General features: G+C 71.8%; 58 protein-coding genes (1 of these 58 running past the window's edge). 23 read left to right on the top strand and 35 right to left on the bottom strand.

Annotated features, from left to right (window positions below; genetic code table 11):
• Positions 1-768 carry the 5' portion of an ADP-ribosylglycohydrolase family protein gene (locus ABT254_RS33790; RefSeq protein ID WP_351478651.1) on the bottom strand. It extends 312 nt beyond the left edge of the window, so the window shows 768 of its 1,080 coding nt (coding positions 1-768); it begins with the start codon at positions 766-768; its stop codon lies off the left edge, out of view.
• A 30-nt stretch (positions 769-798) separates the two neighbouring features.
• Here ABT254_RS33790 and ABT254_RS33785 point away from each other — a divergent pair, with 30 nt between their 5' ends.
• From ABT254_RS33785 to narI, 5 genes are all read left to right on the top strand, one after another.
• Positions 799-1,635 carry a helix-turn-helix domain-containing protein gene (locus ABT254_RS33785; protein WP_351478648.1) on the top strand — a complete coding sequence of 279 codons (837 nt, stop codon included), beginning with the start codon at positions 799-801 and terminating at the stop codon, positions 1,633-1,635.
• A gap of 135 nt (positions 1,636-1,770) precedes the next feature.
• Positions 1,771-2,634, top strand: coding sequence for a Sco1979 family transcriptional regulator (locus ABT254_RS33780; protein ID WP_351478645.1), 864 nt, complete (start codon positions 1,771-1,773; stop codon positions 2,632-2,634).
• 41 nt (positions 2,635-2,675) lie between these two features.
• Positions 2,676-3,473, top strand: a complete 798-nt coding sequence (locus ABT254_RS33775; RefSeq protein WP_351478642.1) for an SAM-dependent methyltransferase — start codon at positions 2,676-2,678, stop codon at positions 3,471-3,473.
• A gap of 209 nt (positions 3,474-3,682) precedes the next feature.
• A complete protein-coding gene (narJ, locus tag ABT254_RS33770; protein ID WP_351478639.1) occupies positions 3,683-4,177 on the top strand; it encodes a nitrate reductase molybdenum cofactor assembly chaperone in 495 nt (164 codons plus the stop codon).
• A complete protein-coding gene (narI, locus tag ABT254_RS33765; RefSeq protein ID WP_351478636.1) occupies positions 4,174-4,896 on the top strand; it encodes a respiratory nitrate reductase subunit gamma in 723 nt (240 codons plus the stop codon). Before narJ ends, narI begins: the two co-directional genes overlap by 4 nt.
• Before the next feature lie 3 nt (positions 4,897-4,899).
• Here narI and dnaK read toward each other — a convergent pair whose 3' ends face one another.
• The 6 genes from dnaK to ABT254_RS33735 form a co-directional block, all read right to left on the bottom strand.
• Positions 4,900-6,765, bottom strand: coding sequence for a molecular chaperone DnaK (dnaK, locus tag ABT254_RS33760; protein ID WP_351478634.1), 1,866 nt, complete (start codon positions 6,763-6,765; stop codon positions 4,900-4,902).
• 156 nt (positions 6,766-6,921) lie between these two features.
• On the bottom strand, positions 6,922-7,350 hold the full coding sequence (locus ABT254_RS33755) for an OsmC family protein (protein ID WP_099934526.1): 429 nt from the start codon (positions 7,348-7,350) through the stop codon (positions 6,922-6,924).
• A gap of 58 nt (positions 7,351-7,408) precedes the next feature.
• Complete coding sequence (locus tag ABT254_RS33750) at positions 7,409-9,142, bottom strand: vWA domain-containing protein (protein ID WP_502972089.1); 1,734 nt, start codon at positions 9,140-9,142, stop codon at positions 7,409-7,411.
• A gap of 62 nt (positions 9,143-9,204) precedes the next feature.
• Positions 9,205-10,266: an ATP-binding protein gene (locus tag ABT254_RS33745; protein WP_351478627.1), complete on the bottom strand. Its 1,062-nt coding sequence runs from the start codon at positions 10,264-10,266 to the stop codon at positions 9,205-9,207.
• A 78-nt stretch (positions 10,267-10,344) separates the two neighbouring features.
• Positions 10,345-12,408, bottom strand: a complete 2,064-nt coding sequence (locus tag ABT254_RS33740; protein ID WP_351478624.1) for a phage holin family protein — start codon at positions 12,406-12,408, stop codon at positions 10,345-10,347.
• A 99-nt stretch (positions 12,409-12,507) separates the two neighbouring features.
• Complete coding sequence (locus ABT254_RS33735) at positions 12,508-12,909, bottom strand: hypothetical protein (RefSeq protein WP_351478621.1); 402 nt, start codon at positions 12,907-12,909, stop codon at positions 12,508-12,510.
• An 83-nt stretch (positions 12,910-12,992) separates the two neighbouring features.
• On the opposite strand from ABT254_RS33735, the gene ABT254_RS33730 reads away from it, so the two are divergent.
• Entirely contained in the window at positions 12,993-13,766 is a 774-nt protein-coding gene (locus tag ABT254_RS33730) for an MBL fold metallo-hydrolase (RefSeq protein ID WP_351478618.1), read from the top strand.
• Complete coding sequence (locus ABT254_RS33725) at positions 13,763-14,383, top strand: DedA family protein (protein ID WP_351478615.1); 621 nt, start codon at positions 13,763-13,765, stop codon at positions 14,381-14,383. The genes ABT254_RS33730 and ABT254_RS33725 overlap by 4 nt, the downstream gene beginning before the upstream one ends.
• Before the next feature lie 105 nt (positions 14,384-14,488).
• Here the strand turns inward: ABT254_RS33725 and ABT254_RS33720 are convergent, their stop codons facing one another.
• From ABT254_RS33720 to ABT254_RS33705, 4 genes are all read right to left on the bottom strand, one after another.
• The gene (locus ABT254_RS33720) at positions 14,489-15,556 is read right to left on the bottom strand and encodes an MBL fold metallo-hydrolase (protein WP_351478612.1); all 1,068 of its coding nucleotides are present in this window, start codon (positions 15,554-15,556) and stop codon (positions 14,489-14,491) included.
• The gene (locus ABT254_RS33715) at positions 15,553-16,800 is read right to left on the bottom strand and encodes an aminotransferase class I/II-fold pyridoxal phosphate-dependent enzyme (protein ID WP_351478610.1); all 1,248 of its coding nucleotides are present in this window, start codon (positions 16,798-16,800) and stop codon (positions 15,553-15,555) included. The genes ABT254_RS33720 and ABT254_RS33715 overlap by 4 nt, the downstream gene beginning before the upstream one ends.
• Before the next feature lie 101 nt (positions 16,801-16,901).
• Positions 16,902-17,606, bottom strand: coding sequence for a hypothetical protein (locus tag ABT254_RS33710; protein ID WP_351478608.1), 705 nt, complete (start codon positions 17,604-17,606; stop codon positions 16,902-16,904).
• 178 nt (positions 17,607-17,784) lie between these two features.
• Positions 17,785-18,504, bottom strand: coding sequence for an ANTAR domain-containing response regulator (locus tag ABT254_RS33705; RefSeq protein WP_351478605.1), 720 nt, complete (start codon positions 18,502-18,504; stop codon positions 17,785-17,787).
• A gap of 88 nt (positions 18,505-18,592) precedes the next feature.
• On the opposite strand from ABT254_RS33705, the gene ABT254_RS33700 reads away from it, so the two are divergent.
• Positions 18,593-19,708 carry a PAS domain-containing protein gene (locus tag ABT254_RS33700; protein WP_351478602.1) on the top strand — a complete coding sequence of 372 codons (1,116 nt, stop codon included), beginning with the start codon at positions 18,593-18,595 and terminating at the stop codon, positions 19,706-19,708.
• Here ABT254_RS33700 and ABT254_RS33695 read toward each other — a convergent pair.
• Entirely contained in the window at positions 19,689-20,483 is a 795-nt protein-coding gene (locus ABT254_RS33695; protein WP_351478599.1) for an RNA polymerase sigma factor SigF, read from the bottom strand. The genes ABT254_RS33700 and ABT254_RS33695 overlap by 20 nt on opposite strands.
• A gap of 257 nt (positions 20,484-20,740) precedes the next feature.
• On the opposite strand from ABT254_RS33695, the gene ABT254_RS33690 reads away from it, so the two are divergent.
• Together ABT254_RS33690 and ABT254_RS33685 are read left to right on the top strand one after the other, a co-directional pair.
• Positions 20,741-22,534, top strand: coding sequence for a thiamine pyrophosphate-requiring protein (locus tag ABT254_RS33690; RefSeq protein ID WP_351478596.1), 1,794 nt, complete (start codon positions 20,741-20,743; stop codon positions 22,532-22,534).
• Between the two features lie 66 nt (positions 22,535-22,600).
• A complete protein-coding gene (locus ABT254_RS33685; RefSeq protein WP_351478593.1) occupies positions 22,601-23,479 on the top strand; it encodes an LLM class flavin-dependent oxidoreductase in 879 nt (292 codons plus the stop codon).
• Between the two features lie 3 nt (positions 23,480-23,482).
• Here ABT254_RS33685 and ABT254_RS33680 read toward each other — a convergent pair whose 3' ends face one another.
• Positions 23,483-23,743: a hypothetical protein gene (locus tag ABT254_RS33680; protein ID WP_351478590.1), complete on the bottom strand. Its 261-nt coding sequence runs from the start codon at positions 23,741-23,743 to the stop codon at positions 23,483-23,485.
• Positions 23,744-23,870: 127 nt separating this feature from the next.
• Here ABT254_RS33680 and ABT254_RS33675 point away from each other — a divergent pair, with 127 nt between their 5' ends.
• The 5 genes from ABT254_RS33675 to ABT254_RS33655 all read left to right on the top strand — a co-directional run bounded on the left by ABT254_RS33675 (position 23,871) and on the right by ABT254_RS33655 (position 28,181).
• Positions 23,871-24,263, top strand: a complete 393-nt coding sequence (locus ABT254_RS33675) for a DUF2795 domain-containing protein (RefSeq protein WP_351478587.1) — start codon at positions 23,871-23,873, stop codon at positions 24,261-24,263.
• Between the two features lie 137 nt (positions 24,264-24,400).
• On the top strand, positions 24,401-24,841 hold the full coding sequence (locus tag ABT254_RS33670) for a CBS domain-containing protein (protein ID WP_351478584.1): 441 nt from the start codon (positions 24,401-24,403) through the stop codon (positions 24,839-24,841).
• Positions 24,838-25,530, top strand: a complete 693-nt coding sequence (locus ABT254_RS33665; RefSeq protein WP_351478581.1) for a diguanylate cyclase — start codon at positions 24,838-24,840, stop codon at positions 25,528-25,530. The genes ABT254_RS33670 and ABT254_RS33665 overlap by 4 nt, the downstream gene beginning before the upstream one ends.
• A gap of 6 nt (positions 25,531-25,536) precedes the next feature.
• Entirely contained in the window at positions 25,537-26,079 is a 543-nt protein-coding gene (locus ABT254_RS33660) for a type 1 glutamine amidotransferase domain-containing protein (protein ID WP_351478579.1), read from the top strand.
• Positions 26,079-28,181 carry a catalase gene (locus tag ABT254_RS33655; protein WP_351478576.1) on the top strand — a complete coding sequence of 701 codons (2,103 nt, stop codon included), beginning with the start codon at positions 26,079-26,081 and terminating at the stop codon, positions 28,179-28,181. The genes ABT254_RS33660 and ABT254_RS33655 overlap by 1 nt, the downstream gene beginning before the upstream one ends.
• Positions 28,182-28,195: 14 nt before the next feature.
• On the opposite strand, the gene ABT254_RS33650 is transcribed toward ABT254_RS33655, so the two are convergent.
• Positions 28,196-28,468, bottom strand: coding sequence for a DUF6158 family protein (locus ABT254_RS33650; RefSeq protein ID WP_115910185.1), 273 nt, complete (start codon positions 28,466-28,468; stop codon positions 28,196-28,198).
• Between the two features lie 57 nt (positions 28,469-28,525).
• Between ABT254_RS33650 and ABT254_RS33645 the strand changes: the two genes are divergently transcribed.
• Positions 28,526-29,641 carry a baeRF2 domain-containing protein gene (locus ABT254_RS33645; protein ID WP_351478573.1) on the top strand — a complete coding sequence of 372 codons (1,116 nt, stop codon included), beginning with the start codon at positions 28,526-28,528 and terminating at the stop codon, positions 29,639-29,641.
• Positions 29,642-29,732: 91 nt separating this feature from the next.
• On the opposite strand, the gene ABT254_RS33640 is transcribed toward ABT254_RS33645, so the two are convergent.
• Together ABT254_RS33640 and ABT254_RS33635 are read right to left on the bottom strand one after the other, a co-directional pair.
• Positions 29,733-31,352, bottom strand: a complete 1,620-nt coding sequence (locus ABT254_RS33640; RefSeq protein ID WP_351478570.1) for an ABC-F family ATP-binding cassette domain-containing protein — start codon at positions 31,350-31,352, stop codon at positions 29,733-29,735.
• Positions 31,353-31,394: 42 nt separating this feature from the next.
• A complete protein-coding gene (locus tag ABT254_RS33635; protein ID WP_351478567.1) occupies positions 31,395-32,060 on the bottom strand; it encodes a histidine phosphatase family protein in 666 nt (221 codons plus the stop codon).
• Positions 32,061-32,130: 70 nt separating this feature from the next.
• On the opposite strand from ABT254_RS33635, the gene ABT254_RS33630 reads away from it, so the two are divergent.
• The 3 genes from ABT254_RS33630 to ABT254_RS33620 all read left to right on the top strand — a co-directional run bounded on the left by ABT254_RS33630 (position 32,131) and on the right by ABT254_RS33620 (position 34,757).
• Positions 32,131-33,624, top strand: coding sequence for a bifunctional phosphatase PAP2/diacylglycerol kinase family protein (locus ABT254_RS33630; RefSeq protein WP_351478564.1), 1,494 nt, complete (start codon positions 32,131-32,133; stop codon positions 33,622-33,624).
• A 99-nt stretch (positions 33,625-33,723) separates the two neighbouring features.
• Entirely contained in the window at positions 33,724-34,545 is an 822-nt protein-coding gene (locus ABT254_RS33625) for a class I SAM-dependent methyltransferase (protein ID WP_351478561.1), read from the top strand.
• Positions 34,546-34,586: 41 nt separating this feature from the next.
• Entirely contained in the window at positions 34,587-34,757 is a 171-nt protein-coding gene (locus tag ABT254_RS33620; protein WP_232651292.1) for a hydrophobic protein, read from the top strand.
• Here the strand turns inward: ABT254_RS33620 and ABT254_RS33615 are convergent, their stop codons facing one another.
• Genes ABT254_RS33615 through ABT254_RS33555 form a run of 13 tightly spaced genes read right to left on the bottom strand, consistent with a single transcriptional unit; the run spans position 34,758 to position 44,455 of the window.
• Positions 34,758-35,042, bottom strand: coding sequence for a gas vesicle protein K (locus ABT254_RS33615; RefSeq protein WP_351478557.1), 285 nt, complete (start codon positions 35,040-35,042; stop codon positions 34,758-34,760).
• On the bottom strand, positions 35,039-35,227 hold the full coding sequence (locus tag ABT254_RS33610; RefSeq protein ID WP_030936857.1) for a gas vesicle protein: 189 nt from the start codon (positions 35,225-35,227) through the stop codon (positions 35,039-35,041). Before ABT254_RS33610 ends, ABT254_RS33615 begins: the two co-directional genes overlap by 4 nt.
• Positions 35,224-35,991 (bottom strand): GvpL/GvpF family gas vesicle protein, encoded by a 768-nt coding sequence (locus ABT254_RS33605; RefSeq protein WP_351478554.1) that lies wholly within the window; start codon positions 35,989-35,991, stop codon positions 35,224-35,226. Before ABT254_RS33605 ends, ABT254_RS33610 begins: the two co-directional genes overlap by 4 nt.
• Positions 35,988-36,338, bottom strand: coding sequence for a gas vesicle protein (locus ABT254_RS33600; protein ID WP_351478551.1), 351 nt, complete (start codon positions 36,336-36,338; stop codon positions 35,988-35,990). Before ABT254_RS33600 ends, ABT254_RS33605 begins: the two co-directional genes overlap by 4 nt.
• Positions 36,335-37,432: an SRPBCC family protein gene (locus tag ABT254_RS33595; RefSeq protein ID WP_351478548.1), complete on the bottom strand. Its 1,098-nt coding sequence runs from the start codon at positions 37,430-37,432 to the stop codon at positions 36,335-36,337. The genes ABT254_RS33600 and ABT254_RS33595 overlap by 4 nt, the downstream gene beginning before the upstream one ends.
• Positions 37,429-38,166, bottom strand: coding sequence for a DNA primase (locus tag ABT254_RS33590; RefSeq protein ID WP_351478545.1), 738 nt, complete (start codon positions 38,164-38,166; stop codon positions 37,429-37,431). Before ABT254_RS33590 ends, ABT254_RS33595 begins: the two co-directional genes overlap by 4 nt.
• Entirely contained in the window at positions 38,163-38,426 is a 264-nt protein-coding gene (locus ABT254_RS33585) for a gas vesicle protein GvpG (RefSeq protein ID WP_351478542.1), read from the bottom strand. Before ABT254_RS33585 ends, ABT254_RS33590 begins: the two co-directional genes overlap by 4 nt.
• 4 nt (positions 38,427-38,430) lie before the next feature.
• Entirely contained in the window at positions 38,431-39,201 is a 771-nt protein-coding gene (locus ABT254_RS33580; protein ID WP_351478540.1) for a GvpL/GvpF family gas vesicle protein, read from the bottom strand.
• Positions 39,198-39,629: a gas vesicle structural protein GvpA gene (locus ABT254_RS33575; RefSeq protein WP_351478537.1), complete on the bottom strand. Its 432-nt coding sequence runs from the start codon at positions 39,627-39,629 to the stop codon at positions 39,198-39,200. Before ABT254_RS33575 ends, ABT254_RS33580 begins: the two co-directional genes overlap by 4 nt.
• 43 nt (positions 39,630-39,672) lie before the next feature.
• Positions 39,673-40,017: a gas vesicle protein GvpO gene (locus tag ABT254_RS33570; RefSeq protein ID WP_351478534.1), complete on the bottom strand. Its 345-nt coding sequence runs from the start codon at positions 40,015-40,017 to the stop codon at positions 39,673-39,675.
• Between the two features lie 45 nt (positions 40,018-40,062).
• On the bottom strand, positions 40,063-41,001 hold the full coding sequence (ligD, locus tag ABT254_RS33565; protein WP_351478532.1) for a non-homologous end-joining DNA ligase: 939 nt from the start codon (positions 40,999-41,001) through the stop codon (positions 40,063-40,065).
• A complete protein-coding gene (locus ABT254_RS33560; protein WP_351478529.1) occupies positions 40,998-42,854 on the bottom strand; it encodes a transketolase in 1,857 nt (618 codons plus the stop codon). Before ABT254_RS33560 ends, ligD begins: the two co-directional genes overlap by 4 nt.
• A complete protein-coding gene (locus ABT254_RS33555; RefSeq protein ID WP_351478526.1) occupies positions 42,851-44,455 on the bottom strand; it encodes an NAD(P)/FAD-dependent oxidoreductase in 1,605 nt (534 codons plus the stop codon). Before ABT254_RS33555 ends, ABT254_RS33560 begins: the two co-directional genes overlap by 4 nt.
• Before the next feature lie 149 nt (positions 44,456-44,604).
• Between ABT254_RS33555 and ABT254_RS33550 the strand changes: the two genes are divergently transcribed.
• A complete protein-coding gene (locus ABT254_RS33550; protein ID WP_351478523.1) occupies positions 44,605-45,564 on the top strand; it encodes an LLM class F420-dependent oxidoreductase in 960 nt (319 codons plus the stop codon).
• 10 nt (positions 45,565-45,574) lie between these two features.
• A complete protein-coding gene (locus ABT254_RS33545) occupies positions 45,575-46,666 on the top strand; it encodes an enolase C-terminal domain-like protein (RefSeq protein WP_351478521.1) in 1,092 nt (363 codons plus the stop codon).
• Between the two features lie 35 nt (positions 46,667-46,701).
• Here ABT254_RS33545 and ABT254_RS33540 read toward each other — a convergent pair whose 3' ends face one another.
• Both ABT254_RS33540 and ABT254_RS33535 read right to left on the bottom strand, forming a co-directional pair.
• On the bottom strand, positions 46,702-47,742 hold the full coding sequence (locus ABT254_RS33540) for an SDR family oxidoreductase (protein WP_351478518.1): 1,041 nt from the start codon (positions 47,740-47,742) through the stop codon (positions 46,702-46,704).
• A gap of 3 nt (positions 47,743-47,745) precedes the next feature.
• The gene (locus ABT254_RS33535) at positions 47,746-48,276 is read right to left on the bottom strand and encodes a phage holin family protein (RefSeq protein ID WP_351478515.1); all 531 of its coding nucleotides are present in this window, start codon (positions 48,274-48,276) and stop codon (positions 47,746-47,748) included.
• A gap of 148 nt (positions 48,277-48,424) precedes the next feature.
• Here ABT254_RS33535 and ABT254_RS33530 point away from each other — a divergent pair, with 148 nt between their 5' ends.
• Positions 48,425-48,973, top strand: a complete 549-nt coding sequence (locus ABT254_RS33530) for a hemerythrin domain-containing protein (RefSeq protein ID WP_351478513.1) — start codon at positions 48,425-48,427, stop codon at positions 48,971-48,973.
• Between the two features lie 89 nt (positions 48,974-49,062).
• Positions 49,063-49,410, top strand: coding sequence for a VOC family protein (locus tag ABT254_RS33525; RefSeq protein ID WP_351478510.1), 348 nt, complete (start codon positions 49,063-49,065; stop codon positions 49,408-49,410).
• A 4-nt stretch (positions 49,411-49,414) separates the two neighbouring features.
• On the opposite strand, the gene ABT254_RS33520 is transcribed toward ABT254_RS33525, so the two are convergent.
• From ABT254_RS33520 to ABT254_RS33505, 4 genes are all read right to left on the bottom strand, one after another.
• The gene (locus ABT254_RS33520; RefSeq protein ID WP_351478508.1) at positions 49,415-51,343 is read right to left on the bottom strand and encodes a DUF5107 domain-containing protein; all 1,929 of its coding nucleotides are present in this window, start codon (positions 51,341-51,343) and stop codon (positions 49,415-49,417) included.
• A 75-nt stretch (positions 51,344-51,418) separates the two neighbouring features.
• Entirely contained in the window at positions 51,419-51,985 is a 567-nt protein-coding gene (locus tag ABT254_RS33515; RefSeq protein WP_351478505.1) for a GNAT family N-acetyltransferase, read from the bottom strand.
• A 19-nt stretch (positions 51,986-52,004) separates the two neighbouring features.
• Entirely contained in the window at positions 52,005-52,250 is a 246-nt protein-coding gene (locus tag ABT254_RS33510) for a LapA family protein (protein WP_351478502.1), read from the bottom strand.
• Between the two features lie 59 nt (positions 52,251-52,309).
• Complete coding sequence (locus tag ABT254_RS33505; protein WP_351478500.1) at positions 52,310-54,073, bottom strand: CocE/NonD family hydrolase; 1,764 nt, start codon at positions 54,071-54,073, stop codon at positions 52,310-52,312.
• Between the last annotated feature and the right edge of the window lie 115 nt (positions 54,074-54,188).

Genomic DNA, 54,188 nt, shown 5'->3' with positions numbered 1-54,188 from the left:
GGCCCCCTCCAGCGCGGCCGTCGTCTCCTCGTGACCGGGGTGGCGGGCCAGCAGCCGCAGCGTGCGCAGCACCGCGCCCTCCAGGGAGTCCCCCTCCACGACGTATGCCACGATCGCGGCCAGCGCGCCCGCCGCGTAGTAGCCGGTGGGGTGGCCGTGGGTGATCTGGGCGCCTCGGGCGGCCATGGCGAAGGCCCCGTCGGCGGAGTTGATCAGGCCGAAGGGGGCCGAGCGCATGACGGTGCCGCAGCCCTTGGAGTCGGGGTTGACCTGGCCCGGCTTGCCGTCGAGCGCGAGCCACGGGTCGGGGGTGTACGCCTGCGCGATCCCGGAGAGGCAGGCGTTGCCCGGCGCGCGGCGGGAGTACAGCCAGGGCTCGTCGATCAGGCCGCCCGTGGGGGCGGCGCCCTGCTCGGGGCCCGGCTTCGACTGGGTCTCCAGCCAGCGCTCGTACGCCTGACGCAGCATGTGTGCCCAGGCGCCGCCGATGCCCCGCTCCCGCTCCCTGGCGTGCGCCTGGATCAGGGCCTCGGCCGTGAACAGGGTCATCTGCGTGTCGTCGCTGAGCAGGCCCAGCGCGCCGTACGCACCGGGCACGAACCCGGTCACCCCGCGTTCGCCGTGGAGGGCGCGGATACGGTCCAGGGAGTTGAACTCGATGGGATAGCCGAGGGCGTCACCGATCGCACCGCCCAGCAGACAGCCCCGCACTCTGGCGCGGTACACCGCGGCGGTCTCCAGGGTCGGCTTCAACGGCGGCCACGTCATAAGGTGCGCTCCTCGACTACGGTCGTGCGTATGACCATTGTCGCGACGGGAACCAGCACCTCAGCCACCGCCCCCACCGACAAGGGCGTCGGCCCCCTCCTGCGGTCCTGGAGGGAGCGCCGCCGGGTGAGCCAGCTGGAGCTGGCGCTGCGGGCCGACTCCTCGGCGCGGCACATCAGCTTCATCGAGACGGGCCGTTCACGGCCGAGCGAGGAGATGGTGCTGCGGCTCGCCGAGCACCTCGACGTCCCGGTGCGGGAGCGCAACTCCCTGCTGCTGGCGGCAGGTTACGCCCCGCACTACCCGGAGACCCCGCTCGACTCGCCCGGGCTGGACGCCCTGCGCCAGGGCATGGAACGCCTCATCCAGTGCTACGAGCCCTACCCGGCGTTCGTGGTCGACTCGGTGTACGACGTGGTCGCGGCCAACCGGGGCATGACGATGTTCCTGGACGGCGTCGCGCCTTCGCTGCTCGAACCCCCGCTGAACGCCATGCGGTTGACGCTGCACCCCGAGGGCCTCGCGCCGCGCATCCGCAACCTCCCCGAGTGGCGCGGACATCTGCTCGCGCAGATGGAAAGGGAGATCGCCCTGCACCGCTCCGCACCCCTGCGGGCGCTGTACGAGGAGGTGGCGGCCTACCCGGTGCCGCAGCAGGAGCACGGCCACGACCACGAACCGGAGGAGCCCGTCCCCTACTTCGCGCTTCCGATGCAGATCGAGCACGAGGGCCGGACGCTGTCCTTCGTCTCGTCCATCTCCACCTTCAACACCCCGATGGACGTGACGGTCGCGGAGCTGGCCATCGAGACGCTCCTTCCGGCCGACCCGGCGACGGTCAAGTACCTCCAGTCGCTGATGCCCTGACGGACGCGCCCCCGCAACCCCGTCCGACCACCGGACGGCCCAGGTGGCGAGCGCCTCACCGCGGAACCCGTGAGACTGGCGGCGGAACATGACACACTGCTGCGCGGTTACTTCGGCGCGTAGGGGAGGCGTGGCGTGAGTGAGCGGCGTCCCGCGCCCACCGTGGGCCAGGTGGTGCTCGGCAGGCGCCTTCAGGAACTGCGGGAGGCGGCCCGGCTGGGGCGTGAGGAGGCCGCACGCGTCCTGCGGGTGGCCCCCGCGACCGTACGGCGGATGGAGATGGCCGAGGTCGCGCTGAAGATCCCGTACGTCCAGGTGCTGCTGGAGACGTACGGCGTCCCGGACGACGAGGCGGCCGCGTTCGTCGCCCTGGCCGAGGAGGCCAACCGGCCGGGCTGGTGGCAGCGCTTCCACGACGTGCTGCCGGACTGGTTCAGCCTGTATGTGAGCCTCGAGGGCGCAGCCGGCATCATCCGCTCCTACGAGCCGCACTTCGTGCCCGGCCTGCTGCAGACCGAGGACTACGCACGTGCGGTGATGGAGGCGGGCACGGTCGGGCAGACCGGTCCGGAGACCATCGAGCGGCATGTGTCGCTGCGGATGGCCCGGCAGCGGCTGCTGGACCGTGCGGACCCGCCCCACCTGTGGGTGATCATGGACGAAACGGTTTTGCGGCGCCCGGTGAGCACCCGCGGCGAGGTGATGCGCCGGCAGATGGACAAGCTGCTGGAGTTCGCCGAGCGGGACCGGGTCACGTTGCAGATCGCCGAGTTCAAGGACGGCCCGCACCCGGGCACCTACGCACCCTTCACCCTGTTCCGCTTCGGCGAGCCCGAGCTGCCCGACATGGTCTTCACCGAGTACCTGACCGGCGCCCTGTACCTCGACTCGCGCAAGGAGGTCTCCGCTCATCTGGAGGTCCTCGACCACATGACGGCGCGGGCCGCGTCGGCCGAGCGCACGAAGAAGATCCTGCGGGAGCACCGCGAGGCCTTCTGAGCCACCCACCGCACCTGTCCGACCGGAGGAGAAGACCCCGCATGACCGGATCCGACGACGCACCGCAGATCGACACCAGCCGGCCGCACCCTGCCCGTGTGTACGACTGGTGGCTGGGCGGCAAGGACAACTACCCGGTGGACGAGGAACTCGCCCGGAAGATCCTCGCCGTGGACAACAGCGCGGTGCGCGGGGCGCGGGCCAACCGGAGGTTCATGCACCGGGCCGTCCGCGCGGTCGCCGAGGCCGGGATCCGCCAGTTCCTGGACATCGGCACGGGCATCCCCACCGAGCCCAATCTGCACCAGGTGGCGCAGGCCGTGGCGCCGGAGTCCCGGGTGGTGTACGCGGACAACGACCCGATCGTGCTGCGGCACGCGCAGGCGCTGCTGCGCGGCTGTGAGGAGGGCCGAACGGAGTATGTGCACGCGGACGTGCGGGACATCGACAGCTTGCTGCGGCAGGCCGCCGAGACCCTGGACTTCTCACGGCCGGTCGCGCTGTCGCTGGTGGCGCTGACCCACTATCTGGACGACGGCGTTCACGACCTCCTGGCGAAGTACGTCGCGGCGCTCGCCCCGGGCAGCCATCTGATCCTTTCGCAGGTCACCCCCGACCTCAATCCGGAGGCCATCGCGAAGGCGGCGGGCGCCTTCCGCGCGAGCGGCACCCCGTTCTTCCCCCGCTCGATCACGGACTTCCAGCGCTTCTTCGAGGGCCTGGAGCTGCTCGGCCCCGGCGTGATCCCGGTGACCGGGTGGCGGCCGGAGGCCGAGGACGTGGCGGCGCAGACGGAGGGCGTCGTCCCGGTGTACGCGGGGGTCGCCCGCAAGCCCTGACCTCATGGCCGAGCACCCGTACGGGCGCCATGAACAGGTGCGTTCCCCCGCCCGGCCCTAGCGTCGAAGCACGGGGCGAGCAAGGGAGCGACGCAGGTGGCCGACACGCGAATACCGCCCGCCGGGCCGGGAGCGGTGCTGCTGGGCGCAGGACGCTTCTTCCGGCCCGGAGCGAGCGCCATGGGCTCCTGCACCGCGAAGGAGACCTGATGCCCTCCGACGCCGTGCTGTACCAGGCGGCAGCGCTCTGCCTGACCTATCCCGACGACGACTTCCGCGCCCGGCTGCCCCTGCTGCGCGAGGCAGCCCCGCAGCTGCGGGAGTTCACCGACCACGCGGCCGTCACCCCGCCCGGCGAGCTGGCCGCCCACTACCTCCAGGTCTTCGACTTCAAGAACCGGCACAGCCTCTATCTGAGCCGTTGGCGGGACGAGGGCACCCGGCGGCGCGGCATGTCGCTGGTCCGCTTCAAGGACGTCTACCTCGCCGCCGGTCTGGAGTTCACCGGCGAGGAACTGCCCGACTTCCTGCCCGCCGTCCTGGAGTTCGCGGCCCGCACCGGGAACACGGCCCTCCTCACGGAACACCGCGAGGCCCTGTGGCAGCTCCGGGCCCGGCTCGCCGACTTCGGCACCCCGTACGCATCCGTCCTGGACGCCGTGTGCGCCACCCTGCCGGTCCCCCATACGGAGGTTCGCTCATGACCACGCTCCTGTGGGGCGTTCTGCCGTACGTCGCCTTCGCCCTGCTCGTCGCGGGCCTGATCTGGCGCTACCGCTACGACAGATACGGCTGGACCACGCGTCCGTCGCAGGTGTCCGAGTCGAAGCTGCTGAACATCGCTTCCCCGGCCTTCCACTACGGCATCCTCTTCGTGCTGGCGGGCCACCTGGTGGGCCTGTTCGTCCCACGGTCGTGGACCGGCCCGTTCGGTGCCGGCGAGCACACGTACCACCTGTTCTCGCTCTACGGCGGCACAGTGGCCGGTGCGCTCGCCGTCGCCGGGATCATGCTGCTCATCCACCGCCGCCGCACGCACGCGCCGGTGTTCCGGGCGACGACGGTGAACGACAAGCTCATGTACGTCGTCCTGATCGCCGCCATCTGGATGGGCATGGCCGCGAAGCTCAGCCATGTCTCCGGCGACGGCTACAACTACGGTGCGTCGATCGCCCCTTGGGCCCGCAGCCTGTTCACGCTCCAGCCGAGGACGGACCTGATGGAGGGGGTGCCGGTGCTGTACCGGGTCCACGCGACGATCGGCATGGCGCTGATCGCCCTGGTGCCGTACACCCGCCTGGTCCACATGTTCAGCGTGACGGTGCAGTACCTGTTCCGCCCCTCGGGGGTGAACCGTGGCCGCGACCCCGGGCAGCCGGGGCCGCGGCCGGAGCGGCGGGACCGGGAGCGGACGGGCGTGTGACGGTCAGGCCGCGCCGCCCTTGGTGTCACGGTCCTCGTCGACGATCTCGGCGTCGACCACGCCCTCCTCGTCCTGCGGTGAGGTGTCCTGCTCGGTGCCGCCGGCGGAGGCACCTTGGTCGGCCTGGGCGTACATGGCCTGGCCCATCTTCTGGCTGACGGTGGCGAGTTTCTCGACCCCCGTCCGCAACTCGTTGGTGTCCGCGTCGCGTTCCAGCAGGCCCTTGAGTTCCGTGGCGGCCGTCTCGACCTCGGACTTGGTGTCGGCGGGGATCCGCTCCTCGTTCTCCCGCATGAACTTCTCGGTCTGGTAGACGAGTTGTTCGGCCTGGTTGCGCGTCTCGGCGGCCTCGCGGCGCTTGCGGTCCTCCTCGGCGTACTGTTCGGCCTCCCGCATCATGCGGTCGATGTCGTCCTTGGGGAGCGCCGAGCCGCCGGTCACCGTCATCTTCTGTTCGCGGCCGGTGGCGAGGTCCTTGGCCGAGACATGCATGATGCCGTTGGCGTCGATGTCGAAGGCGACCTCGATCTGCGGGACCCCGCGGGGGGCCGGGGGCAGACCCGTGAGGTCGAAGACGCCGAGCTTCTTGTTGTACGCGGCGATCTCGCGCTCGCCCTGGTAGACCTGGATGCCGACCGAGGGCTGGTTGTCGGTGGCCGTGGTGAAGATCTCCGAACGCCGGGTCGGGATGGTCGTGTTGCGTTCGATCAGCTTCGTCATGATGCCGCCCTTGGTCTCGATGCCGAGGGACAGCGGGGTGACGTCGAGGAGCAGCACGTCCTTGACGTCGCCGCGGATGACGCCCGCCTGGAGGGCCGCGCCGACGGCCACGACCTCGTCGGGGTTGACGCCCTTGTGCGGGTCCTTGCCGGTGAGTTCCTTGACCAGGTCGGTGACCGCGGGCATCCGGGTCGAGCCGCCGACGAGGATGACGTGGTCGACCGCGGACAGCTTGATCCCGGCGTCCTTGACCGCCTGGTGGAAGGGGGTCTTGCAGCGGTCGAGGAGGTCGGCGGTGAGCTCCTGGAACTGGGCGCGGGTCATCTTCTCGTCGAGGTGCAGCGGTCCCTCGGCGGAGGCGGTGATGTAGGGGAGGTTGATCGTCGTCTCGGACGAGCTGGACAGCTCGATCTTGGCCTTCTCGGCGCCCTCGCGCAGCCGCTGCACGGCCATCTTGTCGCCCGCGAGGTCGATGCCGTACTGCCCCTTGAACTTCTTGACGAGATGGTCGACGATCCGCTGGTCCCAGTCGTCGCCGCCCAGGTGGGTGTCGCCGTTGGTCGCCTTGACCTCGATGACGCCGTCGCCGATCTCCAGGAGCGAGACGTCGAAGGTGCCGCCGCCGAGGTCGAAGACCAGCACGGTCTGCTCCTCGCCGCGGTCGAGGCCGTAGGCGAGGGCGGCGGCCGTCGGCTCGTTGATGATCCGCAGGACCTTCAGGCCCGCGATCTCCCCGGCCTCCTTGGTGGCCTGCCGCTGGGAGTCGTCGAAGTACGCCGGTACGGTGATCACCGCGTCCGTGACGTCCTCTCCGAGGTAGGACTCCGCGTCCCGCTTCAGCTTCTGGAGCACTCGCGCGGACAGCTCCTGCGCCCGGTAGCGGGTGCCGTCCACGGAGCCCTGCTCGGGGAAGCGCCAGCTCGCGTCGCCCATGTGCCGCTTCACGGAGCGGGCGGTCCGCTCCACGTTGGTCACGGCCTGCCGTTTCGCGACCTCCCCGACGAGCACCTCGCCGTTCTTGGCGAAGGCCACGACCGACGGTGTGGTCCTGGCCCCCTCCGCATTCGCGACGACGGTGGGTTCGCCGCCCTCCAGCACGGCCACCACCGAGTTCGTGGTCCCCAGATCGATCCCGACCGCACGTGCCATCTCCGTCCCCTTCCGCCAGGGCACTCCTCACACACCAGCACAAAACTTGAGTGCGCTGTTGTCAATGCCGCGTACTGCGGGTACCCGGAAACGACGGTGCCGCGCCCCCTGTGTCGGGGGCGCGGCACCGAAGGACGTCCAGGACGCGGGTGGATGTCAGGCCAGCTTGGCCGACAGGGTGATCGTCGTGCCGGTGAGGGCCTGGCTGACCGGGCAGTTCTTCTTGGCGTCCTCGGCTGCGGCGACGAAGGCGTCGTTGTCGATGCCGGGGACCGTGCCCTCGACGGTCAGGTGGATGCCCGTGATGCCCTCACCCGGCTGGAAATTCACGTCGGCCGAGGTGATCAGCTTGGTGGGCGGGGTGCCGGCGCCGGCCAGGGCGTGCGACAGCGCCATGGAGAAGCAGCTGGAGTGCGCGGCGGCGATCAGCTCCTCCGGGCTGGTCTTGCCGTTCGCGTCCTGGGAGCGCGAGGCCCAGGTGACCGGCTGCTCGGCGATGGCACCGGAGGAGTCGAAGGAGACGACACCGTTGCCCTCGAGCAGGTTGCCTTCCCAGACGGTGTGTGCGGAGCGCGTGGTTGCCACGATGAATCCCTTCGAATTCTGGCTGTTCCTGTACGACACCATCCGATCACATTCCGGCTCACTGCACCCGGAACACCGGCCCACGCGCGGTGAACGGCAGCCGCGCCCCCTGCGGGATCAGATACGCGTGCTCGCGCCGCACCCGCAGGACGTCGCACCAGCCGTCCGTGATGACGAGGACGGGCGCGCCCGGCGGGAAGTCGTCCCCGCGGTGCAGGAGGTCGATCCCGGGCTGCAGGACCGTACCGCCTCGGCCGTGGACCCGTACCCGGCCGGCGATCTCCGTGACCGGCACGAAGCCCGCGTCGTGCGGGGCCGTGTCGCAGAAGATCACGCGGGCGGCCGGGACGTCGCGGGCCTCGGCGTAGGAGGCGATGGCGCCGAGGGCCTTGCCGAGCAGGGTGCGGTCCATGGAGCCGGAGGTGTCGAGGACGACGCCGAAGGTGCAGCGGGCGATCTCCTCGGGCGGGAAGTAGCGGCCGGCGCGCGGGATGTCGGGCGTGGAGGACTGTCGGCGCGAAGGGCGCGCGTATGTCCGCACGGGCTGTGGACTCGGCACGAACTCGTCGAACCAGCGGGCCAGTCGGGCGTCCCAGGGCAGGGGCGGGTGGCTGAGGGTGCGGATCTCCTCGACCAGGCCGCCGGGGAGGAAGCCACGCCCCTGCTGCTGGTGCAGGTCCAGGCCCTGGCTCAGGCCCCGGCGGTAGAACTCGTCGAGGTCGACGTACGCGCCGGGCGGGCCCAGCGGGCCGCCGAGCATGTCGCCACTGCCCTTGCCGCGCAGGGTGGACAGGCGGCGCATGCGGCGCAGGTCGCCGGCGAGACGGTCGTAGACCTCCTCGCAGGACAGGCCGGTGAGGGCCGGGTCGTGCAGGAGGCCCTCCGGCATGGTGCCGACCTGCATCTCCTGCAGCCAGCCGTTGATCACATAGTCGCAGGCGATGTTGAAGAGGTAGTGGTCGCGGGTGCCGCAGCGGTCGCCGTGGCGCAGGGCGGCGTGCAGCATCTCGTGGGCGAGGATGAACCGCCATTCCTCGTCGTCGAAGCGGCGCAGCGGGTTGATGTAGATCTCGCCGGCCTCGGCGTTCACCGCGGCCACGGAGATGCCGTGCGCGCGGGCGAGTTCGGCGTCGGCGACGAGGGTGATGCCTGCCGCGATGCCGCCGAGCAGCGGGTAGGAGGAGATGAACCAGCTCAGGGCCCGCTCCCAGGGGCGCTGCGGGGCGACTTGTCCGCTGAGGGAGTCGCGGCGGCCGCCCGCCATGTCCATCGCCGCGGACACGGTCCGGGTCAGGGCGGTGGCGAACGCCAGCTGGTGGTCGGGGGGCCGGCCGTAGTACCCGTGCCAGGTCAGGAGCAGCTGGTCGGGCTCGCCGCCGGCCGTGCCGCAGCGCTCGTACGCGGGTGGGAGCCCGTCCCGCCGCCAGCGCGCGGCGAGTTGCTCCTCGTCGCCGTCGGGGTAGGAGGCGGGCAGCGCCTCGGGGGTCTCGCCGATGGTGAAGTTCAGCAGGAAGCGGTTGACGACGACGCAGCGTGCGGCGAGGTCGTAGCGGTCCGGCTGGGTGCGCTCGCCCTTCGCCGCCGGGACGTGTCCGAAGCCGAGGTGCAGGACGGCGTGGGCGAGGGCCCAGGCCCAGGCGGTGGGTTCGGCGAGCCGGTGCGGGTGGACGTGCAGGTCGGCGGCGGAGTCGACGACCACGAGCCCGTCGCCGGGCGCGATCTTGCACTCCTCGTCGCGGCAGACGTCGAACTCCACGGCCGCGAGGGCCGGGTTGGCCTTCACCAGCGCCATCCCCTCGGCGAACGCCTCGGCCGCGAGGTCCCGCTTCTTCTCCCCCTTGCCCTTGGTACGGCTCACCGCCGCGCCTCCACCAGCCGGGGCATGTCCCGGGCGGCCTCGATGAGGAACCACGAGGGCAGGACGGGGTTGCCGTCGGTGTCGGAGGCGATGACGGTCTGGGCGACCTCGACGGAGATCTCGGCGAGCTGCACCAGCAGCGACTTGGCGCGGTACGCGGTCTGCCGGCCGTTCGCCGACATGTGCTCCTTGCTGACCGGGAGTTCCTTGATCAGGCGGCCGCGGAAGGACTCGGCGAGGTAGTAGAGCAGGTCGCGGTCCTCGATGCGGTTCGGCCAGCGGGCGTCGCCCTTGATGATCGCCTCGATGCCGAACTGGCTGCGCACGATCTTGACGTAGCCGCAGAAGGCCGTGGCGTGCGCGGGCGTCAGCGTGCCGTGCGCGAGGACCTTCAGCGTGTCCTCGTCGAGATCGCGGCCGAAGGAGTGCAGCGCGTCGGAGAGCATGTGCCAGGAGCGGGGCGTGGAGAAGGGCTCCTCGGTCTTCGGCGGCCTGGACCACAGGTGGTCGGGCCGGTCGGTGAGGTGGTCGAGGATCCAGGGGTGGATGTCGTTGTTCGCGGCCCAGGTCAGCCAGTCCTTGGCGGAGGCCTCCAGGTGGACGTGGGCGAGACGGTTGACGAGGGCGGAGGCGACGGGCCGGGCGAGCGCGTTGTCGGTGGCGCGGTTGCCCGCGCCGATGACGATCGATCCCTTCGGCAGCTCGTAGTTGCCGATCCGGCGGTCGAGGATCAGCGAGTAGAAGGCCTTCTGGACGTCCGGGGTTGCCGCGTTGAGCTCGTCCAGGAACAGGCAGTACGGCTCGTCGCGGGCGATGGCCTCCGGCGGGCAGAACACCGACCGTCCGTCGCGGATCTGCGGGACGCCGATCAGGTCCTCCGGCGCGAGCTGGGTGCCGAGCAGGCTCACGCACTCCAGGCCCAGCGACTCGGCGAAGTCCCGCACCAGGGAGGACTTTCCGATGCCGGGGGCGCCCCAGATGAAGACCGGCCGCACGGTGGCGAGGCCGAGAAGCAGTTCGGGGATACGGGCGGGAGTGACGGAGACGGCAGCCTGCAAGAGGCGTCCCTTCGGGGTGTTCGAGAGGTTTGCGACTCGAACAGTGTGTGCGTACGACCCCGGCGGCGCAGCCGAATTTCAGGCGGCCCGCTCTGCCTCGTCCTCGTCGGTGACCGGCACCTGAGGGCCGTCCGTCTCGCGCAGCCAGCGGCGCAGTACCCGGTGGACCTGCTCGGCGCCGGTCAGCTCCTCGCCGTCCTCGACCGGTGCCGACAGCACGACCGGGGAGAGCAGGAACGGTCGGGCCTGCGCGCCGCCGAGCCCGCCGTGCGAGCCGATCTGTTCCTCGAAGGCGAGGACCTCGCCGTCGGCCGGGTCGTGGAAGGAGTTGACCATGATGTCGGCGGTGTGCGGGAAGGAGTGGGTACGGCGCACGGCGTCGGCGGCACCGGGGCCGAACGCCTCCAACGGGCCCGGCTTGTCGTCGAGTTGGCCGAGGGGTATCTCCGCGCCGTACGCGCCCAGCACCACCCCGCCGTGCTCCTCGCTGCGGACGAGCAGGAAGCCGACGCCCGGATGGTTGGCGAGCGTGGTCAGCAGGGCGGGGTGGCGGGCGTCGATCTCCTCCTTGCTCATCCGGTGCGGCACGTCCGGGAAGGAGACCAGGCCGAGGTTGCCGGAGGCCAGCACGAGCGGCTCCGAGCCGCGGCGGGAGGGGCGGTGCTGCTCCTCACCCTCCTCCACGGGCCGGCGCAGCGCCGCGCGCACGGCCGCGCGGGCCTCGGCCCCGCTGTGGGTGCGCTGCGCCCTGCGCGGCACGGGCAGCCCGCAGCCGGCCCGCACCAGATCGCCGAGGCCGAGGCCGTAGCGGGCGCGGAAGGTCTCGCCGGGGCTCTGGCCGTGGTCGGACAGGACGACGATGCGGTACGGCCGCGGGGCGTGCTCGGCGACGTTGGCGATCAGCGCGAGGGCGCGGTCGAGGCGTTCGAGCACCTTCTCCGCGTCGCGGCTCGTCGGCCCGGAGTGGTGCGCCACTTCGTCGTACGCCACCAGGTCGGCGTAGACGGCGGTGCGCCCGGCGAGCATGTCGCCCATCACCGCGGCGACGACGACGTCCCGTTCGACGACGGTCGCGAAGGCGCGGACGAAGGGGTAGAGGCCGCCGCGTGAGACGCGCGGGCGCTGCTTCTTGATCCGGGCCCGGGTGGACTCCCCTATTTCGCGGCCGACTTCGGCGACGAAGGACAGGGCGGTGCGCACGGCGTTGGCCGGGTCGGAGAAGTACGCGAAGTAGCCGGCCCGGGAGCGGTTCTCCCGGCCGCGGCGGCGGGTGGCGATCGACAGCACCAGGGCCTGCTCGTCGGCGCCGCCGCTGAAGAGGTTGCCGCGGCTCGCGCCGTCGGCGGTGAGCAGGCCGCCGTCGCCGGTGCGCTCGACGGCCCGGCGCTGGAGTTCGGCGGCGCTGGTCGGCCGGTTGCAGACCATCACCTCGCGGGTGTCCTTCTCGTACCAGCGGAACGCCGGGACGTCGTAGTTGCTGCCGTGCAGGATGCCGAGCTGACTGGCGCCGGTCTGGCTGGACCAGTCGGTGCGCCAGGGCGTGAGCCGGTGCGTGGTACCCAGCCACCGGGCGACGGTGGGCATCACGCCCTTGCCGACCGCGGCCAGGAGGACGTCGTGACCGACGCCGTCGAGTTGCAGGAAGACCGTGCCGGGGGCGGACGGGCCGGGCGGCAGACGTCTGCGGCGGCGGTCGGCGAGGCGGTAGAGGCGCCGCCGGTACGCGTCGTCGTCACGCACGGCCAGGGCGGCGCCGGTCGCGGAGGCCACGGCGGACATCACGGCGGCCACCACCACGGCCGTCTCCGGGGCCGCCTCGGCGCTGCTGGCCGGATTGAGCCGCAGGGCGACCAGCAGCAGCGACCCGTTCAGCACGAAGACGAGCAGTCCCAGCACCAGCGCGGGCACCAGCAGCAACAGCCGCACCAGCAGCGGCCAGACCAGGGCGGACAGGACACCGAAGGCCCCGGCGCCGAACGCGGCGGTGACGGCGATGTGGGTGGCGCTCTCGCCGTCGGCGGACTGCAGGCGGAAGTCCGGCAGGATCCCCGCGAGCACGAGCATGGTGACCGTGGAGACCGCCCACACCGCGACGCTCCGCCCCGTCTGACTGGCGACCCGCCGCCAACGCACGCCACGCACGCCCAGCCCACCTCACGTCCTGGCCCGTCGTCGGTGCGGGCCTGCACTTCAGACTGTCACACGGGTCGGACAATGAGGTCCGTCACCGGGAGCGGGAGCTCAGCGCCCGTCGTAGCCGGCCGTCGGCATCGACAGCCGGCGGTGCACCCGGGCCTTCATCTGGGCGTCGTAGCAGGGCTCCTCGAACCCGACCGTCTCCACCCGCACCCCGCGCCGGGCGCACTCCGCGGTGAACTCCTCGACGGACGACAGCGCGCTCTCCAGCACGCGGCGGCTGGGCGCCACGAACACGTCCGTCCCCGGCCGGACGCCGTCCCACAGCACACAGTGGTCGGCCCGCAGCCCCCGCACCAGCAGCTCCCGGCTGACGATGTAGCCCCGCTCGGCGGCCCAGCGTGCGCACATCGCGTGCTGGCTGCGCGAGTCCACCAGGAAGGGATCGTCGTCCAGCTCCTGCAGCGGCGTCAGACTCGCGATCGCCGTGACCCGCACCGGTCCCATGGCGTCCCCCTCACCTCCGGGTTTCGGCGCCGACCCTACTCCTGCCCGTAGGCTTCGGGGAGTCGCGCGAAGGAGGCAAAGAGGTGCCGGTGGAGATCACCTGGTGGGGTCACGCGACGTGTACGGTCGCGGACTCGGGCGTACGGCTGCTCACCGACCCGCTGTTCGCGCGCCGTCTCGCCCATCTCCGCCGCCGTCGCGGCGCGCTGCCGCCGCCCGGCGCCTGGCGCGCGGACGTGGCGCTGGTTTCGCATCTGCACGCCGACCACCTGCACGTTCCGTCGCTGGAGCGGCTCGTCGAGGGCACCCGCCTGCTGGTGCCCCGGGGCGCGCCCCGGGCCGTGCCGGGCCTGCGCCGGCTCAGGCACCTCAGGGTGAGCGAGGTGGCGCCCGGGGACCGGGTGACGGTCGGTGACCTGGTCGTACGGGCCGTTCCCGCATGGCACGACGGGCGGCGGCTGCCGCTCGGGCCGCATCGCTCGCCCGCTCTCGGCTATGTGATCGAGGGCGAGGCGCGGACGTACTTCGCCGGGGACACGGGACTGTTCGACGCGATGGAGCAGGAGGTCGGGCCGGTCGACGTGGCGCTGCTGCCGGTGGGCGGCTGGGGGCCCTACCTCGGCACCGGACATCTGGATGCGGGACGGGCGGCCCAGGCGCTGGCCCGGCTGGCGCCGCGCAGTGCGGTGCCCGTGCACTACGGCACGTACTGGCCGATCGGGATGGACGCCGTGCGCCCCCATGAATTCCACGCGCCCGGCGACGAGTTCGTGCGCCTCGCGGCCGAGCACGCGCCGGAGGTCGCGGTGCACCGGCTCGGGCACGGGGAGAGTGTGCGCCTGGAGGTCGCACGGTGACGTGGCTTGCCGCCACGGCGGCGATCGTGCCCCCGGAGTCGACGCAGCGGGCGATCGGCTATCCGTCGCTGTTTCTGCTGGTGCTGTTCGGGGCGCTGGTGCCGGTGATTCCCACGGGGGCGCTGGTGAGTTCGGCGGCCGTGGTCGCGTTCCATCAGACGGCGCCGTTCGCGCTGGCGCTGGTGTTCGTGACGGCGTCGCTGGCCGCGTTTCTCGGGGATGCGGCGCTGTACTGGCTGGGGCGGCGCGGGATGCGGTCGAAGAACGGGTCGCGGTGGCTGAAGGCGATTCGGGCGCGGGCGCCGGAGGAGCGGCTTGCGCAGGCGCAGTCGAAGCTGGCGGAGCACGGGGTTGCGGTGCTGGTGCTTTCCCGGCTGGTGCCGGCCGGGCGGATTCCGGTGATGCTGGCCTGCCTTGTGGCCGAGTGGCCGTTGCGGCGGTTTGCGCGGGGCAACTTGCCGGCGTGCCTGGCTTGGGCCGCGACGTACCAAGTGATCGGGATTCTGGGTGGGTCCCTGTTCCCGGAGCCTTGGGAAGGCGTGGTGGCTGCGGTTGTGTTGACCGTGGTCATCAGTGTGGTGCCGAGTTTGTGGCGGCGGGTTCGGTCTGCCGGGTGAGGGTGTGTTGCGGGGCGCGGGTGCGTTGTGGTTTCTCGCGCTCACGCGGCGGAGCCGCATGTCGGCACAGCCCCGCGCCCCTTGGGCGCGTCCCCTGACCGTCAGCTAATCAAGAACCCGCGCTCCCCCTACCGGCAGATCCCACAGGTCCTCGCGGGCCAGGCCCGCCTTCTCCCAGGCCGTTCGCACCCGCGTGAGCGGCTCGAGTACCGGCTCCGCCGACAGTACGAACGTGCCCCAGTGCATGGGGGCCATCCTTTGTGCGCCCAGGTCCTGGGCCGCCCGGACCGCCTCCTCCGGGTCGCAGTGGACGTCGCTGAGCCACCAGCGGGGGTCGTAGGCGCCGATGGGGAGGAGCGCGAGGTCGATGCCCGGGTGGCGTTCGCCGATCCGGGAGAACCAGTGGCCGTATCCCGTGTCGCCCGCGAAGTAGACGCGCCGGCCGTCGGGGGCCGTCAGGACCCAGCCGCCCCACAGGGAGTGGCAGGCGTCGGTGAGGGTGCGCTTGGACCAGTGGTGGGCGGGGACGAAGTCGAAGCGGACGCCGTTCAGTTCGGCCGCCTCCCACCAGTCCAGTTCGGTGACGTGGGTGAAGCGGCGGCGGTGGAACCAGCGGGCGAGGCCCGCCGGGACGAACACCGGGGTGGTGCGCGGGAGCCGGCGCAGGGTGGGTGCGTCCAGGTGGTCGTAGTGGTTGTGGCTGATGACGACCGCGTCGACGGGCGGCAGGGACTCCCAGGGGACCCCGACCGGGGTGATGCGGGCGGGGGTGCCGAGGATGCGGCGGGACCAGACCGGGTCGGTGAGGACGGTCAGACCGCCGATCCGGACGACCCAACTGGCGTGTCCCGCCCAGGAGACGGCGACGGTACGGGCGTCGACGCGGGGCAGCGGAGCGGGTTCGAAGGGGAGCCGGGGAATGTCGGCCAGGCCTTCGCGCCCGGGGCGGATGGAGCCCTCCCGGGCGAAGCGTGCCATCGCTTTGAGGCCGGGCAGCGGGGCGGTCAGGCGGTCGTGGAAGGTGCGCGGCCACACCCGGCGCTCGCCCAGCGGGCGGGGTTCGGCGAGCGGCGGAAGGGCGGGCGCCAGCCCTGGCCGGGACGCCGTCCCGTCGGCGTCCCGGGTGGTCGTACTCGTGCTCGTGGTGGTGGTCGACTCGGACTGCTGCGTCATCGAGGAGGCTCCCATCGCTGAGCGTCGTCGCGGAGATCGTCGAAGACCGACTTCACATGGCTCAACGCGCGTTGCACATGTGGCAGTTCCAACGGCGTGGGTGATGTGAGACATTCCGCGCGTTCCTCGTCCGTGCCGCCCAGCAGCGGGCCGGTGGACAGGCGGACGCGCAGGGCGCCGAGTTCGTCGCCGAAGCGGTGGCCGCCCGGTGCGGGCATGCCGAGCCGGGCGGCGAGGAAGTCCTCCAGTTCCTGCGCGTCGCCGACGCCGTGCGCCGAGAGCGCGGAGCGCAGCGGGCCGAGGTCGGCGTAGAGGTGACGGCCGGCCTGCGGGGGGCGGGACAGGGTGCCCGCCGCGACGACCGCCGCGTGCAGGGCGGCGGCCACGCGCGCGTGCAGGCGCACGGCTGCCGCCACGCGCGCGGTGACCGGCTCCGGCTCCCCCAGGGCGTAGGCGGCCGGGGCGGCGAGGGGGCCGGCGATGCGGGCGCCGAGCGCGGTGAGCACGTCGAGCACGCGCGCGTGGAGGTCACCGCCCGTTTCGCCCGCCGGGAAGCGGGCCACCGCGGCAGGCCAGCCGGGCGGCAGCAGCGCGCCCGCCAGGTCGGTGACGACGGTGACCCGGTCGGGCAGCATCTCGGCGGGGCTGAGCAGCACGGTGTCGTGCGGAGCGTGCAGGGTGTCGCGCCAGGTCTCGTCGCTGACCAGGTGCAGTCCCTCCCCGGCGGCGGCCTCCACGCACTCGTGCAGGAACTCGGGCGGGGCGACCGTGGCCGTGGGGTCGTCCGCGACCGACAGCACGAGCAGCCGCGGGTCACCGCCCTCGGTGCGCACCCTGCGCACGGTCTCCAGGAGGGCGTACGGATCCGGGACGCCACCGCACTCGGCCGGCGTCGCCACATGGAAGACGGGTCTGCCCAACAGACGCGCGTACGGCGCCCACCAGGCCGCGCAGGGCCTCGGCACCAGGACGTCACCGCCGAGAGCGGCGGTCAGCGCGAGCAGCAGGGCGGGGGCGCCGGGGCCGGCGGCCACGCGGTCGGGTGCGGCGGACAGGCCGCGTCGCTCCCAGTACCCGCAGGCCGCCTCGATCAGTTCGGGTCCGCCGCCGATCGGCTCCCCGTCGGCGCGTGCGGCGGCCGCGGCGAGCACGGCGGTGAGCTCGGGCGGCACGGGCAGCCCGTCCTCGGGCAGGGGCGGCCCGAAGCGGACGGGGCCGCGGCCTTCCGGGTCCGTCCGCCGCATGCGTACCTCCGCGCAGTCCCTGTGCCGTGTCCGTGCTCCGAGTACCCAGGGTGCCGCTCTCGCATCGGAGTGCGCACGGGTTTCGCCCGCAGCCCGGCGGGTCAGCGGTCCCAGACGGAGTCCTTGGGCCACATCCGGTAGGCGGCGGCACCCAGTGCGCAGACGATCAGGAGGCCGCCGGCGACCAGGGCGGGCACGGAGTCGGAGAAGGTGCCGCCCGCACCGGCATCCACCCCGTGCTGCATGTCGTGCTCCCGCCCGTTCTGCAGGCCCGTGCCGCCGCAGGAGTCGGAGTCCTGCTCGGTGCAGGGCCGGCCCTGGTCATGGCCGTCGCCGTCCCCGGCATCGCCGCCGACGGCGCCTCCGCCGAGATCGGCGCCCTCGCCGCCGCCGTTGTCTCCCCGCCCGCCGCCGTCGTCAGCGTGTCCGCCGGTGCCGCCACCGCCGTCACCACTCACACCGCCGTCGCTCCCGCTCTCACCAACCGCGGCGCCGTCGCTGCCGTCGCCGCGGTTCACATGGGAAGCGGCGCTCCACGCCTTGCCCGTGGAGCCGGGGGCCGTCGCGCAGGTGCCGTCGACGGTCGCGGGGTGCCCGCTCCCGGCGTGCGTGTGCGAGACGGCGCCGAGGGTGGCGGGCGGCGGTCCGCCGGTCGCTTCGCAGGCGACCGAGACGGTGACGCCGCCGCCCGGGGACACGCTGCTCGAGCCGGTCTCTGCGGCCGAGTCCGCGTATGCGGCCGAGGCGAAGCCGAGCGTGGCACCGGCCAGGGCCGCGACGGACAGGACACGGGCGGTGCGAGGCATGGGGAGGGCTCCTTCGACGGGCGGTTTCTCAGGAGCACGGAGTCGTGCCCCATAGCCCATCACAGCCCGCCCGGCGGCCAGGCGCGCGCGGCCGAGCCCCATTCGCGCTACGAGGACGCCCGAGCGGGTGACACGGCCGGTGCCCCGCCCGGGTGTCAGGGCCCCGGTTCGCGGGCCCTCAGTTCAGCAGCGCGGCCAGGTCCCTCTCCAGGCCCCGCCCCCGCCGCTCGACCACCGCCGCCGCCACGTCGGACAGCTTGCGGTTGCTGCCCTGCGAGAGGCGGCGCAGCACCCCGAACGCGGCGTCCGCGTCGCAGCCCAGTACATGCATGACGATGCCGCAGGCCTGGTCGACGAGGGGGCGGGAGCGCAGGGCGGTGCCGAGCTGGTCGAGTTCGGTGAGCGCGGCGCGGTAGGAAAGGTCGCGGACCAGACATGTCATGGCGAAGTCGCCGAGCGCCCGGGCGGGCCCGTGCGGGGCGTCCGCCAGGGCGCCGGGCCGGAAGCTGTAGAGGCTGAGCGTCACCGTCAGGCCGGAGCGCCGGAAGGGCAGCGTGACGCTGGAGCGCACCCCGGAGTCGAGCGCGAGGGCGCGGTAGTCGGGCCAGCGGTCCTCACGCAGCAGATCGGAGCAGCGGGCCGGTTCCCCGCGTTCAAGGGCGTCCGGGATGGGCCCGTCCCCGGAGCGCAGCTGCACGGCGACGAGCGGGGCGAGGTCGGGATGGGTGACGGCCGCGGGCCGCTCGCTGCCGCCCTCGGCCACCATTCCGCTCGCTCCACAGCACTCCACGGTGCAGCGCGCGGCCTCCTCCACCAGTTCCGACAGCCGCCGCCCGGGGAGGGCGGGCTCGGTCGCCTCCGCTCCCCAACGACGGGTGTGAGGCCCGGTGTCCGGCATGGTGCACTCCTCCTCTCTCCCGCGCACCTTCCCCCTCGCCCGGTCCGAAAACGGTGGCCACGAACGGGAGTCGCGCTAATTTCGTCGCATGACGCAGACGGACGAGTTCGGTGAAGACCTTGCGGATTTTGTGCGCCGCGTCGCGGAGCTGAAGACGGCGCGGTCCGTGTCGAGCGGGGACCTGCCCACGGTGCTGGACGCGGCCATCTTCGAACTGGACCATGTGGTCGGCCAGTTGTGGCCCCGGTACGAGCGGCTTTCGGAGGCGGGCCCGGCCCGTACCGGCGCCTCGGCGGACCGCCAGGAGCAGCAGCTGCTGCGTGCCGTGTTCCAGCGTCTCCCGCTGCCGGTCGCGCTGGTCGACAAGGAGACGGTGGTGCGGCGGCTGAACGGTGCGGCGACCGCCTTCACCGGTGTGCGCGCCGGCTATGCGACGGGCCGCCCGCTGACCGGTTTCCTCGCGCACGCCGACCGGGCCGCGTTCCGTTCGCAGGCCGCGGCGGTGGCCCGCGGCGAGGGGGACCGCAGTCTCACCGTCCGCCTCCAGCAGCAGCCGTCCGTCCCGGTGCACGCCACGCTGGCGGCCGTACGCCCGAGCGGCGAGCCCCGCGCGACGGTCCTGGTGGTCCTGCAGCCGGGCGGGCCCAGCGTCCCGGCGGCGCCGGCGGACCCGCCGGCGCGGCAGCTGCCGGACCTCGCCGAGACCACCCGGCACGCGGCCGTGATGGACCTCCTGGACGCGATGACCACGGCCCTGCTGACCACGGACCGGCAGTCCGCCCTGGAGGCGGCGGCGCGGGTCCTGCACGGCAGGTTCGCCGACTGGGTGATCGCCGACGCGGGCGCGGACGATCTGTCGCGCGCGGCCGTGCTGGCCCCGCCGGACGGGGACGCGGCCGCGCTCGAGGGGCAGGATCCGGCCGACTGCCCCCTGGTCGTCGAGACGGCCCGGACCGGGTCCCCGGCCCTGCAGATCCGCCCGCCGGACCCGGACGCCTTCGGCCGGACCGCGACGGGCGCCCCCGTGCTCGTGGCGGCGAACGTCACGTCACTGCTGTGCGTGCCGCTGAAGGACGGGGACACCGTGCGGGGTGTGCTCACGTTGTTCCGGTGCGGGCCCCGGCTGGCGTTCTCGATGGCGGAGGCGCAGGCGATGGACCTGATGTCGCGCCATCTGGCACTGGCTATGCGGCCTCGTGCATGATCTGGTCCCGCATCCGGGTGCAGCAACGGCTGATCAGTCGTGACACATGCATCTGGGAGATGCCGAGCTGCTCGGCGATCCGGCTCTGCGTCATGTCGCCGAAGAACCGCATGTACAGGATGGCCCGCTCCCGTTCGGGCAGCGCGGCCAGCCGGGGCTTGACGGACTCGCGGTCCACGACCGTGTCCAGCGCGGGGTCCGGGGAGCCGAGGGCGTCGCTCAGCGAGTAGCCGTCCTCACTGCCGGGCAGTTCGGCGTCGAGGGAGAGCGCGGTGAAGCTCTCCAGCGCCTCCAGACCGACGAGGACGTCCTCCTCGCTCATGTTGGCGTGCTCGGCGATCTCCGCGACGGTGGGCCTGCGGCCCGAGATGGTCTGGGAGAGGTCCTGGGTGGCGAACCGGACACGGTTGCGCAGGTCCTGGACGCGGCGCGGTACGTGCAGGGTCCACATGTGGTCGCGGAAGTGCCGTTTGATCTCGCCGGTGATGGTGGGCACGGCATAGCTCTCGAACGCGTTGCCGAGTTCGGGGTCGTACCGGTCGACGGCCTTGACCAGGCCGAGGGCGGCCACCTGACGCAGGTCCTCGAAGCTCTCGCCGCGGCTGCGGAAGCGCCCCGCGAGACGGTCGGCCATCGGCAGCCAGGCCTCCACGATCTTCTCACGCAGTGTGTCGCGCTGCTGGCCCGCGGGGAGCTTGGCGAGTTTGCGGAAGGCGTCGGCGGTGTCCGGGGCGTCGTCGTGCGGGTGGTGCTTCGCGCTCACTTTGGTGGGCATGGTGCGTCGCAACTCCCTTGAAGGTGCTCTGGGGTGGACGGTCACCGTGGGAGTGCGGCCGCGCGTTCGAGACAGGCGCGGTCCGGGCGGCTCAGGGGCCGGTCCCCACGGACGTGCCTCCTGTCCGAAGCACTGGAACTGCGCCTGCCCCGGGCCCCGGGCCGCAAACACCCCCGCATGTTTTCCGTCGGCCCACCGGGTGACTCGGCCCGCAGACGACAGCTGTCCGATCACGTCAAGGCCCGGGAGGTCCACATATGAGCACCAAGGTCTCCGACCACGTACTGCAACGACTGCGCGAGTGGGGCGTGGACCATGTCTTCGGCTACCCCGGCGACGGCATCAACGGTCTGCTGGCAGCCTGGGGGCGGGCCGAGAACAAGCCTCGTTTCGTGCAGTCCCGGCACGAGGAGATGTCCGCGTTCGAGGCGGTCGGCTACGCCAAGTTCAGCGGTCGTCTCGGCGTGTGCGCGGCGACCTCGGGGCCCGGCGCGATCCACCTGCTCAACGGCCTCTACGACGCCAAACTGGACCATGTGCCGGTGCTGGCGATCGTGGGTCAGACGCACCGCACGGCGATGGGCGGCTCGTACCAGCAGGAGGTCGACCTGCACACCCTGTTCAAGGACGTCGCCTCGGACTTCGTGGAGACGGTGACGGTCCCCGAGCAGCTCCCGAACGTCATCGACCGCGCGATCCGCACCGCGTACGCGCGCCGCGCCCCCACGGCGATCATCATCCCCGGGGACGTCCAGGAGCTGGACTACTCCGCGCCCACGCACGAGTTCAAGATGGTGCCCTCCAGCCTGGGCCGCAGCTCGTGGACGTCGGTTCCGTCCGAGGAGTCGATCCAGCAGGCGGCCGAGATCCTCAACTCCGGTGACAAGGTGGCGATCCTGGTCGGCCAGGGCGCGGCCGGGGCACGCGCCGAGGTCGAGCGGATCGCCGGACTGCTGAAGGCCGGCGTGGCGAAGGCACTGCTCGGCAAGGACGTCCTCAGCGACGAACTCCCCTACGTCACCGGCTCGATCGGCCTGCTGGGCACCCGGCCGTCGTACGAGCTGATGCGGGACTGCGACACCCTGCTGACCATCGGTTCCTCGTTCCCGTACACGCAGTTCATGCCGGAGTTCGGCAAGGCGCGCGGCGTGCAGATCGACATCGATCCGCACATAGTCGGCATGCGCTATCCGTACGAGGTGAATCTCGTCGGCGACGCGAAGGCCACCCTGCAGGCGCTGATCCCGCTGCTGAGTGAGGACCGCGGCCGGGAGTGGTACGACCAGGTGTGCGCGAACGTGACGCGCTGGCGCGAGGTGATGGGGCGGCGGGCGGAGCTGTCGGCCGACCCGATCAACCCGGAGTACGTCGCCCATGTGCTGGACCCGCTGCTGCCGGCCGACGCGATCGTCAGTTCCGACTCGGGCTCGGCGGCCAACTGGTACGCACGGCACCTGACGACGAAGCCGGGCATGCGCTCCTCGCTGTCCGGGACGCTCGCGACGATGGGCTGCGGGGTGCCGTACGCGATCGGCGCGAAGTTCGCGCACCCGGACCGGCCCGCGATCGCGCTCGTCGGGGACGGTGCGATGCAGATGAACGGCATGGCCGAGCTGATCACGGCGGCCAAGTACCGCGATCTGTGGGAGGACCCGCGGCTGGTCGTCGCCGTGTTCAACAACCACGACCTCAACCAGGTGACCTGGGAGATGCGGGCCATGGAGGGCGCTCCCTCCTTCCTGCCCTCGCAGGAGATCCCGGACGTGCAGTACGCCGCGTTCGCCCGTTCGCTCGGCCTGACCGGCATCCGGGTGGAGAAGCCGGAGGACGTCGAGGCGGGCTGGCGGGCCGGTCTGGAGGCGGACGGCCCGGCGGTGATCGAGTTCCTGACCGACCCGGCGGTCCCGCCGATCCCGCCGCACGCCACCTGGGAGCAGATGGAGGCGACGGCCGCCTCGATCCTCAAGGGCGACGCGGACCGCGGCTCCATGATCAAGCAGGGGCTGAAGGCGAAGGTGCAGGAGTTCCTGCCGGGGCGGGAGAAGCAGTAGCCCCGGTTGGACTCCCCCGACGAACACCCCGTTGATCGTCATCTCACCGGCACATAGGTTCCGGGCATGACGAACGTACGGATCGGTGTGATGTACGACCGCGACTGGGCCCCGGAAGAGCTGCCCGGGTTCGCGCGGCGGGCCGAGGCTCTCGGGGTGGACGACCTGTGGGTGGTCGAGGACCTCGGGTGGAACGGCGGAGTCTCGGCGGCGGCGGTCGCCCTGGGAGCGACGGAACGCATCCGGGTGGGCCTCGGCATCGCGCCCGCCCCGCTGCGCAGCCCGGCGCTGCTGGCGATGGAACTGGCCACGCTGGCACGGGTGTTCCCTGGGCGGCTGGTGGCCGGCATCGGGCACGGGGTGCGGGAGTGGATGGTCCAGGTGGGCGTCGCGCCGCGCTCGCCGCTCGCTCTGCTGGAGGAGACGGTCACCTCGGTGCGCGCCCTGCTGCGCGGGCAGCGGGTGGAGCTGGCTGGACGTGAAGTGCGCCTGGAGGGCGTCGAGTTGGTGCATCCGCCCGCCGAGGTGCCGCCGGTGGTCGCCGGGGTCGTACGCCCCCGTTCGCTCGCACTGTCCGGCCGGGTCGCGGACGGCACCGTGATCACCGAGGGGCACGGGCCCGGCGACCTGGAGAACGCCCGTGCGCTGACCGCCAAGGGCGGCGCCGCGCCCGGCCACACTCTGACGGTCCTCGCCTTCGCCTCCGTCGGTGACGACCCCGACGAGGTGGCCCGCGCCCTGCGGCCGCACATCGAGGGGCACGCCGCCTGGCTCGGCCGCCCGCGGGACGAGGTGTTCACCGTCGCGGGACCCGCCTCGGCGGCTGCCGAACGCATCGGCGAGCTCGCGGCGGCCGGCGCGGACACGGTCGTGCTGCGGATCGCCGGCGCGGAGCCGCTACGGCAGTTGGAGGCCCTGCTGAAGGCGGCCGGGCGGCGGGACTGAAGGTCAGCGAGGAGAGTGCGGGGAAGAACGGCGGCGGTGCCTGCGGCGCGCGGTCCTGATCGCACCCGTTCCTGAAGCAACCACTTGGCCCGGGCCTCGCGGGATCCGCAGGACCGGGAGTGGCACGGTCGCGCCGAGGGGGCCGGCCGGGGCGTCATCGCTCGGGTCGGCCTTCTTCACGGGCAGCAGGAACTCCTCGTAACGGCCGAGTGCAAGCACCATGCCGAGCATGAGAAGCGGGATGATCACGGCGAGCAGTGCCATGGCCGATTCCTCCCCGAGGATGTGCGTGGAGGGCGGATGTCGGGTTCCCGTCTTTCGGGCCGCAAACCCTGTGTCGGCCTCCGGTCTTCGGGTACGCGGAGCCCACCCTGAGGATCTGGAGGGAGTCATGCAGCGAGGCAGTGACCGGCTGAGCGTCCACCGCGACGAAGAGATGAAGCACGAACTACAAGGTCTGCTCCGGTCCGGACACCCCACGCGGACCGAGGAATGGCACGACCCGGAACCCACCGCCGACGACGACCCGGAGGTCGCGGGCGGTCCGATCGCACCGGGACGCTCCCGCGCGTCCCTGGCCGCGGTCCGCACGGAACTGGCCCGGCACCTGAACCGCCACGTGTTCCCCGCGGGCCCCCGCGAGCTCGTCCACGCACTGCGCCGGGCGTACGCGCCCGACGCGCTGATCGAGCCCGTGGAGCGGCTGCCCCGCACGGCGCGCTACAGCACCGTCCAGGAGCTGGCGGAGGCACTCTCCGGGACCGGCCGGGAGCGAAGGACGTAGGCCCGCACGCGGCCGGATCCTGCGGTCGCCGGAGTACGAGGGTCCGCCGCGGCGCATAGGCCCCGGGCCCGGGGGTACTGCGGGCGGCGTCACCCCGACGACGGCCACCGGCCGGGAACGGAGAAGGACCCACAGTGATGGCAGCGAGCGCGGATTTCGTCAGGGAGGTCATGACACCGGGCGTGGTCGCCGTCCGCCCGGACGCGTCACTCGTCGAGGCGGCGCAGTTGATGCGGTCGCAGGGCATCGGAGATGTGCTGGTGGCCGACGGGCAGCAGGTGGTGGGGGTCCTCACGGACCGTGACATCACGGTGCGGGCGGTGGCGGACGGCGTCGATCCGCTGACGGTGAGCGCCCAGTCCGTGTGCACCCCCGATCCGGTGCTGGTCGGCCCGGACGATCCCGTCTCGGCCGCCGTGGCGCTCATGCGCGCGCACGCCGTCCGCCGGCTGCCGGTCGTGGAGGACGGGCTGCCGGTCGGGATGGTCAGCCTCGGCGATCTGGCCACGGTGCAGGACCCGGACTCGGCACTGGCCGAGATCAGCCTTGCCGTGCCGGACGGCCGGGGCAGCATATGAGCCGGGACCAGGCCGCCGAGATCAGCGCCACCGGAGTCACCGTCGACGTCGGTGATGTGACCACCCGCTATCTGCTGTACGGGCTGCTGCCCGGCTGGTTCGTGCCGGGTCTCGCCGACTGGGTGATGCACCGGCGCAGCCGCATCGAGGACACGGCGGGCACCAAGGAGTCGTTGATCCACTCGCTGATGATGGCGGAGGTCGGCATCCCCATCGCGCTGACCCTGCGCTACGAGGTCAACCCGCTGCTCCTGACGGTGCAGTTGGCCGGCGCGGCGGTGCATGAGGCGACCGCGCTGTGGGACGTGCGTACGGCGGTGAAGAGCGACCGTGAGGTCACCCCGCTGGAGCAGCACATCCACAGTTTCCTGGAGTCGCTGCCGTACGGCGCGCTGTCCGCGCTGATGTGTCTGCATGCCGACCAGGTCAAGGCACTGCTGCGATGGGGGTCCCCCCGCTCGAGCGAAGCCGAGAGTGGGGGAGGCAGTGGCCGCACGGACGCCTGGCGTCTGGTGCCGCGCCGCCGCCCGCTGTCCCGCGGCTATCTCGCGGGCATCGCGGCCGCGATCGGCACCTGTGTGGTGCTGCCGTACGGCGAGGAGCTCGTGCGCTGTGTGCGCGCGGGCCGCCGCAACAAGAAGCGCGTCACGACCGACCTGGCCGACTGGCGTGCCACGAAAGGACGTTGAACCATCATGCGTATCGCATTCCTGACCGCACCCGAGGGTGTCGAGCAGATCGAGCTGACCGATCCGTGGCAGGCGGCGAAGGACGCCGGCCACGAACCCGTGCTGGTGTCGACCGAACCGGGGCGTATCCAGGCCTTCGACCACCTCGACAAGGCGGACACCTTCCCCGTGGACGAGGTGGTGGGCGAGACCTCGGCCGCGTCCTTCGGCGCCCTGGTCCTGCCGGGCGGCGTGGCCAACCCCGACTTCCTGCGCATGGACGAGAAGGCCGTCGCGTTCGTACGGGACTTCTTCGACCAGGGCCGGCCCGTCGCCGCGATCTGCCACGCCCCGTGGACACTGGTCGAGGCGGACGTCGTACGGGGCCGTGAGCTGACCTCCTGGCCGAGCCTGAAGACGGACATCCGCAACGCCGGCGGCACCTGGGTCGACGAACAGGTGAAGATCGACGACAACGGCGCCGGCAAGCTGGTCACCAGCCGCAAGCCGGACGACCTGAAGGCGTTCTGCGAGGCCTTCCTGCATGTGTTCGCCGAGGGGGCCGGCTGATGGGCTCCCCCGCCGACCGGAAGCAGCAGCAGCGCGCCTCCTTCCACGCCGACGATCCGGCGGGCGGGCCGCTCACCACCGACCAGGGCGTCGAGGTCGACCACACCGACGACTCGCTGGCCGTCGGCGAGCGCGGTCCGACGCTGATGGAGGACTTCCACTTCCGGGAGAAGCTGACCCACTTCGACCACGAACGCATCCCCGAGCGGGTGGTGCACGCGCGGGGGGCGGGCGCGTACGGCTACTTCGAACCGTACGAGTCCTGCGCGGAGTTCACCCGCGCGGCCTTTCTGCAGGACCCCTCGGTGCAGACACCGGTCTTCGTGCGGTTCTCGACCGTGCAGGGGCCGCGCGGCTCGGCGGACACCGTGCGGGACGTGCGCGGCTTCGCGACCAAGTTCTACACGTCGGAGGGGAACTACGACCTGGTCGGGAACAACTTCCCGGTCTTCTTCATCCAGGACGGCATCAAGTTCCCCGACTTCGTGCACGCGGTGAAGCCGGAGCCGCACAACGACATCCCGACGGGCGCCTCCGCGCACGACACGCTCTGGGACTTCGTGTCGCTCCAGCCCGAGACGCTGCACGCGATCATGTGGCTGATGTCGGACCGGGCGATCCCGCGCAGCTACCGCATGATGCAGGGCTTCGGCGTGCACACCTTCCGGTTCGTGAACGCCGAGGGGCGCGGCACGTTCGTGAAGTTCCACTGGAAGCCGAAGCTGGGCGTGCACTCGCTGGTGTGGGACGAGGCGCAGGAGTGCCAGGGCCGCGACCCCGACTTCAACCGGCGCGACCTGTGGGACGCGATCGAGGCGGGCGAGTACCCGGAGTGGGAGCTCGGCGTCCAACTCGTGCCGGAGGAGGACGAGTTCGCCTTCGACTTCGATCTGCTGGACGCCACGAAGCTCATCCCGGAGGAGCAGGTGCCGGTCCGGCCGATCGGCCGGATGGTCCTCAACCGCAACCCGGAGAACTTCTTCGCGGAGACCGAGCAGGTCGCCTTCCACACCGGCAACGTGGTCCCCGGCATCGACTTCACCAACGACCCGCTGCTGCAGGCCCGCAACTTCTCCTACCTGGACACGCAGTTGATCCGCCTGGGCGGCCCCAACTTCGCGCAGATCCCGGTCAACCGTCCGGTGGCACCCGTGCGCACCAACCAGCGCGACGGCTACCACCAGGGCGCGATCCACCGGGGCACGAACTACTTCCCGAACTCCCTCGGCGGCGGCTGCCCCGCCCACGCCGGGGTAGACGCGAACGCCTACACGCACTACGCGGAACGTGTCGACGGCGCCAAGATCCGAAAGCGCAGCGAGAGCTTCAAGGACCACTACAGCCAGCCCGCGATGTTCTTCCACAGCATGACGGACTGGGAGAAGCAGCACATCGTGGCGGCCTTCCGGTTCGAACTCGGCAAGGTCGGTGCGATGACCGTCCGCGCCCGGACCGTCGAGGAACTGGCCAAGGTGGACGGCGGGTTGGCGCGCGAGGTGGCGCGCGGCATCGGGGTGCCGGAGCCGGACGGCGCCGAACCGGGGACGCACAAACTCGCCTCGCCCGCGCTCAGCCTCGAGTCGCTGCGCGGCGACGGCTCGATCCGCACCCGGCAGATCGCGGTCCTCGTCACCGACGGCGTGGACGCCGAGCAGGTCACCTCCGTACGGGAGGCGCTGGCCGCCGAGGGTGCGATCGTCGAGGCGCTGGCGCCGACGGACGGCACGGTCAGGGGCGCCGACGGCGAGTCGTACGCGGTCGACCGTGCGCTGCCGACCGTCGCCTCCGTGCTGTACGACGCGGTGCTGCTGCCCGGCGGGCAGGACGGCGCGGCGGCGGCGAAGGACCCGGACACGCTGCGCTTCGTGCGGGACGCCTATCGGCACGGCAAGCCCGTGGGCGCACTCGGCTCCGGCGTGGGCGTGCTGTCCGCCCTGGAACCCGAGGGCCTGCGGCTGTCCACCGGGGACCGGCGCACGGTGTCCGACCGGGGCGTGGTGACGGACACGTCACCGGGCACACCGGCCACCGAGTTCGTACAGGCGTTCGTCGACGCGACAGCGGCGCACCGGCATTGGGACCGGCCACCGGTACGCCACTGAGGAGGCGCCGTGATTCAGGGAGTCGCCGACTCCCCGCACCGGCGGTCCCGTGCGCCTTCACGGGTGCGGCCCGCGGCCACCATGCGCCGCGGGTTGCGGCGCAGGTACTCGCCCTCCAGCTGGGCCATGCGATCGTTGTGGGCCCGCAGCGCGTCCGTCGAGCCGTACAGCAGCGTGTCGTGGCGCGTGCGGTGGATCGTCTCCAGCTCCTTCATGAGCTGCTGGTCGTCCAGCCGGCTGGGGTCGACTCCGGTCATGGTGGCACCCCGCTCGTCGTGTTCGTCCATGCGGTCCGGGTACCCGCCCGGTGAACACCAGTCCCAAGCGGCATCCGGGAGGGAACCATGGATCTCGCTTTCCTGCATCCACTCTACGAACATCCGGGCCCCTGGGCCTCCGTGTACGTCGACACTTCCCGGCATACGGAGGACACGCCCCACGAACGCCATCTGACGGCCGTGGCACTGGCCCGCGACCTTGATCGGCAGGGGGCGGACCAGGCGACGTGCCAGGCCGTCCAGGAGGCACTCGACGAGCTGCAGCACTCCTCCGAGCCGAACGGGCGAGCCCTGTTCGCCCGCGCCGGCGAGGTGGTGCTGGACCCGCCGCTGGCCCGGCCCCCGCAGCGGGACAGCGCGCACTGGGCGCCGCTGCCGCACGCCGCTCCCCTGCTGGAGCTGGCCGGTGAGGACCCGGCCTGCGTGGTGGCGTACATCGACCGCAAGGGCGCGGACTTCGAGCTGCGCACCTCGCTGGGCGAGCAGGAGGCCGGCACGGTCAGCGGGCGGCAGTGGCCGGTGCACCGTACGAGCACGGGTGACTGGTCGGTGCGGCACTTCCAGCTGAAGGTGGAGAACACCTGGGAGCACAACGCGGCCGAGATCGCCGACGCACTCGTCGTCTGTCAGGAGGAGACCCGCGCCGACCTGCTGGTTCTCGTGGGTGAGGAGCGGGAGAAGCGGGCGGTGCACGACCGGCTGCCCCGGCGGCTGCAGGACATGGTCGTGGAGGCCCCGCACGGCGCCGGCAGCAGGCTGCTCGACGAGGATGTCGAGCAGGCCCGCACGGAGCACGTACGGCAGCGGGCCGAACGGGAGCTGGAACGGTTCCTGGCGGCCCGCGAACCGGGCCCCGAGGGGCGCTCCGGTGCCGTGGAGGGCGTGCCCGCGCTGGTCGAGGCCGCCCGCGAGCACCGCATCGAGGAGCTGCTGATCCGTCCCGACGGCCCCGACGCGCACCGCGAGGTGTGGATCGGTGAGGACCCCGACCAGCTGGCGGTCCGCCGCACGGACCTGAAGATCCTCGGCGAACAGCACTCCTGGCCGGCCCGCGCGGACGACGCCCTGATCCGCTCGGCGGTGACGACGGGCGCCCCGGCCCTGTCGGTGGCCCCGGCGGCGGAGGCGACGGGGGGCCAGATCCCGGCGGGCGGCTTGGGTGCCCTGTTGCGCTGGACGTGAGTTCACCGCGCGTCTGGGGGCTTCCGCCCCCAGACCCCCGTTCGGCCCTGAACGGGCCTCGTCCTCACATGCCGGACGGGCTGGTTGATGCCTACCGAACCCGCTCCACTCGCCGCTCGTCCCACACAGGCTCAGCGGTCTCCCGCACACGCCCGTCGCTGCCGAACACCAGATACCGGTCGAAGGACCGGGCGAACCAGCGGTCGTGCGTGACCGAAAGCACCGTGCCGTCGAAGGCCTCCAGCCCCTCCTGGAGCGCCTCGGCGGACTCCAGGTCGAGGTTGTCGGTCGGCTCGTCCAGCAGCAGAGCCGTGACCCCCTCCAGCTCGAGCAGCAGGATCTGGAACCGGGCCTGCTGTCCCCCGGACAGGCGTTCGAACGTCTGCTCGGCCTGGGCCGTCAGCTCGTAGCGCCGCAGGCGTGACATCGCCGCGCCCCGGTCCTGGGAGTGTTCCTGCCACAGGATGTCCAGCAGCTTGCGGCCCTGGAGCTCGGGATGGGCGTGCGTCTGGGCGAAGTGCCCGGGCACGACCCGCGCCCCCAGCTTCCACTCCCCCGTGTGCGCCACCTCGTCGCCGGCCAGCAGCCGCAGGAAGTGCGACTTTCCGGAGCCGTTGGAGCCGAGGACGGCGACCCGCTCGCCGTAGAAGACCTCCAGATCGAAGGGCTTCATCAGGCCGGTCAGCTCAAGTCCCTTGCAGGTGACGGCCCTTACCCCGGTACGGCCGCCCTTGAGGCGCATCGTGATGTCCTGCTCACGCGGCGGCTCCGGGGGCGGACCCGCCTCCTCGAACTTGCGCAGGCGGGTCTGCGCGGCCTGGTAGCGGGACGACAACTCATGGCTGATGGAGGCCGCCTGACGGAGGTTCAGCACCAGCTTCTTCAGCTGGGCGTGCTTCTCGTCCCAGCGGCGGCGCAGCTCCTCGAAGCGGGCGAAGCGTTCACGCCGGGCGTCGTGGTAGGTGGCGAAGCCGCCGCCGTGCACCCAGGCGTCGGCGCCCGCGGGCGAGGGCTCCACCGACACGATCTTCTCCGCGGCGCGGGCGAGGAGCTCGCGGTCGTGGGAGACGAAGAGGACCGTCTTGCGGGTCTCCTTCAGCCGCTCCTCCAGCCAGCGCTTGCCGGGCACGTCGAGGTAGTTGTCGGGCTCGTCGAGCAGCAGCACCTCGTCCGTGCCGCGCAGCAGCGCCTCCAGGACGAGCCGCTTCTGCTCACCGCCGGACAGCGTGCGCACCTGCCGGAACTGCGCCTTCTCGTACGGCACCCCGAGCGCGGCCGTGGTGCACATGTCCCACAGCGTCTCCGCCTCGTAGCCGCGCGCCTCGGCCCAGTCGGCGAGGGCCTGCGCGTACTGCAGCTGGGCCGCCTCGTCGTCGACGGTCATGATGGCGTGCTCGGCCTTGTCGACGGCCTGCGCGGCCTCGCGGATGCGCGGCGGCGCCACGGACACGAGCAGGTCCCGTACGGTCGTCTCGTCCCGTACGGATCCCACGAACTGCCGCATCACCCCGAGGCCGCCGCTGACGGTGACGGTGCCGCCGTGCGGTTTCAGCTCGCCGGAGATCAGCCGCAGCAGGGTCGTCTTGCCGGCGCCGTTCGGTCCGACGAGGGCGACGACGGCCCCTTCGCCCACCCGGAAGGACACATCGCCGAGCAGCGCCCTCCCGTCGGGGAGGTAGTACTCGAGGTGCGCTGCTTCCAGATGTCCCATGAGGAGGCATTCTGCGGGCCCTGCCGGGGGTCGGGCAAACGCTTAAACGGTCTGTGCGGTCTCGTCGAGGGGGCGGCCCGCAGGCCCGCCCCGGCCCGCCGGGGCCACCACGGCGCCCGCCCACGACAGCGCCTTCCAGCCGTCGGCCGGTGAGCCCTCCAGGACCACCACGCCGGTGTTGTCGAGGGGGCGGGCGGCGGCGAAGGGGACGTCGACGTTGTCGGCGCGGGCCGCGGTCCACATGCGGATCGCCGCGCCGTGGCTGACCATGGCGACCGTCGCGGCGCCGCTGCGTGCGGCCTCGGCGACGACGGCGTCGTAGCGGGCGAGCGCCTCGGCGCCGCTCTCGCCGCCCGGCATCCGCAGCTCGGTGTCGCCGGCCGCCCAGGCGAACACCGTCTTCATGTAGAGCGCGCCCTGCTCGGTGTCGCCGGGCAGCATCTCCAGGTCGCCTGCGGTGAGCTCGCGGATGCCGTCCCTCACCAGGACGTCGAGGCCGCGGGCGGCGGCCAGCGGAGCGGCGGTGAGCTGCGTACGCACCAGCGTGGAGGCGTACAGGGCCTCGATGTCCTCGTCGGCGAGCGCCTCGGGGAGGGCGGCGGCCTGCTGCTCGCCGAGCGCGGTCAGCCCGGGACCCGGGACGGCGGTGTCGAGCAGGAAATCGACGTTCGAGGGGGTCTGACCGTGGCGTATGAGGAGCAGACGCATACAGGGCCCTCCGGGTGTCGATCAGCGCCCGCAGGACAAAGAACGGGCACTTCAGGGTACCCGGCACTCCATGAGTCCCGACGTCGACCTCACCGTCCCGAAGCCCGGCCCGCACCCGCTGCGCAGCCGGCTGCTCGCCCTCGACTGCCGTCTCTTCGAGTTCGCGGCCGAGCGGAACTGGCCGGCCGCCGAGCGCGTGCTGCCCCGGCTGAGCCGGAGCGCGAACCACGGTGTGCTGTGGTTCGCGGCCGCCGCCGCCATGGCGGCGAGCCGTACCCCGCGGGCCCGCCGGGCCGCCGCGCGCGGTCTCGCCTCGCTCAGCCTGGCCTCCCTGACCATCAACACACTCGGCAAGCGCTCGGTGCGCCGCCCCCGGCCGGTCCTGGACCCGGTGCCGCTGGTGCGGCAGCTCAAGCGCCAGCCGATCACGACCTCGTTCCCGTCCGGGCACTCCGCGTCGGCGGCCGCCTTCGCGACCGGCGTCGCACTGGAGTCGCCGGCCTGGGGTGCGGCGGTGGCCCCGGTCGCCTGGTCCGTGGCGCTCTCCCGGGTCTACACCGGGGTGCACTTCCCGAGCGACGTGCTCGCGGGAGCGGTCCTGGGCGTGGGCGCCGCCTTCGCCGTACGGGGCCTGGTGCCGACCCGCGCCCAGCTCGTCCCGCCGGCCCGGCCCCGCGCCGAGGTCCCGGCGCTGCCGGACGGCGAGGGCCTGGTGGTGGTGGCCAACAACGGCTCGGGCACCGCGGACCGGGTGCGCGCCCTGCGGGACAGCCTGCCGGCCGCCGAGGTCGTCGAGTGCCAACCGGGCGATCTTCGGGCCGAGTTGGAGAAGGCCGCGACCCGCGCCCGGGTGCTCGGCGTGTGCGGCGGCGACGGCACGGTCAACACGGCCGCCGAGGTCGCCCTGCGCCACGGGCTGCCGCTCGCGGTGCTGCCCGGCGGCACCCTGAACCACTTCGCCTACGACCTGGGGGTCGAGGACGTCCGCGATCTGAGCCGGGCCGTCCAGCAGGGCGAGGCGGTGCGCGTGGACGTCGGCCGGTTCGTCTGCGGCACCCAGCAGGGCGTCTTCCTCAACACCTGCAGCCTGGGGGTCTACCCGGAGCTGGTGCGGGTGCGGGACCGCTGGTCGGGCCGGATCGGCGGCTGGCCCGCCGGCGTGCTCGCGGCCCTGCGCGTCCTGCGCACGGGCCGGCATCCGCTGGAGGCCGAGTTCGGGGGCCAGGTGCGCCCGCTGTGGCTGCTGTTCGTCGGCAACGGCACCTACCACCGGATGGGGCTGGCGCCCGGCCGCCGGCTCGACCTCGCGGACGGGCAGCTCGACGTACGGGCGGTGCACGGTGGCCGCCGTCCCGCGCTGCGGCTGCTCGCGGCCGCCCTGGCGGGTCCGCTGACCCGCTCCCCCGTCCACGCGGCGGTCCAGGTGGGCCGACTGCACCTGGAGGGCGTCGCCCCCGGCACGCTCCTCGCCCACGACGGCGAGGTCACCGAGGCGGAGGGTGAGGTGACGCTGGAGAAGCTCCCCGAGGCGCTCACGGTGTACCGCCCCCTCACCGGCGACTGACACTCCATCAGTCCACATTCCAAAACGCGGGTCTCATCATTCGACATGCGGGCGTACGGTGATCCGTACCGACAAGCCGTCGAACAGGGGAGTTCCGCCATGTCGAAGCCGCAGGAGACCGCCGTCTACACGCACGGGCACCACGAGTCGGTGCTGCGCTCCCACACCTGGCGGACCGCCGCCAACTCCGCGGCCTATCTGCTCGGTTCGCTGAAGCCCCACATGAAGATCCTGGACATCGGCTGCGGCCCGGGGACCATCACCGCCGACCTGGCGGCGCTGGTCCCCGACGGACACGTCACCGGCGTCGACCATGCGCCGGGGATCCTGGACCAGGCCCGGGCCACGGCCGCCGAACGGGGCCTCACGAACGTCGGCTTCGCGGTCGCGGACGTGCACGCCCTGGACTACCCCGACGACACGTTCTGCGTGGTCCACGCGCACCAGGTGCTGCAACATGTCGGCGACCCGGTGCAGGCGCTGCGCGAGATGGTGCGGGTGACCAAACCGGGCGGGTTCATCGCCGTCCGCGACTCGGACTACGCGGCCATGACCTGGTATCCCGCGTCCTCGGGGATGGACGACTGGCTGGACCTGTACCGGCGGGTGGCCCGCGCCAACGGCGGCGAGCCGGACGCCGGGCGGCGGCTGAAGTCCTGGGCGCTGCGGGCGGGCCTGACCGACGTCACCGCCACCGCCGGCACGTGGACCTTCTCCACACGGCAGGAGCGGGCCTGGTGGAGCGGATTGTGGGCGGACCGGACCCTCGCCTCGGCCTACGCCGAGCGGGCCACCGAGGGCGGGCACGCCACCACCGAGCAGCTGCGGGCCGTCTCGGAGGCCTGGCGGGAGTGGGGCACGCAGGAGGACGGCTGGTTCAGTGTGCTGCACGGAGAGATTCTGTGCCGAAAAGGCGCCTGAATCTCCTTTTCCGGGATACCCGGAAAACAGGAGGTCGAATTATGGTTGCTGTTCTGCTCGTACTGCTTCTCGCGCTGATTCTTTTCGGCGCGGGATTCGCACTGAAGATACTGTGGTGGGTTGCTCTGGCGGTTATCGTGCTGTGGCTGCTGGGATTCCTGGTGCGCGGCACAACAGCGGCCGGGGGCAGGGGTCGCTGGTACCGCTGGTAGTCAGTTCCTGGGAAGCAACGGCCCGAGCGGCCCGAGGTCCAGATTCAGGTCCTCGGGCCGCAGTCCGTAGCGCTCACGCAGCTCGGTCATGCGGTCGTCGAGCAGCATGAGCGTGAGCCCGATCCGCTCCTCCTGCTCCTCGCTGAGGTCTCCCGTGTCGAAGCGGCGCAGCGCCTGGCGCTCCATGAGCTGGCGCAGCAGCTCGACCACGGTCAGCACCAGCTTGACGAGGTCGCGCTCGACGGTGTCGGGCTCCAGGTCCAGACGGTTGCGGTTGCGGGTCATGTGAGCTCCCCCCAAGGTGATGGAACCTGCTCGTTGACCGAGCTGATCAGCGCGTTCAGGTCGATGCGCACCAGGTCGACGTCCGCGATGCGCAGGGTGATGTCCCCCGTGATGACGACCCCGCCGGCGAGCAGCCGGTCCAGCAGGTCGACCAGGGCGATCTCACGACGTTCGACAACCGTCACGACTCTTCCCCCGCAAAGGAATAGGCGGCCCACGGGCCGGTGAGTTCGACTCGTATAGCCGGACCGCTCAGCTTTGTTTCGTCCTTGCTCCGGTCCACCAGCTCCACGAATTCCTCGGAATCACGGCGGGACACCAGATAGGCCGCGTTGAGAACATTCCGGCCGGAGGCTCCGGAAAGAGCAGGGTTCTGCGGAGCATGCAATCGGGAGTCATCGGCGTACGCGGAAAGCGCCGCGTGCAGGTGCTCGGCGAACTCCTCCGTCTGCTTCCACATGTCCTCGCTCGCACGGACGCTCATGCGCCGCCGGCGCAGATAGTCCCGGCCCGAGACCGCCTTCTGCTCGGGTGCGCCGGAATCCTCCGGCGGGGGTTCGGCGTACACCTTGACGCCCCATTCCACCCGCCCCTCCAGCCGGTCGAGGGTGCGCCGGAAGTCGTCCTCGCGTGCCTCGATCATCACGCGGACACCGCTGTCGTCCCGGAAGACGGTCCCGAGCCGCAGCGGCAGCGGGGTGGTGACGACGGTGAGCGCGTCGATCACGCTCTGGTGGGCCCGCGCCGTCTCCGTCAGCCAGTCCAGGTCCTCCAGATGCCTGTGGAGCGGCTCCTCCGCGAAGTCCCGCTCCGGCACATGACTGACCACGGCGATCAGGCCGTGGTGGGTGAGCACTCTGGGCGGGTCACCCGCCACGCCTTTCAGCTGGGACTGCAACGGGGCGCTGAAGGGACGGCAGACGGCGTAGACGTAGCGCAGTCCGGTCATGGGGCCTCCTTCGCCTCGCGCACTGCACGGCCCTCTTCGAGCCGGCCGTTCTCCAGTTGGGCGAGTCGCTCGCGCAACTCGGCGTTCTCCCGCGCGAGTTCCTTGCGGCGGGCACCGGAGGACAACGCGGGGTCGTCCTCCCACCAGTCGATGCCCATCTCCTTCGCCTTGTCCACCGAGGCCACGATCAGGCGGAGTTTGATGGTGAGGAGTTCGATGTCGAGCAGGTTGATCCGGATGTCACCGGCTATCACGATGCCCTTGTCGAGCACGCGCTCGAGGATGTCGGCGAGGTTCGCGCCGCCGCTGGATCCGTAGGGCTCGGGCATCCGGCCGGCCATGGTCATCGACGGCTCCCACCCTGGGCCGGCTCGTATTCGGGTTCCTGCTCGTCCTCGTACTCGTCCTCGCCTTCGTACTCGTCCTCGGGCTCACCTTCGTACTCGTCCTCGGGCTCTTCTTCTCCCTCTTCCTCTTCCTCCTCGTCGAACTCCTCTTCCTCCCCTCGGGGTTCTTCGTCCTCCTCGTACTCGCCGTTCTCCTCCTCGGCGCCCTTCTCCTCCTCGGCGACGGCGTCCTCGTGGCTGCGGACGACCTCGCCGTCGCTGATCTCGCCGCGCCAGCCGTCCTCGGCCTCGCCCTTGAGGGTGATGAACCGGACGAAGTTCTTGAGGTCGAGCCGGGCCCGGCGGCCCTGTGCCCGCCAGATGTTGCCGGTCTTCTCGAAAAGGCCCTTGGGGTAGTACTCGATCACCAGCAGGACGCGGGTGAGGTTGTCGTCGATCCGGTGGAAGGAGACGACGCCCCTGGTGGTGCCCTTGGCGCCCTCCGAACTCCAGGAGATCTTCTCGTCGGGCACCTGCTCGGTGGTCTTCGCCTTCCAGCTGCGGTTGGACCAGAAGATCTTCAGCTGCCAGTCGGACTGGGTGTCGTCGGCGCGGTTCGCGCTCTTGACGCCCTTGGCGAAGGTGCTGAAGTCCTGGTACTGGGTCCACTGGTCGTAGGCCGTGCGCCGGTCCACGCCCACGTCCACGGACTCGATGATCACCGTCGGCTTGTTGCCGGCCCCGCGCTTGCGCTTCCCCTTGCCGCCGCCGAGGTTCTTGAAGGCCTCGACCACGTTGTCCTTGGCCCGGCCGGCGCCGGTCTCCAGCGCGGCACGCAGGGGCCCCTTGCCCTCGGCCAGCTTGCGACCGCCGTCGAGCGCCAGCTTGGCGAAGCCGGGGCTGTTCCCCTCGGCGATGTCGTTCAGCTTGACGGTGGTCTCGCCGAGTTTGCGGCCGACGCCGGTCAGCAGCCGGGTGGCCTGTGCGGCCAGGTACTCCTGCAGTTCGGCCTTGAGCCGGTCGGCGGCCTCGCTGTGGGCCACGTCGGTCAGGGGGCCGGTCGCCCCTTTTGCACCGCGCGCTGCGGAGGTCGCGGAGCCCAGTGTCTCGGTCATCGCTCACCGCCTCCCTTCGACCGGCGGGCCCGGGTGTCACCGGACCCGCTCCTGGCGGAGGCCGTCTTGCGGGCGGCCGTCCTCTTCGCGGCGGACTTCTTCGCCGTCGTCTGCTTCGACGCGGCCTTCTTGGCCGGCGCCTTCTTCGCCGGAGCCCTCTTCGCGGCCGTCTTCTTGGCCGGGGCCTTCTTCGCGGCCTTCTTGGCGGACTTCCGCACCGGACCGCCCTCGGCCTCGTCGTCCGAAGGCTCCTCCTTGCCCTCCGGCTCCTCGTCCTCGGTCTCGCCGGCCGGCTCCTCGTCCTCGTACTCGTCCCGCGAGTCCTCCCCCTCGGCCTCTCCCGACTCCTCGTTCTCGTCCTCTTCCTGAGCTTCGTCCTCTTCCTCGTCCTCGAGGAGACCCTTCGCCCGCCCCGACACGCCCGAGAGCTGGTCGCGGACCTCGGCGGTACGTCCGTGGAGGCGGTCGGCGAGGGCGTCGATCTGCCGCTCCACCATCGCCCCCGAGGCCGCCTTGCCGACGCCGCGCAGGTCCTCGCGCAGCTGGTCCCCTATCTCCTTGAACTGCGGATTGTTCTGCAGCTGCTGGGACACCAGGTCCGCGAGCGCCCGCGGGCTCAGATGCATCCGTTTGCCGGCCACCAGGCTGCCGACGGCGAACGCCAGTTTCATCTTCTTCGTACGTCCGAGGACGTATCCGGCCCCTACCGCGAGGCCGAGTCCCACTCGGTTCATCGTGCCGTCCCATTGCCCGTGGCCGCGCCACCGCGCAGACCGATGTCCAGCCGGTCCAGAAGCTCGTCCTCCTGTCGGTCGAACTCCTCCTCGTCGATCTCGCCCGCCTCCAATCGCTCCTCCAGCCGGGCGAGTTCCGCCCGGACGGTGGCGGGGTCGTAGTAGATCCGTTCCGCCTCGTTCAGCACCTGTCCGATCACCCACGCACTGCCGCGTACCGGCGCGAAGGGCAACAGGACAAGCTCCTTGATCAGTCCCACGGCGTCACTCCTGAGCGCTGCCCGGGCCGGTGGAGCTGCCCGCGTGCTCCGCGGGACCGGGCTCGACGAAGCTGTACGGCGGCAGCGGGCCGTTGACGCGCAGCTCGATGTGCGGATGGCTCTTGCGGAGCTGCTCCACCTCGGCCAGGAACGACTCGGCGGACTCGCGCTCCACGAGGAAGGAGACGTTGAGCAGCCACCCCGTGGATTCCGGGCCGTCGCTCACCGCGGCGGCGGCCGGTTCCAGGGCGCTCTGCAGCTCGGCCGCGTCCTCGGCCTCCCGGGCCTTGACGGCGGCCACGACCATCTCGCCGAGCCGCAGCCGCTCTTCGTAGCTGCCGCCGCCCGCCTTCCGGTTGGCCTCGGTCATGGCGCGGATCTCCGCGTTCTCGGACATCACGCGGTGCAGGACGGCCTCTTCCTGGTGGGTGGCCTTGATGTTGTACTCGACCTTGCCCTCCAGGGCGCGCAGCCGCTCCTTGTAGTGGTCGGCGCGTTCGGCGAGGACGCCGGTGACCGTGTCGTCGTCGGGGGCCACGCTGCCGAACCGCATGGGCAGCACCGGGCCGCCCGCGCCCGCCTCGGCGAGCACGCTCTGGTGGGCGAGCAGGTCCTTGCGCTTGGGTCGCAGCCCCTCGGGGGCGTCACTCACCACGGCCGCCAGATCGCCCTCCTGGAGGACGCGCACCGGCCGGGGCGGGTCGCCGACACCGGTCAGGTCCTCGGGGAGTGCGGGATGCGAACTCGCGGTGATGCCGTAGACGTACGTGCTCACTCCTGCTCCTCCTTCCTGCGCGAGGACGTGGCCTTGCGGGCGCGCGGCCGGGACTCGGACTCCCGCTCGCGGCCCTCACCACGTGCCTGCTGGAAGGCGTCGGAGATGGTCTCCGCCGCTCCGGAGAGTGCGCCCTTGGACTTGCCGCGCGCGCCGGACTCGGTGATCTCGCCGACGAGGTCGGGCAGACCGGGGTCCTTGCGCGGTCCTGCCTCTAGGTCGAGGCGGTTGCACGCCTCGGCGAAGCGCAGATAGGTGTCGACGCTGGCCACGACGACACGTACGTCGATCTTGAGGATCTCGATGCCGACCAGGGAGACCCGCACGAACGCGTCGATCACGAGACCCCTGTCGAGGACGAGCTCCAGAACGTCATAAAGGCCACTGGAGCCGCCTCCGCCGCTCTGCTGTGCCGGGACAACGGTCATGCCGACCGCGCCTCCTTGTCTGGTTGAGTTCCGGGAAGGCGGCCTAGCGGCCGCCGGACCTGTGTGCGTCGGCCCGTCCGCGTTCGTAACGGCGGACGCGTCGGTAGCCGGTCAGTTGTCCCTCGGGGTCCAGATCGACCTGATAGCTCGCCATCAGGCTCATCGTGTCCGGCACGCGGGCCAGCTCCAGGACCTCGACCTCCAGGGACCAGCCGTCCTCCGTCTGCTCGAAGGACGAGACGGTCTCGGCAGACATGCCGGTCAGCTCCGCGAGCTGCGTGCGCGCCTCGCGCAGCACCTCCATGGGGTTCGGCCGCTTGTCCGCCGTACTCTCTTTGTCGCTGTTTCGTGGACTCTGCGAATCTCTGGTGTCTTTTGTGTCAGCCATGGCCACCTCTGCGACCGGGTGGCCGCATTGGCGCTGGCCAAACCTTCAGGATTCACGCAACGCGTCGAGCCTGCGCCGCGCCGGTCCCAGGGCGCGGCCACGGCTCATGATCCCGGCCCAGGGATCGGTGCGGGCCTGCTCGACGGCGTCGGCGATGGTCCAGCGGGGGGCGCTCAGGTCCGGGTCGTCCAGCTGCTCCCAGGTGATGGGGGTGGCCACGGGGGCGCCGGGGCGGGCACGGACGGTGAGGGGGGCGACCGCGGTCTGCGCATAGGCGTTGCGGCCCACGTCGAGGTAGAGGCGGTCGCCGCGCTCCTTCTTGCGTGCGGCGGTGGTGAGCCGGTCGGGGTGGGCGGCCGCGAGGGTGTCGGCGACGTCGCGGGCGAACCCGCGGACCTCGTCGAAGTCGTGCCGGCCGTTCAGCGGAACGACCACGTGCAGTCCGCGCGAGCCGGTGGTCATCAGTCCCGAGGGGAGCTCGAGCTCGTCGAGGAGTTCCCCGAGCAGCACGGCCGCCTCGCGCACCGCCGCGAAGTCGTCACCGGCCGGATCCAGGTCGAAGACCATCCGGTCGGGGCGGTCGAGCCTGCCGACCCGGGACAGCCAGCGGTGCAGGGTGAGGCTGGCCTGGTCGGCGAGGTAGAGGAGGGTGGCGGAGTCGTCGCACACGGTGTGGCAGACGGTGCCGCCCTCCTTGGGCACCTCGACGCGGCTGATCCACTCCGGGTAGTTCTCGGGGGTGTTCTTCTGCATGAAGCGCGGGCCGTCCAGGCCGTCCGGATGCCGTTCCAGCATCAGGGGGCGGCCGCGCAGATGGGGCAGCATGAGCGGGGCGGCGGCGCGGTAGTAGTCGACGAGATCGCCCTTCGTGTACTCCTTCACACGGCCGTCACCGTCGCGGTCGCCGGGGAACAGCACCTTGTCGGCCCGGTGGACCCGCACCGAGCGCCGCCCGGCGCGCACGGTGCGTACGTCGTCGCTCACCGCACGACCGCCTCCTCCACCAGCAGTTTCGCGGCCGCCGTGATCGACTCGGCATCGATGCCCGCGGCGTGCAGCTGCTGGTCCGGGGCAGCCGAGCCCGGCATCGCGCGGACGGCCAGACGCACCAGGCGCGGTACCGGCCGCCCGTCGAGGAACGCGTCCAGGACGGCGTCGCCGAGGCCGCCCTCCTCGTGGTGGTCCTCGACGGTGACCAGGCAGCCGGTGTCCTCGGCGGCGCGGCGCAGCGTGCGCCGGTCGACGGGCTTGACCGAGTAGAGGTCGATGACGCGGGCCTGGATGCCGTCCCGGTCCAGCGCGTCGGCGGCGGCCAGCGCCTCGGCCACGGTCACGCCGGCCGCGACGAGGGTCAGCCGGTCGTGCGGGGAGGAGCGCAGCACCTTGCTGCCGCCGATGGGGAACTCCTCGTCGGGGCCGTAGATCACCTGGCTCGCCCCGCGCGAGGTGCGCAGGTAGCGGATGCCCTCGCAGCCCGCCATCGCGGCGACGAGCTGTGCGGTCTGGTTGGCGTCGCACGGGTACAGCACGGTCGATCCGTGCACCGCCCGCATCATCGCCAGGTCCTCCAGACCCATCTGGGACGGGCCGTCCTGGCCGATGGCGACGCCGGCGTGCGAACCGACGAGGTTGATGCCGGCGCCGCTGACGGACGCCATGCGGATGAAGTCGTAGGCGCGGGTCAGGAAGGCCGCGAAGGTGCCGGCGTACGGCACCCAGCCGCGGGACGCGAGGCCCACCGCCGCGGCGACCATCTGCTGTTCGGCGATGTAGCACTCGAAGTACCGGTCGGGGTGTTCCTTGGCGAAGAGCTCGGTCCGGGTGGAGTCGCCGACCTCGCCGTCGAGGGCCACGATGTCGCTGCGCCCGGTGCCGAGGGCGGTGAGCGCCTGCCCGTAGGCGTCGCGGGTGGCGACCCCCTCCTCGGGGTTCCCCTTCTCCCAGCGGGGCAGCTCGAGGTGCCCGGCACGCACGGCGTGCAGCATGCGGGTGGCGGTCGGCTCGTGGACGTGCACCCTCAGGTCGCGGAGGCCACCGAGTTCGGCGATCGCCTCGTCGGCGTCCTTGAGGGGCTTGCCGTGCAGTCCCTCGCGGTCCTGGGCGGCGCTGACGCCCTTGCCCTTGAGGGTGCGGGCGAGGATCACGGTCGGCTGCCCGGTGGTCGAGAGCGCCTCGCCGTACGCGCGGTCGACGGCATCGACGTCGTGCCCGTCCACCTCGATGGTGTGCCAGCCGAACGCCTGGAAGCGGCGGGCGTAGGCGTCGAGGTTGTGCCCGTGCCGGGTCGGGCCCCGCTGTCCCAGCCGGTTCACGTCGACGATCGCGGTGAGGTTGTCCAGATGCTCGTACGCCGCTTGCTCGGCGGCCTCCCAGATCGACCCCTCGGCCAGCTCACTGTCCCCGCACAGCACCCACACCCGGTACCCGCCCCGGTCCAGCCGCTTGCCGGCCAGTGCGATGCCGACGCCGACGGGCAGACCCTGGCCGAGCGACCCGGTGGCCGTCTCGACCCACGGCAGCCTGCGCGGCGTCGGATGCCCCTCGAGGCGGCTGCCCAGCTTGCGGAAGGTGAGCAGCTCGCCGTCCTCGATGGCGCCGGCGGCCTTGTAGACGGCGTAGAGGAGGGGCGAGGCGTGCCCCTTGGAGAGCACGAACCGGTCGTTTCCGGGGTGGGCGGGCCGGTCGAAGTCGTAGCGGAAGTGGTGCGCGAACAGTACGGCCATCAGTTCCGCGGCGGACATCGAGGACGTCGGGTGCCCGGACCCCGCGGCGTCGGCTGCACGGACACTGTCCACCCGCAACTGCTGGGCGAGTTCGACGAGTTCGTCGGTTTTCATGAGTCTCCTTCCGCGGGGGCGTCGCTACGTCGCTTCACAGGACCAGGAGCTTCGGCCGATCCCCCACCGGCCTGCTCCCCAGCCGACTCGGAGCCCACCTGCCCCTTGGCGGGCTCACCGCCCGGCTGATTCTTGGCGGGCTCGCGACCGGGTTGGTTCTTGGCGGGCTCGCCGCCCGGCTGGTTCTTGGCGGGCTCGGTGGTCTGCTCCGCGGGTGGCGCGCTCTGACTGGTCGTGTCGGCCTCTGTGGCCGCGCCCGGGCCCGAGGTGGTCGAGGCCGGTTCCCGGGGTTCCGGGCGGCCCGGTACGCGGGCCAGTTCCGGTGAGGACGTCTCCAGGGGGACCGACCAGGAGCGGACGAGTCCCAACTGGACTGCCTGACGGGGCAGTACGGAGTCCAGCAGCCAGTCCGCGGCCACGCGGACGCGGTTGCCGGGCATCGCGGCGAGGTGGTAGCCGCGGGTGACGGCGCCCGCCAGCGGGCCGGGCAGGTGGATGCCCAGCGGGTTGGCGGCGGCCTTCGTACCGCCCAGGTCGACGACGAAGCCCAGGTCGCGGTGGCGGTAGGCGTGCCGTTCACCGACGCCGAGCGACGCGGCGACGTTCTGTGCCGCGACCTTGCCGTGCCGCCAGGCGTGCTGCGCGGTCATCGGCGTGTACGACCCCGGGTTGTTGAGGTCCGGCACCGCGGCGGCGTCGCCGCACGCGAACACCTCGGGCCGGCCCGGCACTTGGAGATGCGGGTCGACGAGGAGCCGGCCGCGTTCCAGCGGCTGCCCGGTGGACTCGACGAGCGGATCGGGCCGTACGCCGACGCACCACACGAGCGTGCGGGTGTCGACGAACTCGCCGTCGGTCAGCAGGACCCCGCCCGGCGTGGCCTCCTTCACGGAGGTCCCCATGCGGACGTCGACCCCTCGCTGCCGCAGTACCCGGTCGGCGGTCCGCGAGAGCCGTTCGTCCATCTCGGGCAGGACACGCGGCGCGACGTCGAGCAGCATCCAGCGAGGGCGTATCCCCTGCCGGAGCGGGTGCTTGCGGACCTGCGCCTCGGTGTACATCTGCCCGTGGGCGGCGACCTCGGTCCCGGTGTATCCGGCGCCGACCACCACGAAGGTGCACCGGGCGGCGCAGCTCTTCGGGTCGTCCGCGGCGGCGGCGAGTTCCACCTGCCGGGTGACGTGATCGCGCAGGTACAGCGCCTCGGGCAGCCCCCGGAAGCCGTGCGCGTACTCGGCCACGCCCGGGATCGGCAGCAGCTTGTTGACGCTGCCGACGGCGAGCACCAGCCGGTCGTACTCCAGCGTGCCGCCCCCGCCCTCGGGGTCGGTGTAGTGCACGCGACGCCCGTCGAGGTCGACGGAGTCGGCCTCGCCGAGCACCAGCCGGACGTGCGGCAGGGTTCCGGACAGGGACACGGACACCCGGCGGGGTTCCAGGATCCCGGCGGCGACCTGGGGCAGCAGGGGCAGGTACAGGAAGTAGTCGGTCGGATTCAGCAGGGTGACGTCGGCCTTGTGCCGCATCAGCCGGGACAGGACATGGGCCGTCCGGTACCCGGCGAATCCGGCACCGACGATCACGATGCGGGGTCGACTCACGTTCGCCTCCGGCGCTGTCGCGTACGTCGTGCGGAGCCTTCCGCGTCCCCCTGGTCAAGGCCCCCAAACGTCCGCCGGTTTCCGGCGCGGGCGCCGGGTACCCGGAGCGGGCCGGTCCCCACGCCCAGTGCCTCCCGGAGGTGTCCCCCATGCCCGAGTACGGCTACTTCCTCTCCTGCGAGGAGTTCGGTCCCGCGGAACTCGTCGAACAGGCGAGGATGGCGGAGCAGGCCGGATTCCGGTCCCTGTGGATCTCGGACCACTACCACCCGTGGAACGACGCGCAGGGGCAGAGCCCGTTCGTCTGGTCGGTGATCGGCGCGCTCTCGGAGGCGGTGTCGCTGCCGGTCGAGACGGCGGTCACCTGCCCCACCGTGCGTATCCATCCGGCGGTGGTCGCCCAGGCGGCGGCGACCTCGGCAGTGATGCTGAACGGCCGCTTCCGGCTCGGGGTGGGCACCGGTGAGGCCCTCAACGAGCACATCCTCGGGCACGTCTGGCCGCCCGCGAGCGTCCGCATGGAGATGCTGGAGGAGGCGATCCAGATCATGCGCCGCCTGTTCACCGGCGAGGAGGTCAGCCACCACGGCACCCACTACACGGTGGAGAACGCCCGCCTCTACACGGTCCCCGACGAGCCCGTCCCGATCGACATCTCCGGCTTCGGCCCGGCGGCGACACAGCTCGCGGGACGGGTCGGCGACGGCTACATCACGATGATGCCGGACGCCTCGATGGTCGAGCAGTTCCGCAAGGGCGGTGGCGGCGGGAAGCCGGTGATCGGCGGCACCAAGCTCTGCTACGGCACCGACCGCGAGGAGGCCGTACGCACGGTGCACCAGCGGTGGTTCAACCAGTTCCTGCCGGGCGAGATGGGCCAGATCCTGCCCTCGCCGAGCCATTTCGAGCAGCTGGCGCCGCTGGTCACCGAGGAGATGGTGCGCGAGAAGGCGGTGTGCGGTGACGACGTCGACGAACACCTCTCGGCCCTGCAGGCCTTCGCCGACGCCGGCTTCGACCGGGTCTACGTCAACCAGATCGGCCCCGACCAGCGCGGGTTCTTCGACTTCTACCGTACGAAGGTGCTGCCGCAGTTGCAGCAGTCCTGAGGGAACCGCGATGAAACTCCACCGCCCCGTCGTCTCCGTCTACACCGTGCCGACCGACGCCCCCGAGGCCGACGGCACGCTGGCCTGGGAGTCCACGACGATGGTGATCGCCGAGGTGACGACCGGCGACGAGACCGGCACGGGTTGGACCTACGGCCCGCCGGCGGTCGGCGACTTCGTGCGCGACCAGCTCGCCCCGCTGGTCGAGGGCCGCTCAGCCCTCGACATCCCCTCCGTGCACGACGCGATGTGCCGCTCGGTCCGCAACGCGGGCCGCCCCGGGGTCGCCGCGGGCGCGATCTCCGCGGTGGACATCGCCCTGTGGGACCTCAAGGCCCGCCTCCTCGAACTCCCGCTGGCCCGGCTGCTCGGCGTGTGCCGCGAGCGGGTCCCCGTCTACGGCAGTGGCGGCTTCACGACGTACCACGACACGCATCTGGCCGCGCAGCTCAACGGCTGGGTGCACGGGCAGCACATTCCGCGCGTGAAGATAAAGATCGGGGAGAGCTGGGGCCGGGCGGTCCCCCGGGACCTGGCCCGTGTCCGCGCGGCACGCCAAGTGATCGGTCCCGAGGCCGAGTTGTACGTGGACGCGAATGGCGGCTACACCCGCAAACAGGCGGTCCGCGTCGGCCGCGCCCTGGCCGAGCACGGCGTGGGCTGGTTCGAGGAACCGGTCTCCTCGGACGACCTGACGGGTCTGCGCCTGGTCCGTGACGCCCTGGTGTGCGATGTGACGGCCGGCGAGTACGGCTACGACCTGCCCTACTTCGCCCGCATGATCGCGGCGGGCTCGGTCGACTGCCTCCAGATCGACGCGACGCGCTGCGGCGGCATCACGGAGTTCCTGCGCGCCGCCGCGCTCGCCCAGGCGCACGGTCTGGAGGTGTCCACCCACTGCGCCCCGCACGCCCACGCCGCGGCGGCCGCCTCGCTCCCCAATCTGCGCCACATGGAGTGGTTCCACGACCATGTACGCATCGAGCACATGTTCTTCGACGGGGCGCTGGATCCGATGGGGGGCACGGTGCGCCCGACGGCCGGTCCGGGCCACGGGCTGACCCTGCGGAGCGACGACGTCGAGGAGTACCGGGTCGGCTGATGTCCTGACGGCGGGCGACCGGCTCGGTCTCCGTGCTAACGGCGGGCGAGCCGGGTCAGTTTCCGTGCGGCCACCACGCCGGCGCCGACGGTGAGAGCCGTCCCCACCCGGCCGCGGTTGCGGGAGATCCACTCCTGCGCACTGTCCGGCCGGGACTCCTCGTCGAACCGTCCGTGCGCCCCGAAGTCCCGCCCGTGCGCTCCGTCCGCCGGGGTCCACAGATTGCCGAACTCGCCGTGCTCGCCCTCGTCCTGCTGGGCGTCGAAGCCGGTGCGGGCCAGATAGCGGTCGAGCACTCCGGGAGCCACCGCGTTGGCGATGAGGGTGGCCACCGTGGAGCTTCCGACCCAGTACTCGCGCCGCCGCCCGTGGGAGGCCGCGTGCACGATCGCGCGGGCCGCGACCTCCGGCTGGAACACCGGCGCCACCGGCCGGGCCCGCCCCGGCATCCGGCTCAACACCCAGTCGAACTGCGGTGTGTTGACGGCCGGCAGCTGCACCATCGTGGTGCGGACCCCGCTGCCGCTGTGCAGCAGCTCGCACCGCAGCGACTCGTTGAACCCCTGGATCGCGTGCTTGGCCCCGCAGTACGCCGACTGCAGCGGAATGCCGCGGTAGGCGAGGGCGGAGCCGACCTGCACGATCGTGCCGCGGTCGCGCGGCAGCATGTGGTGCAGCGCGGCCCGGGTGCCGAACACACAGCCCAGATACGTCACTTCGGTCACCCGGCGGAACTCGTCCGGGGTGATCTCGGTGAACGGCGCGAAGACCCCGGCGAAGGCGTTGTTGACCCACACGTCGATGTGCCCGAACGTGTCGGCGACCTGCTGGGCCGCGTCGTCGACCGCCTTGGGGTCGGCCATGTCGACGGTGACGACAAGGGCCTCGCCCCCGGCGCGCTGCACCTCGTCGGCGGCCGCCGCGAGGCCCTCCCGCCCGCGGGCCAGCAGCGCGACCCGGTCGCCCCGGGCGGCGAAGGCCAGGGCCGCGGCCCGCCCCACGCCACCGCTGGCCCCGGTCACGACGACGGCCTTACGGCCCCCCGGCACGGGTACGCCCCACCGTTTGCGGACCATGGCTCACGCCCTGTGGTGCGGCTGCTCGGGGTCGATGTCGCCCTGGCCCGGTGCCGGTGTGCCCGTGCCGCCCGGTTCGCCCGCGACGGGCGCGGCCCCGCCCGGACCGCCCGGTGCGACCGGCGGCATCGGCGGATACGGCGTCCCGAGTCCGCTCGGCGGCTGGGTGGGCGCCCGGCCGCCCACGACGGGGTCGCCCTGGCTCGCGGCGGCCGCCTCCCGCTCCGGGGTGGGCCGGGACGCCGAGGGGCGGGCCGCCCCACGCAGGACGTAGGCGACGACGCCGAGGATCACCGCGGTGATCAGCGCGGCGGCCCAGTCGGGCAGGCCGATCGCCAGGGCCAGTCCCACGGTGAGCGCGAGGGCCGCGCCCGCATACAGGGCGACGGCTCCGGAGGCGGCGTACAGCGTCGCCCTACGCCGTTGCTTGCGAGTCTGTTCGCGCAGTTCGTCGCGCACGGTCTCGCGCGCCACCTGCGCCAGCTCGTCGACCAGGTGCCTGTCCAGATGCTCCAGATGATCCAAGCCTTCCATGGCTGCCGAGTACCCGTACGCGCATACGGATAACGCGGTCCGTCACGGCCGGAAAGCGGTGCGTCAGCCCCCGGGGCCTCGGGTACCCGGCCCGCTCGCACGACCGCACGACCAAACCCTCACAGACCCCTCTTACAGGAGTTACAGGATGACCGAGCGCACCGATGTGGTGGAGCTGCTCAAGGGGCAGCACATCCGGATCCGAGAACTGTTCGACGAGGTGGCGAACACCAAGGGGGAGGACCGCAAGCGGCACTTCCACGACCTCGTACGGCTCCTCGCGGTGCACGAGACCGCCGAGGAAGAGGTCGTCCATCCCTTCGCCCGCAAGCACATCGACGGCGGCGAGCTGGTCGTGAAGGACCGGATCGAGGAGGAGGAGAAGGCCAAGTCGGCCCTTTCCCGGCTGGACGACATGGATCCGGACTCGCCCGAGTTCCTGGACCAGTTCGCGGCCCTGCGCCAGGACGTGCTCGCCCACGCCGACAACGAGGAGCGGTACGAGTTCGCCCACTTCCACCGGGTCGCCGACCGCGACAGGCTGGAGACCCTGGCCCGCGCGGTACAGGCGGCCGAGGCGCTGGCGCCCACGCGTCCGCACCCGGGCACCGACACCGCCCTGAAGAACGTGGCGGTGGGCCCGGTCGCGGCCGTCATCGACCGCACGCGTGACGTCGTACGCAAGGCGATGGGCTGATCCACGCCCCGGGGCGGCCGGGCCGAGGACGATCACCGAAACGATCGGAAGCGATCTCCTCGCCCGGTCGCCCCAACTAGGCTCTGCACATGGACATTCTGGGAGCCACGCTGCGTATCTGCGTCGACGACCTGGAGACCGCGGTCCCCTTCTACGAACGGCTGGCGGGCGGCAGAGCCCAGCGCTTCGAACGCGGCGGCGTCCAGGTGGCCGCGGTCGGGTGCTTCCTGCTGATGAGCGGGCCCGAGGCCGAGCTGGAGGTGCTGCGCCGGATCTCCGCGACGATCGCCGTCAAGGACGTCGAGGAGACCCACGGGGTGCTCACCGAACTCGGCGCGCACATCGTCGCGGGCCCGGTGCCGACGCCCGGGGGCCGTAATCTGATCGCGATGCACCCGGACGGCATGGTGTACGAGTACGTGGACCGCAACGTATAGGTTCCTACGCCTCCGGCGGCCGCATACGGAAGTCGTAGTGGGCCGGGAGCGGTTCGTCGGTCAGCCTCGACCACAGGCGGCCGATCGCCTCCGCCCCCTCCCGCAGATCGGCGGCCTCGAAGCCCGCCCGGAAGACGTCCAGGGCCTCCTCCCGCCGCCCCTCCGCGAGCAGCAGCCCGGCCTCGATCAGCCGGAACCGGCCACGCTCCCGGGTGGTGGGGTGCAGCCGCTCCCAGACGCCTCGTGCCTGAGCCGTGCGGCCTACGGCGAGCAGGGCCTCGATCGCCTCGCGGCCCAGCGCGGCCGTGGCCGCCGTCCATTGCTCCCCGCCGTCGCGCCGCTCGTGGCACAGGTCGTCGAAGGCGTCGGCGTACCGGTCCGCGGCCCGTTCGTGGTTGCCGCTGTCCTGGTCGGCGACGGCGAGGCAGCGCAGCAACGGCCAGAGCGACGGGGCGAGTTCGAGGGCCCGCTCCCAGCTGCGCACCGCCTGCGCCCGGTCGCCTGCGTGCCACTGGGCGACACCGAGGTGGTACTCGGTGAGCGGGGTCGCGGGCGCGGTCTCCAGCATGTCCCGCCAGTGCGGGGCGACCAGCGTCTCGCCGGGGGGCCGCACCCGGCGCGGCTCGGGGAAGGTACCGGTCCGCAGCAGTGTGAGCCAGGGTTCCTGGGCCTCGCCGAGCGTGTCCTCGTCGAACGGCGTGCCGGGCAGCTTCCAGTCGGCGCGCAGCACTTCGAGCGCGCCCCAGCCGGAGCCGACGGCGAGGATCTCGCCGGGTTCGGTGTCGGCGTACGGCTTCCAGGCGGCGTGGGCGGCGTCGAGGCCTGCGCGCGGGAGGGCGGCTTCGAGGCGGGCTTCCACTTCGTCGGCGGCCTCCGGGGAGCTGAGCGGGCCGTAGGCCTCCAGCCACGACACCTCGCTCTCCGGTTCCAGCCGTACATGCTCCAGCTGGGTGCGGGCGAGCCCGGCCTGGATCTCCGAGTAGCCGCCCGTGCCGGGTTCGGTGAGCCATTGTTGCCAGCGGCGCCCGCCGGGACCCTTCCCCCAGACGAACAGTTTGCGTCCGCGCAGCAGGTCGGTGGACGTCTGCACCAGGCCGTGACCGTGCTCGTCGAGGGCGGCGATCCAGCGTCGCTGCTCATCCGGCAGATCGTAGAAGTAGTCTGCGGCGTAAGGGAGTTGCTGTATCTCGGCGCACGACGGTGCGGGCACCTTCCGCAGGCGCCGCTCGTAGCCGAACTGCCAGGCCTCCTCGGCGGGCGCCAGCACCCGGCGCTCCTGCGGTACCGCGATGTTGGACCACCAGTAGGCCGGCACGGGCCGCTCGTGCGGGTTGCGGATGCGGACGCCGACGTACAGGAAGTCGGAGTCCTCCGGCAGCCAGAGGTCGACCTGGAAGGGCAGGTCGCGCAGCCGCTCCCACTCCCACAGCCGGAGCATCTCGCCGCCGTCGGGGGCGGGGACGCGGGCCGCGTGCAGCGGGGAACAGGAGAGGGTGGTGTGGCCGGTGGCGCCGATGTTCCATTCGATGCCACCGGAGTACCAGGCGCCGTTGAGGGCGAAGTTGGCGGGCTGGAACACCGGGTTGCGGTACAGGAGTTCGCGGCCGGTCGGCTTGTGCAGCAGGGAGGCGACACGGCCGCCGAGACCGGGCAGTACGGTGGCGCGCAGCCGGCGGTTCTCGATCACGAGGGCGTCGACATCGCGGGGCTCGCGCGCCCGCCCGTACCCGTCCCGGATTCGCACCGGCAGCAGACTGCGCAGGGGCTCGTAGCCGACCTGTCGGGCCATGTCCCGCGGGAGCTCGTCCCGGTCCCGGTCCTCGATGCGGTGCACCTCGTGCAGCAGCCGCAACGGGGGCAGCGGATTGTCCGGCCCCAACTCCGCGGCGGGCAACGTCAGTACCTCACGTCGGATGCTCGTCACGATCACCATGGAAGCCGCTCACCGCCGAACCGGCCAGGGGACCTGCGGGTCAGGATTGCGCAAAGGCGGCCTGCGGACCGCTGCTCAACGCGAAGCGCCCCGCATCTCGGCAGTGATCGCCCACCGCTCATGATCCCGCCAGTCCCCGTCGATGAAAATCATCTTCGGCGAGAATCCCTCCAGCCGAAACCCACACGCGCGCGCCAGCGCGATAGACGCCGCGTTCTGCGGCTGCGCGTTGATCTCCAGCCGGTGCAGCCGCATCGGCCCGAAGGCGTACCCCACCACCAGGTCCAGGCCTTCCCGCATCAGCCCGCGCCCGGCGGCGTGCGCGAAGGCGCCGTAGCCGAGCGCGCCGTTCTGGAAGCCGCCCTCGACGATGTTGTTGATGTTGATGTACCCGGCGATGGCGCCCTTGCCCTGGGCCCCGTCCTTCTCGCAGACGAGGAAGCCGGCCTTGGTCGGGTCCTCGATCAGCCGGCCCGCGTACGCGGTGTAGGCGCTCGCGGTGTCCGGCGGGAAGAGCCAGGGGTGGTGCAGGTCCTTGCTCTCGCGGGCACGGGCGGTGAACTCGGCACCGTCCTCGTAGGTGAAGTGGCGTATGCCCACGCGGGGGCCTTCGGCGAGATAACGGGATGCGGTGTGCGGCATCTCGCCACCCTACGGCGGTCTAACGCTTGCGCCTCATGAAATACGCCCCGAAGAACGACCCGATCGCCGCCGCGACGAGCAGTGCCGTCGACAGCGGCATCGTGACCTCGGGGATCAGGAGGCGGATCCTGGTGTGGTGGGTGTTCTGGAAGATGAAGATCACGGCGAAGACGGCGAGCAGCAGGACGGTCACCCGGCCGGGCGTCACTGCCGGGCCCCTGTCGCCGCCGTGCCTGGCACCCGGCTCGGAGGTCTTCGGGCTCATACCACCAGGATGCGCCCGAAGACCCCCTTACGCATGGTGAGCACCGCCCGTGGGGCGCCTCACCCGCCGAGGACGGGCAGCTCCAGCACGCCGGTGTTCCCGGACGCGCCGGCCACGGTCACCGCCTTGATGCCGCGGTTGCCGAAGTACGCGTCGTCGCTCGCCGCGATCACGAACCGCAGCCGGTGCCCCTTCTGGTACCGGTGGACGATGCCCGGCAGGCTGACGGTGAAGCTCTTGGTCACGTCCGGTACCCGGACCGGCGCGACCAGCCGGTGCACCAGCGTCTTGGTGCCGTCGGGCGCGATGTCGTACAGCTTGGCGAACAGGACGAGCCGGTCGGCGGCGTTGTCGGAGTTCTGGACCTTTTCGGCCTGCGGGGAGTCGACCCTGAGCGTGGCCCGCGGCGCGCCGACGACGTCGGTGGTGCGGGTGAGCGGTTCGCTGGTCCAGCCGAGGTAGGTGCCCTCGGTGTCGAACGGCGCGGGGTCCGGCAGACCGCCGATCGCGGCCAGCGAGGTCTCCGAATGGCTCGTGGGAGTCAGCCGGTTGGCGTATGTACGGCTGCCGAGGGCCACCTTCTTGCTGTTGTCGACGAGTTTGCCGTCCCCGGAGAGGTAGAGCTTCCGGCTGAGGGCGGGGAGGTGGTCGGCGGTCGCGTATGCGTGGCCGGGGTCGGTGATCCAGTCGCGGTAGTAGGCGAAGGCGGGTCCGGTGTCGGTGTGCTGCCCCCGGAGGTAGTGGCCGAACCAGGAGAGGATCCGCCCGCCGACGTAGCTGTCGTCCAAGTTGCCCTGGGCGAGGTTGAGTTCGCCGTCCACCATGCCGCCGCTGTGTCCCCAGGACTGCCAGATCATCGCGGCGGGTGTGCCCTGTGCCTTGAGCGTCTTGTACGTCGCCGTCGCCTCGTTGAGGTTGAAGAGGCTGTCGGCCTGTCCCTGGATCAGCAGGGTGGGTGCCTGGACCCGGTTCAGGTAGGAGGCCGGGGAGACGCTGTGGGCGTAGGCGAGCATCGCGGCGGTGGGCCCCGCGCGGTAGCTTCCGGAGTTCAGTGTGCGGATGGTGGCGCAGGCCCGGGTGACGAAGTGCAGACAGGTGAGGGAGTTGATCCGGGACGGGTCGAGGTTCGGCTGGGTCAACGTCTGGCCCTCGCCGAGGAGGTAGAACCCGTTGGTCCACTGCCATTTGAAGGCGCCGGGGACGGTGCCGCCGGCGTTGTTCGGGTCCAGCGCGTAGGCGAGGTTGTTCCAGGTGACCAGGGGGATCAGCGCGTCCACCCGGTGGTCGACGGCGGCCGTCGCCAGCTGGATGGCCCCGCCGTACGAGCCCCCGATCATGCCGACCCGCGGGTCGCCCGCGCCGTCGAGGGTGACGAAGTCGGCCCTGGTGCCGTCGTCGGCGGCACGCCTGCCGCCCAGGAAGTCGATCAGCCGGGAGGCCGCGGTGCCGTCGATGCCGGGGTCGTCGAGTGAGATCAGGCAGCCGGAGCGGCCGAAGCCGAGCCCGGAGTAGATCAGGGACACATAGCCGCGCGAGGCGAGGGCCTTGCCGATGGCGTCGGTGGTGCCGTCGGACTTGCTGCCGCCGAAGCCGTTGGTGGCGAGCACGGCCGGGGCGCGGTGGGCGCTGTCGACGCCCGCCGGGCGGTAGAGATCGGCGTCGACCGCGCAGCGGCGGCCGCCGGCCTGGACGGTGAACTTCAGTGCCGTGACGCTGTATTGGCCTGCTGCGGACACGGGAGCGGTGAGCGCCTGGGGTGCGGCGAGCGCCGCGCCCAGGGCGAGAGCGAGCGGCGCCCTGGATCTGAACACGCGTCGGGACACTGAGACCTCCACACTCAGGACAGCCCTGCTTACCGACCAGTAAGTAACCACCGCTTGTCATGGTGTGACACGTGTCATACGAGGTCAATCGCCCAGACGAGTGTTCTTGACGGAT

Origin of the sequence: Streptomyces sp. NPDC001137 (genome assembly GCF_040298885.1) — a bacterium.
Taxonomy (GTDB): Bacteria; Actinomycetota; Actinomycetes; order Streptomycetales; family Streptomycetaceae; genus Streptomyces.
This window is presented reverse-complemented; position numbering and strand designations above follow the sequence as displayed.

Bases quoted from the DNA above. Each gene is read 5' to 3' on its own strand.
- ABT254_RS33785 (WP_351478648.1), top strand. From the start codon at position 799: ATGACCATTGTCGCGACGGGAACCAGCACCTCAGCCACCGCCCCCACC.
- ABT254_RS33775 (WP_351478642.1), top strand. From the start codon at position 2,676: ATGACCGGATCCGACGACGCACCGCAGATCGACACCAGCCGGCCGCAC.
- narJ (WP_351478639.1), top strand. From the start codon at position 3,683: ATGCCCTCCGACGCCGTGCTGTACCAGGCGGCAGCGCTCTGCCTGACC.
- narI (WP_351478636.1), top strand. From the start codon at position 4,174: ATGACCACGCTCCTGTGGGGCGTTCTGCCGTACGTCGCCTTCGCCCTG.
- dnaK (WP_351478634.1), bottom strand. From the start codon at position 6,765: ATGGCACGTGCGGTCGGGATCGATCTGGGGACCACGAACTCGGTGGTG.
- ABT254_RS33750 (WP_502972089.1), bottom strand. From the start codon at position 9,142: ATGGCGCTGGTGAAGGCCAACCCGGCCCTCGCGGCCGTGGAGTTCGAC.
- ABT254_RS33735 (WP_351478621.1), bottom strand. From the start codon at position 12,909: ATGGGACCGGTGCGGGTCACGGCGATCGCGAGTCTGACGCCGCTGCAG.
- ABT254_RS33720 (WP_351478612.1), bottom strand. From the start codon at position 15,556: ATGACGCAGCAGTCCGAGTCGACCACCACCACGAGCACGAGTACGACC.
- ABT254_RS33715 (WP_351478610.1), bottom strand. From the start codon at position 16,800: ATGCGGCGGACGGACCCGGAAGGCCGCGGCCCCGTCCGCTTCGGGCCG.
- ABT254_RS33710 (WP_351478608.1), bottom strand. From the start codon at position 17,606: ATGCCTCGCACCGCCCGTGTCCTGTCCGTCGCGGCCCTGGCCGGTGCC.
- ABT254_RS33705 (WP_351478605.1), bottom strand. From the start codon at position 18,504: ATGCCGGACACCGGGCCTCACACCCGTCGTTGGGGAGCGGAGGCGACC.
- ABT254_RS33700 (WP_351478602.1), top strand. From the start codon at position 18,593: ATGACGCAGACGGACGAGTTCGGTGAAGACCTTGCGGATTTTGTGCGC.
- ABT254_RS33695 (WP_351478599.1), bottom strand. From the start codon at position 20,483: ATGCCCACCAAAGTGAGCGCGAAGCACCACCCGCACGACGACGCCCCG.
- ABT254_RS33690 (WP_351478596.1), top strand. From the start codon at position 20,741: ATGAGCACCAAGGTCTCCGACCACGTACTGCAACGACTGCGCGAGTGG.
- ABT254_RS33685 (WP_351478593.1), top strand. From the start codon at position 22,601: ATGACGAACGTACGGATCGGTGTGATGTACGACCGCGACTGGGCCCCG.
- ABT254_RS33680 (WP_351478590.1), bottom strand. From the start codon at position 23,743: ATGGCACTGCTCGCCGTGATCATCCCGCTTCTCATGCTCGGCATGGTG.
- ABT254_RS33675 (WP_351478587.1), top strand. From the start codon at position 23,871: ATGCAGCGAGGCAGTGACCGGCTGAGCGTCCACCGCGACGAAGAGATG.
- ABT254_RS33670 (WP_351478584.1), top strand. From the start codon at position 24,401: ATGGCAGCGAGCGCGGATTTCGTCAGGGAGGTCATGACACCGGGCGTG.
- ABT254_RS33665 (WP_351478581.1), top strand. From the start codon at position 24,838: ATGAGCCGGGACCAGGCCGCCGAGATCAGCGCCACCGGAGTCACCGTC.
- ABT254_RS33660 (WP_351478579.1), top strand. From the start codon at position 25,537: ATGCGTATCGCATTCCTGACCGCACCCGAGGGTGTCGAGCAGATCGAG.
- ABT254_RS33655 (WP_351478576.1), top strand. From the start codon at position 26,079: ATGGGCTCCCCCGCCGACCGGAAGCAGCAGCAGCGCGCCTCCTTCCAC.
- ABT254_RS33650 (WP_115910185.1), bottom strand. From the start codon at position 28,468: ATGGACGAACACGACGAGCGGGGTGCCACCATGACCGGAGTCGACCCC.
- ABT254_RS33645 (WP_351478573.1), top strand. From the start codon at position 28,526: ATGGATCTCGCTTTCCTGCATCCACTCTACGAACATCCGGGCCCCTGG.
- ABT254_RS33640 (WP_351478570.1), bottom strand. From the start codon at position 31,352: ATGGGACATCTGGAAGCAGCGCACCTCGAGTACTACCTCCCCGACGGG.
- ABT254_RS33635 (WP_351478567.1), bottom strand. From the start codon at position 32,060: ATGCGTCTGCTCCTCATACGCCACGGTCAGACCCCCTCGAACGTCGAT.
- ABT254_RS33630 (WP_351478564.1), top strand. From the start codon at position 32,131: ATGAGTCCCGACGTCGACCTCACCGTCCCGAAGCCCGGCCCGCACCCG.
- ABT254_RS33625 (WP_351478561.1), top strand. From the start codon at position 33,724: ATGTCGAAGCCGCAGGAGACCGCCGTCTACACGCACGGGCACCACGAG.
- ABT254_RS33620 (WP_232651292.1), top strand. From the start codon at position 34,587: ATGGTTGCTGTTCTGCTCGTACTGCTTCTCGCGCTGATTCTTTTCGGC.
- ABT254_RS33615 (WP_351478557.1), bottom strand. From the start codon at position 35,042: ATGACCCGCAACCGCAACCGTCTGGACCTGGAGCCCGACACCGTCGAG.
- ABT254_RS33605 (WP_351478554.1), bottom strand. From the start codon at position 35,991: ATGACCGGACTGCGCTACGTCTACGCCGTCTGCCGTCCCTTCAGCGCC.
- ABT254_RS33600 (WP_351478551.1), bottom strand. From the start codon at position 36,338: ATGACCATGGCCGGCCGGATGCCCGAGCCCTACGGATCCAGCGGCGGC.
- ABT254_RS33595 (WP_351478548.1), bottom strand. From the start codon at position 37,432: ATGACCGAGACACTGGGCTCCGCGACCTCCGCAGCGCGCGGTGCAAAA.
- ABT254_RS33590 (WP_351478545.1), bottom strand. From the start codon at position 38,166: ATGAACCGAGTGGGACTCGGCCTCGCGGTAGGGGCCGGATACGTCCTC.
- ABT254_RS33575 (WP_351478537.1), bottom strand. From the start codon at position 39,629: ATGACCGTTGTCCCGGCACAGCAGAGCGGCGGAGGCGGCTCCAGTGGC.
- ABT254_RS33570 (WP_351478534.1), bottom strand. From the start codon at position 40,017: ATGGCTGACACAAAAGACACCAGAGATTCGCAGAGTCCACGAAACAGC.
- ABT254_RS33560 (WP_351478529.1), bottom strand. From the start codon at position 42,854: ATGAAAACCGACGAACTCGTCGAACTCGCCCAGCAGTTGCGGGTGGAC.
- ABT254_RS33550 (WP_351478523.1), top strand. From the start codon at position 44,605: ATGCCCGAGTACGGCTACTTCCTCTCCTGCGAGGAGTTCGGTCCCGCG.
- ABT254_RS33545 (WP_351478521.1), top strand. From the start codon at position 45,575: ATGAAACTCCACCGCCCCGTCGTCTCCGTCTACACCGTGCCGACCGAC.
- ABT254_RS33540 (WP_351478518.1), bottom strand. From the start codon at position 47,742: ATGGTCCGCAAACGGTGGGGCGTACCCGTGCCGGGGGGCCGTAAGGCC.
- ABT254_RS33535 (WP_351478515.1), bottom strand. From the start codon at position 48,276: ATGGAAGGCTTGGATCATCTGGAGCATCTGGACAGGCACCTGGTCGAC.
- ABT254_RS33530 (WP_351478513.1), top strand. From the start codon at position 48,425: ATGACCGAGCGCACCGATGTGGTGGAGCTGCTCAAGGGGCAGCACATC.
- ABT254_RS33525 (WP_351478510.1), top strand. From the start codon at position 49,063: ATGGACATTCTGGGAGCCACGCTGCGTATCTGCGTCGACGACCTGGAG.
- ABT254_RS33520 (WP_351478508.1), bottom strand. From the start codon at position 51,343: ATGGTGATCGTGACGAGCATCCGACGTGAGGTACTGACGTTGCCCGCC.
- ABT254_RS33515 (WP_351478505.1), bottom strand. From the start codon at position 51,985: ATGCCGCACACCGCATCCCGTTATCTCGCCGAAGGCCCCCGCGTGGGC.
- ABT254_RS33510 (WP_351478502.1), bottom strand. From the start codon at position 52,250: ATGAGCCCGAAGACCTCCGAGCCGGGTGCCAGGCACGGCGGCGACAGG.